Raw genomic sequence first — 57128 nt, forward strand, 5'->3', positions numbered from 1 at the left:
TCGTCGACCGACAGCCCCGACGGCACCGACATCGACCCGATGCCGGCAAGATTCACCGGCAGCGTGCACAGGTCGAACAGGTACATCGCGAGCGGATCGTCGACCTTCTCCCCGATCGGGAACGCGGTGGTCGGGGTGGTCGGCGAGATCAGCACGTCGACCTTCTCGAAGGCGGTGGCGAAGTCGCGCGAGATCAGGGTGCGGACCTTCTGCGCCTGCCCGTAGTAGGCGTCGTAGTAGCCCGACGACAACGCATAGGTGCCGATCATGATGCGGCGCTTGACCTCCGGCCCGAAGCCCTGTTCGCGGGACAGCGCCATGACCTCGTCGGCCGAATGCGAGCCGTCGTCGCCGACGCGCAATCCGTAGCGCATCGCGTCGAAGCGCGCCAGGTTCGACGACACCTCCGACGGGAGGATCAGGTAGTAGGCGCCGAGCGCGTAGGTGAAGTGCGGGCAGCTGACCTCGACCACCTCGGCGCCGCGCTCCTCGAGGAGCTTGACCGCCTGGTGGAACGAGTCGAGCACGCCCGACTGGTAGCCCTCGCCCTGCAGTTCGGTGACCACACCGATCCGGACGCCCGTCAGATCCCGCTCGGCGCCCTCGCGGGCAGCCGAGACCACGTCGGGCACCGGCACGTCGATCGAGGTGGAGTCACGCGGATCGTGCCCGGCGATGATCTCGTGCAGCATCGCGGTGTCCAGGACGGTGCGGCCACACGGTCCGCCCTGGTCCAGGGACGAGGCGCATGCCACGAGTCCGTACCGCGAGACCGTGCCGTAGGTGGGTTTGACCCCGACGGTCGCGGTGACGGCGGCCGGCTGGCGGATCGAACCACCGGTGTCGGTGCCGATCGCCAGGGGCGCCTCGTACGACGCGAGCGCCGCTGCGCTGCCGCCGCCCGAGCCACCCGGGATCTTGGTGGGGTCCCACGGGTTCCGGGTCAGCTGATACGCCGAGTTCTCGGTCGAGCTGCCCATGGCGAACTCGTCCATGTTGGTCTTGCCCAGGATCGGGATACCCGCGGCACGAAGGCGTTCGGTGACCGTGGCGTCGTATGGCGGCACCCAGCCCTCGAGAATCCTGGAGCCGCACGTCGTGGGGGCGTCGACCGTGGTGAAGACGTCCTTGAGTGCGATGGGCACGCCCGCGAGAGCCGACGGGGTCTCACCGGCGGCGATCGCGTCGTCGGCAGCCTTGGCGGCAACCAGCGCTTCGGCCCCGCTCACGTGCAGGAACGCGCCGAGTTGGTCGTCGATCTCGGCGATCCGATCGAGGTGAGCCTGGGTGACCTCCACCGAGCTGACCTCGCGCGCACCGATCTTGGTGGCGAGTTCGGCGGCGGACAGTCCGGTCAGGTCACCCGCGGGACGCGGCGCTGCGGCGCTGGAATCGGGACTCACTGCTCTTCTCCCAGGATCTGCGGGACGGCGAACCGGTCCTGTTCGACCGCGGGCGCACCGGACAGCGCGGCGTCGGTCGTCAGGCCGGGAACGACGACGTCGGGACGCAGCACGTTCGCGAGCTCGGCCGGGTGGGCCGTGCCGGGCACATCGTCGGCAGCCACCTCCGACACCGACGCGACGTGGGTCAGGATCGAGTCCAGCTGCTCGGCGTAGACATCGAGTTCGTCCTCGCTCAGTGCCAGTCGCGACAGTCGCGCCAGATGCGCGACCTCGTCCCGCGATATGGACTTCGGTTCGCCAGCCACTGCAGCGTCCTTCCTCACATCACTGTTCGTGTCGTCCTCTGTGCCGCCCTCATCGCGTCGTGGACACGGTTCGCGCAACGTCTCCAGACTATGGGAACCCGCGACGCGGACTCACCCCAGCCACCCGTTGGGCCGCGGGCGCTGCGCGCACCACGCGCGCGGGTGCGAGAATGTCGCACGTGTCCTACCTGTTGCGGGTCTATCTCGAAGACCGGCCGGGCAGCCTCGGCGTGCTCGCCGTGCAGCTCGGCTCGGTCGGTGCAGACATCCTGTCCCTCGAGGTCGTCGAGCGCGGCAACGGCTACGCCGTGGACGATCTCGTCGTCGAGGTGGCGCCCGGCGCCCTGCCCGACAGCCTGATCACCGCGGCCGAGAAGGTCAACGGTGTCCGCGTCGACTCGATCCGGCCCTACTCCGGCGTCCTGGACACCCACCGCGAACTCGAGCTGGTCGACCAGGTGGCCACCGCCGGTCGTGACCGGCTGCAGGTCCTCGTGGACAACGCACCTCGGGTGCTACGCGTCTCGTGGGCGATGGTGATCACCCCCGCCAGCGGCGGCGTGCTGCAACTCTTCGGCTCATCTGGAGCCCCGGAGACCCCGTTGACCAGGGCCGACTGGCTTCCTCTGGAGAGAGCCACCGAGCTCGACGCCGAGGGTGACTGGGTTCCGGGTGCTTGGCAGGACATGGACACCCGCCTCGCCGCGGCGCCGCTGGGCTCGGAGTCGAAGGCGATTCTCCTCGGACGTATCGGCGGACCGGACTTCCGGCCGTCCGAGGTCGCGCGGCTCGGTTACCTCGCGGGGATCGTCAGCACCGTGTTGCGCACCGAGAGCTGAGAGCCGGCCACATCGGGCCGTCCCGCGGGCATCATGGACTGATGACGTCCATCACTCTGGTTCAGGGCGACATCACGACGCAGTCGGTCGACGCGATCGTCAACGCCGCCAATTCCACGTTGCTCGGCGGTGGTGGGGTCGACGGCGCGATCCACCGGCGCGGCGGCCCGGCGATTCTCGCCGAGTGTCGGGAGCTCCGCGCGGGTCCCTACCGCCGCGGTCTGCCGGTCGGCGAGGCGGTGGCCACCACCGCGGGCGACATGGATGCGCGCTGGGTCATCCACACCGTCGGTCCGGTTCACTCCTACGACGAGGACCGCTCCGACCTCCTCGTCTCCTGCTACCGCGAATCAGTACGTGTCGCAACCGAACTGGGCGCCACCACGATCGCCTTCCCGGCGATCTCGACCGGCGTGTACGGCTGGCCGATGGACGACGGGGCCCGCAGGGCGGTCGAGACGGTGCGCGCCACGGTGCCGGACACGTCGATCGAAGAGGTCCGGTTCGTCCTGTTCGATCAGCGCGCCTACCGCGCGTTCGAGTCCGCGTTGGGCTGAACGATCACTCCGCTTCGCCGGTCTCCAGCAGCCGCTTGAAGGCGTCCTCGTCGAGCACCGGCACGCCGAGCTGTTCGGCCTTGTCGGCCTTGGTCCCCGGCGAATCCCCCACCACCACGTAGTCGGTCTTCTTCGACACCGAACCCGACGCCTTGCCACCGCGCTGCAGGATCGCCTCCTTGGCCCCGTCACGGGAGAAGTCCACCAGCGAGCCCGTCACCACGATCGTCTTGCCCTCCAGCGTTCGGACGATCGACTCATCCCGTTCGTCCTCCATGGAAACGCCTGCAGCCCGCCACTTCTCGACGATGTCCCGGTGCCAGTCGACGGTGAACCAGTCATGGATGGACTGGGCCAGGGTCATCCCCAGCCCTTCGACCGCGGCGAGTCGCTCGATGTCGGCGGCCTCGATCGCCTCGAGCGAACCGAACTCGGTGGCCAGGGCGCGGGCGGCGGTGGGCCCGACGTGGCGGATGGACAGCCCGACCAGCACGCGCCACAGCGCCACGTCCTTGGCCTTGTCGAGGTTCGCCAGCAGGCGCTTGCCGTTGGCCGACAGCGCACCCGCCTTGGTGGTGAACAGGTCGGTGCGGACCAGATCGTCGGCGGTCAGCGAGAACAGGTCGCCCTCGTTGGTGAGGACCCCCGCCGACAGCAGGGCCGACGCAGCCTCGTAGCCGAGCGCCTCGATGTCGAAGGAACCGCGGCCGGCGAGATGAAAGAGCCGCTCGCGCAACTGAGCCGGGCAACTCTCCTGATTCGGGCAGCGAAGGTCGGCGTCGCTCTCCTTCTCCGGCCGCAGCGGTGTGCCGCATGCCGGGCATTTCTCCGGCATCTCGAACTCGACTTCGCTGCCGTCACGGAGGTCGACGACGGGTCCGAGGACCTCGGGAATCACGTCGCCCGCCTTGCGGATGGTCACGGTGTCGCCGATCAGCACGCCCTTGCGCTTGACCTCCGATCCGTTGTGCAAGGTCGCACGGGACACCGTCGAACCGGCGACGAGGACCGGCTCGAGGACCGCGAAGGGGGTGACGCGGCCGGTCCGTCCGACGTTGACCTGGATGTCGGAGAGCTTGGTGGTGGCTTCCTCGGGCGGGTACTTGTAGGCAATGGCCCACCGCGGCGCACGCGATGTGGATCCGAGGCGTCGTTGCACGGTGACGTCGTCGGCTTTGACCACGATGCCGTCGATCTCGTGCTCGACGTCGTGACGGTGTTCGCCCCAGTAGGTGATCTTGTCGATGATCTCGTCGGCACCGGACACCTTGGTGGTGTGCGTCGACACCGGCAGACCCCAGGCGCCGAGCGCCAGGTAGGCATCGTGCAGGGACTCCGGCCGCCACCCCTCGGTATGCCCGATGCCGTGGCAGATCATCCGCAGCCTCCTGCGGGCGGTGATCTGCGGGTTCTTCTGGCGCAGCGAGCCGGCGGCCGAGTTGCGGGGGTTCGCGAAGGGCGCCTTGCCCTCCGCCACGAGGGAGGCGTTCAGCGCCTCGAAGTCCTCCACCCGGAAGAAGACCTCGCCGCGCACCTCGAGGACCTCGGGAATCGGGTACTCCGCGGACTCGGCCAGGCGCATCGGGATGTCGTCGATCGTGCGTGCGTTCAGCGACACGTCCTCACCGGTGCGGCCGTCGCCGCGGGTGACGCCCCGTTCCAGGACCCCGTTCCGGTACACCAGCGCGAGGGCCACCCCGTCGATCTTCAGTTCACAGAGGAAGTTCACCCGGGTGCCGGCGTCGGCGACCACGCGGTCGACCCAGGTGCGCATCTCGTCGTGGTCGAAGACGTTGTCCAGCGACATCATTCGCTCGAGATGGTCCGCCGGGGAGAATGCGGTGGAGAATCCACCACCGACGAGCTTGGTGGGTGAGTCCGCGGTCGCGAGTTCCGGATGCGCTTCCTCGAGTGCCTGCAGACGCCGAAGGAGGAGATCGAACTCGCCGTCGGTGATGACCGGCGCGTCCTTCACGTAGTAGCGGAACTGGTGCTCGCGGATCTCCTCGGCGAGAGCTGTCCACTCCTCGCGAAGGTCTCCCTCCGGCCCCGACTGCTCGGTGACCGGCTGACCCGACTCCGTTGTATCTGCCACGTTCCGAGGGTATCGGAGCAGTCGGACAGACCCAGCTCGTCAACCGATGTCTCGTTCGCGCGGTACTGCTTCCCTCCCGCTGATGAGATCCGATCAGCGGGACGGAGACGGGACCGCGGGAGTTTCCGCGCCGACGATCACAACGGACCGAGCTTGGCCACCGACCGTTTGGGTGCGATCTGGCGGTAGCTGGCGTCGAGGAGTTCGCCGACCTCGTCCCAGTCTGTGTCGTCGTCGAGGATCAGACCCACCCAGCCTGCGGGGCCGAGATAGGCGGGTAGGAAGAACCGCGGATCGTCCAGCAGGGCGGGCCGTTCGGAGTCGTCGGCGAGGACCAGGATCGACTGGTCGTGGCGAACCTTGCTGCCCTTGACTCCACCGCCGTAATTGCCGAACATCTTGCCGCAGCGGAAGGTCGGCCGACCATGCGCGACGACCTCGGTGGCGTCGGGTAGCGCGAGCGCGATCTCGCGGATCCGGCCCAGATACGGGTCCGCGTCGTCGAACATGATCGGGTGCGGCATACCGACGAGGATAGGTCCGGCGCGTCGAACCCGCAGTGTTTTCTACAGCGCCGAGGGATCGCCGGCCAACAGCTGACCGGCTTCGGCGGTGATCGCCAGCGCCGACTTGGCCCAGCTTGCCGAGGCACCGGCGAGACCACAGGTCGGCGTCACGATGACATTGTCCGCCAACACTTTCCGGTTCAGTCCGATGCGGTCGGTCAGCGCGGCTAGTTCGGTGGCCACGCGTTCGGCGGCCAGCGGGCGGTCGGGCGCGGTCGAGGGCACGCGTCCGGCGACGAGCACGCCGCCGCGATCGACGAGGGCGCCGATGCCGTCGAGATCGGTCGCCGACGGCTTGGTGACATCGATCGAATACGCGACGCCGGGGAGGTGCTCGAGCAGGTCCCATCGTGGTCGGCCGCAATCGTGCAGGATCACCGGCGCACCGACGTGGTCGACGAGTTCGGTGAGTGCTCGCGCCACCTCGACCACCGGTACCGCCCGGATGGGGTCGAAGCGCGTCAGCGGCTTCACCGCGCCGTCGATGACCTGGCCGATCATCGGCTCGTCGAGCTGGACCACCACGCGCGCACCGAGCCGGCGTTCCACCTCGGCGACATGCTCACGCACACCCTCGGCCGTCGACTCGACGATGTCGCGGACCGCACCATGGTCCTTGAGGACTCGCTGCCCATTGGCCAGCTCGACCGACGCCGACGTGGTGAACGGACCGGCGACCTGCACCTTGAACGGGCGACCGGTGCCGACGAATCCCGCGGTCTCCCAGAGTTCCTCGACGACATCGAGGTCCTCGGCGAGGAGATCTGCAGCCCGCCGGGCCAACCGGGAATGGCGTTGCGCGAGGCGGTATCCCCACGTCGCGGTGTCCATCGGCAGGTCGACGAGGATGGCTGCCATCCGGCCGATCAGATCCGAGCCGATGCCACGTCCGGGGAGTTCGACGAGGTGCGTGAAGTCGAGCTCACCGTTGACCACCTCGGCGGCGGCACGCGCGTCGGTTCCGGGCATCGAACCCACGCCGGTGCCCACGCCGGTGGGCAGCCCCGATCCGGTCACGGAGACGGTACGACCGTCGGCTGCGACGAGGTGGTGGCGATGCGCCCGCACCCGACGACCTGGTCGCCGCGTCGGGCATCGGGCAGATACAGCACCGCGGCCTGACCGCGGGCGACGCCGGTGAGCGGCTCCTGCAGCGCGATCTCGATTCCGGGCTCGCCGTCGACCATGGTCGCGGTCGCCCGCACGGGCGCGAGTCCGCCGTGGGCCCGGACCTGCACCATGGCGTCGAAGGGTTCGTCGGGGGTGACCCCCGACGTCCAGACCGCGCGGGTGGCGGTGATCCCCCAGACCTGGAGATCGGCGGCCGTCCCGACCGTCACCGTCCCGGAGTCCGGATCGATCTCGGTGACATAGCGCGGCTTCCCGTCGGCGGCCGGTGCCTCGACCCCGAGGCCCTTGCGCTGACCGATGGTGAAGCCGTGGACACCGTCGTGCTCGGCGAGACGCTCACCCGACGACGCGTCGACAATCGCTCCCGGCCGGACGCCGATGCGGGCACCGAGGAACGCGCGGGTGTCACCGCTGGGGATGAAGCAGATGTCATGGGAATCCGGCTTGTCCGCGACGGCCAGACCGCGCCGGGCCGCCTCGGCCCGGATGTCAGTCTTCGGAGTGTCGCCGATCGGGAACATCGCCCGCGACAACTGGTCACGCGTCAGGACGGCGAGCACATAGGACTGGTCCTTGTCGGCATCGACCGCGCGCCGCAACTCCCCGTCGACGAGCTGGGCGTAGTGGCCCGTGGCCAGCGCGTCGAAACCCAGGGCGACCGCCTTGTCGGCGAGGGCGGCGAACTTGATCTTCTCGTTGCACGTCAGGCAGGGGTTCGGCGTGCGTCCGGCCGCGTAGGCCTCGACGAATTCGTCGATGACGTCGTCTTTGAACCGATCGGCGAAATCCCAGACATAAAACGGGATTCCGAGGACGTCGGCCGCCCGGCGGGCGTCGGACGCATCCTCCCGCGAGCAGCAACCGCGCGAGCCCGTGCGCAACGCACCCGGCGCCGTGGACAGTGCCAGGTGAACTCCGACCACCTCGTGGCCGGCCTCGACCGCTCGTGCCGCGGCGACCGCCGAGTCGACGCCGCCACTCATCGCCGCCAGTACTCGCATCAGGAGATCCTTCCGCCGGGGACGGACACCAGACCCGCGGCCCGCGCCCGGTCGACGACCTCGTCGATGACCGCGGCGACCGCATCGATGTCGGCGTCGGTGGTGGTGTGGCCGAGGGAGAAACGCAACGACGATCGGGCATCGGCCATGTCGAGCCCCATCGCCAGCAGCACATGGCTGGCCTGAGCGACGCCGGCGGTACAGGCCGATCCGGTCGAGCACTCGACACCCTTGGCGTCGAGGAGCATCAGCAGCGAGTCACCCTCGCACCCGGCGAACGACACGTGCACGTTGCCGGGAAGACGACCGGCGCCATCGGCACCGTTGAGCACCGCCCCGTCGACGCCGAGCAGTACGTCGGTCAACCGGGTCCGCAGCGCTCGGACGTGCGCGGTGGTCGCATCCAGGTTCTCGACGCACCACGAGAGAGCGGCAGCCATGCCGGACACGCCGGCGACGTCCTGGGTTCCCGACCGCACGTCACGTTCGTGCCCGCCACCGTGCAGCAGCGGAACGCATCCGACGTCGCGACCGAGGAGCAGGGCACCGACGCCCTGCGGGCCGCCGAACTTGTGGGCGGTCAGGCTGAGTGCGGACAGGCCGCTCGCGGCGAAATCGACCGGCAGGTGGCCGACCGCCTGGATCGCGTCGGAGTGCACCGGGACCCCGAACTCGGACCCCAGCGCGGCGATCTCGGTGATCGGCTGGATCGTGCCGACCTCGTTGTTGGCCCACATGATCGAGATGAGGGCGGTCTCGTCGGCGTGCGCCTCGAGCTCGGCGCGCAGGTCGGCCGGCGAGACCACACCGTCGGCGTCGACGGGCAGCAGCACGAGTTCGGCGTCGCCCTCGTCGGCGAGCCATTGCGCGGGGTCGAGAACCGCGTGGTGTTCGACGGCGGAGGTGATGATCCGGCGACGGCGCGGGTCGGCGTTCCGGCGGGACCAGAAGATCCCCTTGATCGCCAGATTGTCGGACTCGGTCCCGCCCCCGGTGAACACGACCTCGGAGGGCCGGGCGCCGACGGCCGCGGCAATGGCCTCGCGCGCCTCCTCCAGCCGGCGTCGCGCGGTGCGGCCGGACCCGTGCAATGACGAGGCGTTACCCGGCTGGGCGAAGACGGCGGTCATCGCCTCGACGGCTTCGGGCAGCATCTGCGTCGAAGCGGCGTGGTCGAGGTAGACAGGCGCCTTCACGGGCGGTCGGCTTGGCACGGGCATCGCTAGCAAGGATAAACGCGCGTCGGTCGCCGACAAATTCCACGATCGGGTCGCCGATCGGCGACCCGACCCCTCACCGACCCGACTCCTGCCGCTTGTCAGCGAGCGCGGGCGCCGAAATCGCGCGTATCGACGGATCGACCCGTCGTCCTCAGACCCGCTCGAGGTAGAAGTACAGGTGACGACCGTCGATGACGCCGCCCTTGCCGTTCATGATCCCCATCACCGTGGTGTCGTCGACGCGCTTGAAGTGATCGATGACCGGCTGGCCGTCGTAGACCATCGACGCGGTGATCTCGCCGCGGAACTCGATCGCCCACAGGCTCGCCTCGCCCTTGCCCAACTTCGTGTTGGAGTAGAGGTCGCCGTTCTCGTCACGGCACACCAGCGGCTGTACGTCGCTGCGCGAGGTGAAGGTCTTGCCGAACCAGTTTGCCTTGGCGAGCATGCCGTTGATGGCGTGCCCGGTCGTGAACTCCCCGCCCTTCCAGGCGCCGAGCATCTCCTCGGGTCGCAGCGTCGACAGTCCGGCCCAGACGGTGTCGAGATCGGCGTCGTCAACCCGGCCGTCGACATCTCGGAGTTCGAAGAACCTGGTGCGCGCGGCTTCTCGGGTTTGGGTGGACGTCATCGTCGCCTCCTGGAGGTACGCGGTTGATCGTCCGCAGAGCTACGGACGGCTACCCGAGAAACCTATATGAGAGAACGGATGATGTCACTTTCGGTGACCGCGCGCGGACCTGCCACGACGCGCTCGCACCGACCTGCCAGTTCGCGGCGATCCCGGCCCGGCTCCTCGGGCGGGTGGATGACCATCGTGACGGCGAGGCCGCGTGCCCGCAGAACCCGCCGCAGGGTGTCGGCCGGGGTGTCCGCGCCGATGAAGCTCGGTGCCGTCGCCGTCGTTCCGTCGGTGCCAACGAAGCGGAGTTTCACCGGCACCACCGGCACGTTCGCATCGATCGCGGCCTGGAAGAAGGCGGGGCGGAACGCGCCGCCGGACCGACCGCAATAGGTGGTGCCCTCGGGGAACACGATCACCGACGAATCGCGGTGCAGCCGCCCGGCGACCTCGCCGACCGTCCCCGGCAGCCCGCGAAGCGTGCCGCGGTCGACGGCGATGACGCCGAACCTGCGCGCGAGAGACGACACCACCGGCATCCCGACGACATCGGATTTGGCGACCACGTGCGCGGGGCTGACCAGTGCGAGAGCGAGGACATCGAGGAACGAGATGTGGTTGGCGACCACCAGACCCGGACGCGCCGGATCGGATCGTCGGTCCTCGACGTCCACGGAGATGCCCAGAGCGGCGAGCAACGCACTCGACGCAGGGGCGCGGAGGGCGCGCGGCGGTCGTCGCCGCAGGCGCGCCACCGACCCGGCCGCCAGGACGGCCCAGAGGATCCACACCACGACCGCGGCGAGACGGCACAGGCGCCACGCGACGATCGTCGCGTCGGAGATCGCGTCGATCCGCCGCGCCGCCGTCACGCCGATGCAGCCTTCGCCGCAGGTGCTGATCGGGAACCACGGGTGGGCGAGCCCACCGGTCGAGCGGACCGTGGAGCACTGGGCGTGACCGCGACGCGGACCAGCCGTGCGCGGAGCGACCGGATCGACCAGCAGCGCGGTCATCGCGCCGCGCCCCCGGGCGCCGGCACCGCGTCCGTACCGGGCGATCCGAGCCGTCTGGCACTCGATCGCAGCCGGTCGAGGTAGCGCTTGTTCGCACCCTCTCGGTCGAGCAGGGTCAGGAAGTCCGCGACGTCGAAGACGTCGTCGACAGCCGGCTCGCCACAGATCCGGGCACCGAGTCGGAGATACCCGCGCATCAGCGGCGGCATCGCGACCGTGTCCGCGGGCACGATGTCGTCGAGCAGGCGTCCGCCGATGCGGGCCGCCGCTAGCGGGTGTGCCCGCCGCCGGAGGTCCTGGTGGTCGTCGCGCAGTCGATCTCGGAGGGCGCGCAACGACGATCCCGGGTGCCACTCCCCCGGACTGTGCAGCGGCACCGACACGCACCCCATCAGGTAACGCAGACCGGCGTCGTCCATGTACTGGAGCAGCGCCGCCCACATGAGCGCGGTCACCGAGCCGTCGCGGTACGCGGAGTGAACACAGGCTCGGCCCAATTCGACCGTGGCGGAGACGATGTCGTTCATCTCGCGGAGATCGAACTCGGTGGCCGAGTACCAGCCGCCGGCGGCGATGGCCCGGGCCGGCGCGAGGAGACGTGCGCAGCCGACGACACCGTCCTCGTCGTGGCGGACGATGAGGTGTTCGCAGAAGGCGTCGAACCGGTCGGCATCGCGTCCGGTGACCGCGTCACCGATGCGGTTGGAGAAGCCGGGCTCGTCGGCGAAAACGCGGTACCGCAACTCCTGCGCGGCGACGATGTCGGCGGGATCGTCGGACACGATGACGCGGATGGGTCCCGTGGTGAGCAGGGTCGTCGGTACGGCCCGCGTGAACCGTGCGCGCGAGACGTGGCTGGTGCGGACTGGCGACTGCATGGCGTTCATGACTCGAATGAAAGCCAGACCGGGCGTCGGCGGGACCACCGCAGTGTGTCGTGTCGGTGCGGGTTCGATGAACTCGGGCCGCCATCGGGTGAACATGCTTCGCGACGGTCACCTGCGGGTGAACGACCCGCGAACGCACGGTGACCCCCGACACGGAGTCGAGGGTCACCGGGTTGTGGAGCTGATCAGCGCACGATCACTTGCGCTTCTTGACCTCTTCGGTCAGCTGCGGCGCGACGTTGAACAGGTCGCCGACGATGCCGTAGTCGGCGATCTCGAAGATCGGGGCCTCTTCGTCCTTGTTGACGGCCACGATCGTCTTCGAGGTCTGCATGCCGGCGCGGTGCTGGATGGCGCCCGAGATGCCCAGTGCGACGTACAGCTGCGGCGACACGGTCTTGCCGGTCTGACCGACCTGGAACTGACCCGGGTAGTAACCGGAGTCGACGGCCGCACGCGAGGCGCCGACCGCGGCACCGAGCACATCGGCGAGTTCCTCGACGACCGAGAACTTCTCGGCACTGCCGACACCGCGGCCACCCGAGACGACGATGGACGCCTCGGTCAGCTCGGGGCGGTCGCCGCCGACATTCGGCTCGACCTTGGTGATCTTGACCGCGCCCTCGCCCTGAGCGGGGACCTCGACGTCGACGCGCTCGCCGGCACCGGCCTGCGGAGCGGCCTCGACGCCACCGGGGCGGATCGAGAAGACCGGCACGTCGCCCTTGGCCTGGGCGTCGACGGTGAAGGCGCCACCGAAGATCGAGTGGATGCCCACGCCGCCTTCCTTGACGTCGACGATGTCGGCGAGGACGCCGGAGCCGAGGCGCACGGCCAAGCGTCCCGCGATCTCCTTGCCGTCGGCGGTCGCCGGGACGAGGATGCCGGCCGGCGAAGCGGTCTCGGCGATCGAGGCGAGGACGTCGACCTGCGGGGTGATGAGGTAGCTGCCCGCGTCGTCGGACTCGGCGACGTAGATCTTCTCGGCGCCGGCCTCCTTGAGGCCGTCGAGGATTCCGTCGGCCGAGCCGGGCTTGCCGACGACGACTGCCGACGGGGTGCCGAGCGCGCGGGCGGCGGTGATGAGCTCGCTGGTGACCTTCTTCAGGGCGCCTTCGGCGTCCTGTTCCACGAGAACGAGTACTTCTGACATGGTGGTTATCTCCTGAATGTCTGGGGGTTCGCCGGTGGTCTGCGTCGAGAAGGTCAGATGATCTTCTGGCCGACCAGGTACTCGGCGACCTTGGTGCCGCCGTCGCCTTCGTCGGTGACGCGCTCGCCCGCGGTCTTCGGCGGCTTCGGGGTGTTCGCCGTCACGACCGAGCCGGCATTCTCCAGGCCCACATCGCTCGCCTCGACGTCGATCTCGGCGAGGGTGAGAACGGTGACTTCCTTCTTCTTCGCGGCCATGATGCCCTTGAAGGACGGGAAGCGCGGCTCGTTGATCTTCTCGTTGACGCTGACGATGGCCGGCAGGCTCGCCTCGACATGGAAGATGCCGTCGTCGGTCTCGCGCTCACCCTTGAGGGTCTCGCCCTCCAGGGTCAGCTTGCGCAGGTGCGTGAGGTGCGGCAGCTCGAGGTACTCGGCGATCATGGCCGGGATGGCGCCGACGCGGCCGTCGGTGGCCTCGTTGCCGGCGATGACCAGCTCGACACCCTCGACCGTGCCGAGTGCCCGCGCGAGGACGTATGCGGTCTGCACCGCGTCCGAGCCGTGCATGAGGTCGTCCTTGATGTGGATCGCCTTGTCCGCACCCATCGACAGTGCCTTGCGGATGGCGTCGGTCGCGCGCTCGGGGCCCGCCGTCAGGATGGTGACCTCACCGCCGTCGGCCTCCTTGATCTTCAGCGCTTCCTCGACGGCGCGCTCGTTGATCTCGTCCAGGACGGCGTCAGCGGCCTCGCGGTCCAGGGTGTAGTCGTCATCGGACAACTTGCGCTCGGACCACGTGTCGGGAACCTGCTTGATCAGTACGACAATGTTTGTCATGGGTCTACGTCGACCTCCTGCATCGGGTTCGGCAACTTACCGGCGGGTAAGGCCATGGGTCTTCACCACTTTAGCCTCTCCTATGGTTCCACTAAACATCGACTACCTCACACAATGGACATGACCGGTCGCTCGCTCGGTACGACGGCCCCGGCAACCGGAGGGCATGCCCTACTCTCTCTCAGATGACTGACGCAGACCTCGGATCGTCGCGCGGGACGGCAACCACTGGTCTCGAGGCGCTCGACACCGACCAGCAGCTCGCGCTCACCGGCGAGCGCACGGTCCCGGGAATTCCCGCCGAGAACTACTGGTTCCGGCGCCACGAGATCGCCTATCGCCACATCGCCGGCCGATGTGCCGGGCGGGACGTCCTCGAAGCCGGGTCCGGCGAGGGTTACGGCGCCGCGATGATCGCCGCCGCCGGGGCGTCGTCGGTGGTCTGCGTCGACTACGACACCGCCGCCGTCGAGCACACCCGCCGCCGGTATCCCGAGCTCGTCGTGCACGAGGGCAACCTCGTCGACCTCCCGCTCGTCGACGCCTCGGTCGACGTCGTGGTCAACTTCCAGGTGATCGAACACCTCTGGGACCAGTCGCGCTTCGTCGCCGAATGCCACCGCGTGCTGCGCCCCGGCGGCGTGTTGCTGATGTCGACGCCCAACCGCATCACCTTCTCCCCTGGTCGCGACACACCGCTCAACCCGTTCCACACCCGGGAGCTGGATGCGGCGGAACTCACCGAGCTCCTCATCGACGGAGGCTTCGTGGTCGACGCGATGCTCGGCGTCGTGCACGGACCGCGCCTGCGGACGCTCGACGCCAAGTGGGGCGGTTCACTCATCGACGCCCAGATCGAGCGCGCACTCGCCGGTGAACCCTGGCCCGACGAACTCGCCGCGGATGTCGCCGGCGTGGTCGCCGCGGACTTCGAGGTCGTCGACTCGGGCGAGCATGACATCGACGCCTCCCTCGACCTGTTCGCGGTCGCGTTGCGGGGCTGAGTGTGACCACCGGAACCGCTTCCGTTCCGGGCCAGTTCACACTGGTCCTGCATTCGCATCTGCCGTGGTTGGCCAATCACGGACGCTGGCCGGTCGGCGAGGAATGGCTGTACCAGTCGTGGGCGGCGTCGTATCTGCCGTTGGTCGACGCGCTCGAGCGTCTCGCCGCCGACGGGTTCACCGATCAGCTCTCGTTGGGCATCACGCCGGTCCTGGCCGCACAGCTCGACGACCCGCATTGCGCGTCGTCGATGTACGAGTGGCTCGCCGACTGGCAACTGCGCGCCACGCAGGCCGCGATGTCTCGCGACCCCGACCGCGCGGCCGCGGGACGGCGTGAGTACCTCGACGCCCAACGCGCTCTCGACACCTTCGCCAACCGGTGGCGCCACGGCGCGTCGCCACTGATCCGCGGGCTGGCCACCAGCGGGGTCGCCGAGATCCTGGGTGGTCCCCTCGCCCATCCCTTCGCGCCGCTGCTCGACCCGCGACTGCGCCACTTCTCACTGACCGAGGGCCTCGCGGACGCCCACGCGCGCTGGGGTTTCGATCCAGTCGGCATCTGGGCCCCGGAATGTGCCTTCGCGCCGGGGATGGAGACCGAGTACGACCGTGCGGGTGTGCGCCACTTCATGGTCGACGGCCCCGCCTTGCACGGGGACACCGCGCTCGGCCGCCCGGTCGGCGACAGCGCCGTCGTCGCCTATGGACGTGATCTGACGGTGAGTTATCGCGTCTGGTCGCCGAAGTCGGGCTATCCGGGCCACGCCGCGTACCGCGACTTCCACACGTATGACCACGACACCGGGCTCAAGCGATTCCGGGTCACCGGCCGGACCGTCTCCGGCGAGGACAAGAAGCCGTATGACCCCGCTCGGGTCGACGCGGTTCTCGACCGGCACGTCGAGGACTTCGTCGCGCACGTCCGCGCCCGCCTCATCGACGAGTCCGATCGGATCGGCCGTCCCGCGCTGGTCGTCGCGGCGTTCGACACCGAATTGTTCGGGCACTGGTGGCACGAGGGCCCGATCTGGCTCGAGCGAGTGCTCCGCCGCCTGCCCGAGGTCGGGGTCACCGTCGGAACACTCGCGGGCGCAACGCAAGCCGGATTCGTCGGTGCGCCCTTCGACCTCCCCCGCTCGTCGTGGGGCTCGGGCAAGGACTGGCGGGTGTGGAACGGTCCGGCCGTGCAGCACCTGGTCGACCTGAACGCGGAGGTGACCGAGACGGCCCTCGACGCGGTGGCCAAGTTGCGGCACCGAGGCGGCGGGCGGAATCGCGTGGCCGATCAGATCCTGCGCGAGACGCTCCTGACCGTGTCGTCGGACTGGCCGTTCATGGTGTCGAAGGACACCGCCGCGCAGTACGCTGTGGCGCGAGCTCACACGCATGCACACGCCACCCGCGAGATCAGCGACGCGGCGATGCGAGGCCGCGACGACGCTGCCGAGACGCTCGCCGCCAACTGGTCGCGCGCCGACAATCTCTTCCCCGCACTGGATGCGCGTCGGCTGGAGACGACGCTGACTGCCGACCGGGACAGGGCTGCGCGGACGAGTGCCGACGGGATGAGCGCCGGGGAAGTCGTCACCGAGGGGGAAATCGGATGAGGGTGTTGTTCGTGTCGTGGGAGTACCCGCCCGTGGTGGTCGGCGGACTCGGTCGGCACGTCCATCACCTGGCGACCGAGATGGCCGCCGCGGGTCACGACGTGGTGGTCCTGACCCGGCGCCCGTCGGGAACCGACGCGGTGAGTCACCCGACGACGGACACCGTCGTCGAAGGCGTGCGCGTCGTGGCCGTCGCCGAGGATCCACCGGAGTTCGAGTTCGGCCAGGACATGATGGCGTGGACCCTCGCCATGGGGCATGCGTTCGTGCGGGCGGGGTTGCGGGTTCTGCACGGCGCCGGGAGCGGAGCGAGCGGGCCGAATCTGCACGGCGCCGGGAGCGGAGCGAGCGGGCCGAATCTGCACGGCGCCGGGAGCGGAGCGAGCGGGCCGAATGGACACGGCGCCGGGAGCGAGCCGGGGGCGCGGTGGGTGCCCGACGTGGTGCACGCGCATGATTGGCTGGTCGCCCATCCGGCCATTGCGCTGGCCGAATTCTTTGACGTGCCTCTGGTTTCCACGATCCACGCGACCGAGGCCGGGCGGCACAGCGGCTGGGTGAGCGGCCGGACGAACCGGCAGGTGCATTCGGTGGAGTGGTGGCTGGTGTCGGAGTCCGACGCCCTCATCACGTGTTCGGCGTCGATGCGCGACGAGGTGCATCGACTGTTCGGGTACGACGCCGCCGACATCACGGTGATCCACAACGGCATCGACATCCGCACGTGGCCGTTCGCGGAGCGTTCGCGGACGGGCGGTCCGGCGGAGTTGCTGTTCGCGGGGCGGCTCGAATACGAGAAGGGCGTGCAGGATCTGCTGGCCGCGCTCCCGCGGATCCGGCGTAGCCATCCGGGGACGACGCTGACCGTCGCCGGTGACGGCACCCAGCGTGACTGGCTGATGGAGCAGGCGCGCAAGCATCGGGTCAGCAAGGCGGTGACCTTCGTCGGTCCGGTCGACCACGGCGAGCTGGTCACGCTGATGCACCGCTGCGACGCGATCGTCCTGCCCAGCCGCTACGAACCGTTCGGGATCGTGGCGCTGGAGGCGGCGGCGACCGGCGCGCCGTTGATCGTGTCGACCGCGGGTGGCCTGGGCGAGGCGGTCCGCGAGCCCGACACCGGCCTGACCTTCGAACCGGCGGATGTCGCGGGGCTCGCGGCGGCGGTCCGCGCGACGCTGTCCGACCCGGGGGCGGCGGCGCAACGCGCGCTGCGGGCCCGTGCGCGGCTCACCGCGGAGTTCTCGTGGGCCGAGGTCGCGGAACGAACCGCGAGCGTGCACCTCGCGGCGAAGCGTCGGGTCCGGCACGCAATCGGACGACCTGACATCCCGGAACGCCCTCTGCCGGAACGGGACCCGGGGCAGGCGTAGGCCTTCCAGTCAGCTCAGTACAACTAGTCGCGCTCGGCCGCGGCCTTCTTGCGTTCGATGTCGGCGAGGGCGCGTTCGAGTTCGGCGCGTTCCGCGGCAGACGACGCCCAGTCGTCCATCCGGTTCTTGACCACCCGGGCGGGTGCGCCGACCGCGATGGCGTAGTCGGGGATGACGCCCTTGACCACCGCGTGCGAGCCGAGGACGCATCCTCGGCCGACGATCGTGTTGCGCAGGACCGACACCTTGGCCGCCACCCACGTGTCCGGGCCGATCCGGACCGGGCCCTTGACGATGCCCTGGTCTTTGATGGGCAGCGTGATGTCGTCCATCTTGTGATCGAAGTCGCAGATGTAGCACCAGTCGGCGATGAGGGTGGAGCCGCCGATCTCGAGGTCGAGGTAGGAGTTCACCACGTTGTTGCAGCCGAAGACGGTCTTGTCACCGATGCGGAGGCTGCCCTCGTGACAGCGGATGGAGTTGCCGTCGCCGATGTGCACCCAGCGTCCGATCTCCATGCGGGCCAACTCAGGTGTCGCGTGGATCTCGACGTTGCGCCCGAGGAACACCATGCCCCGCAGCACGATGTGCGGGTTGGCCAGACGAAACCGCGCGAGACGGTAGTAGCGGACGAGGTACCACGGTGTGTACGCGCGATTGCGTCTCACCCAGCGCAGCGAGTCCAGGGTGAGGAAACGCGCCTGGTCGGGGTCGCGGCGTCGGCCCGCGCGCCGGCGGGACCGGTACGAGGCGTTCCACATGGTGGTCATGACGAGAAACCCTAATCGACGCGATTTTCGCGCACGATAGGCTCACTGCTGGCACGCTCGGGTGCCGTTTCGATGGCATGGGTGCCGAGCGAGCCCCACTGTTACCGGCCGGCGCCTTACACAGACGACGACCAGGACACGACGACGAGGAGCAGGATGGCTTTCGCACGACCGCAGGTGTCTCGACGCCGCCGATCTGCGCTGACCCGCCTGCTCGTCGCGCTCATGGCCGTGAGCTCGCTGGTCCTCGCCGGCTGCTCGGACGGCCACATCGACGTCCGCTCCGTCCCGAGCGTCGGCTGGCCCAGCTATGGGGGCGTCCCGGGCAACGCCAACTTCGCGTATGCCGATGTGCCCGAGGATCTGACGCTGAGCTGGACTCGCCCCACCGGCGGCCCGGTCACCGCGCCGGTCACCATCTCCGGCAAGGGGAACGTGGGCGTGACGTCGAACGCGGCCGCCGGATGCAACGTCCTGGTCCTCGACAGCCGGTCCGGGCGCAAGAACTTCTGCAAGGACATGCGAGCCGGCGTCGAGATCAACGCGATGCTCGTCGACCAGTACGACCAGCCCTATCTGGGCGAGGAGTCGACCTTCCTGGCCTTCAACGCCGGCGGGGCGATCCGCTGGCGGGCGGGCGTGATCGGCGTTCCGCTGTCGGCGAAGTTCGCGGCTCCCAACGCCGTCCTCGTCGCCAGTACGCAGGGCCAGATCCTTCTGATCGACACCCAGCGCAACGAACTCCTCGCTCCTGAGGTGACGTTGCGCTCCGACGTCGACCCGGCGCAACCGCTCCGTGGCTTCGGCGACTGCGTGCGCAACGGTCCGCAGTGCGCGATACCCGCACCTCCGGCAGTGGACACCCAGCGAGAACTGTTCTATCTCAACTTCTTCCCGCAGGGCGCGGCGACTTCGCAGATCCGGGCGATGAAGTACGGCCCGGTCGCCGGGAACCGTGAGGTCCGGACCGCCTGGCAGGCCGACGTCCCGAGCGGCGTCGTCGGGACACCGACGCTCTCGGCCGACGGCGCGACCCTCTATGCGTTCTCGCGCGACGGCAAGATCGTCGCCCTGAACACCGACGACGGATCGACCCGGTGGACTCATGACATCGGCGGGCACGGTTTCGCGACGATGACCGTCTCGCCGGACGGCCTGATCATCCCGACCGGTTCACTCGGCGCCCCGCTGACCCTCCTGCGCGACCGCGGCGATCGCGCCGAGCAGGTCTGGCAACGCACCGATCTGGCGACGGTGAGCCTGTCCGCACTGACCCAACAGCAGACCGCGTGGACGGTCGCCCGCGATCCCGGTGAGGACTCACTGTCCCTGGTCGAGGTGTCCACGACCGACGGCGCGACGAAACGCACGCTGCCGCTGCCCGATTCGCGCGGCTTCGCGACCGGGGTCTCGGTGTCCTACTCCGGACAGATCGCCACCGCGACCAACCTCGGCGAGGTGTACTTCTTCGACAGCAAGGCCAACCTCGAGTAATCGCTCAGCGAGTGCGGGATTCGTACCGGAAACCGATACGGATCCCGCATTCTGCGCGACTAGAACCGCACGCCCGGCTCACAGATGAACGCGACACCCTTGCGTCCGATCCGGGTGAGTACCACCGACAGCGGTCGGGAGCCCTTGAGCTTGAGCTTCTTTCGCAGCCGGTCGGGGTCGACGTCGAGTCCGCGGACGAGGATCTCGAGCGGGCCGCACTCCAGGGTGGCGAGCGCCTTCCGGAGCGCCTTCTCGGTCACGCCCGTCTGCTCGATCACCCGGAATCCGCGCGCTCCGTCGGGGACCGAATCTCCGGTGAGATAGGCGATCTGCGGATCGAGCTGCCAGAGCCCGTGCCGGTGGGCGTAGTGCCTGACCAGACCGGCGCGGACGATCGCCCCATCTGGATCGACGATCCACTCCCCGACCTCACCGGCGGGCACGTCGTCGGCCTCACGGTCGGTGATCTCCACCACGGCGACCGTGCCGTCGGCTCTGGTCCGCAGCACGGTGGCCCGACGACCGGGCTCCACACCCGGCCCCGACCACAGACACGCCTCCCGCACCCCGCCGTCGAGGGAGGTGATCTGGACCTCGCCGTCGAAGCCGAAGCGGTTCAGCAGCATCTGATGATCCAGTCCGGGTGCGCATTTCACGACCAGGACACGGCCCGGGTAGGTGGTCAGCAGCTCGAAGAGCGGAGGGGTCAGCTGGTCGAGCCGAAAGATCCGGCCGGCGTCGGAGCGTCGGGCGGGGTCGGCGAGCAGGACATCCGCGGTGGAGGTCGGGGTCAGCGCATCCGCGACCAGTAGCGTCGCGTCGGGTACGTTCGCCCGTGCCATCGCTAGCCGGAGCCGATCGATGTCGCTGCCGATGACACCCTGGATATCGCTGACGCGCACCAGTTCCCGGAGTTCCGCACCGATCGAGCAGGTCAGGTCGTGCACCACCGGCGCGGGGAACCGCTGTGCGATCTCGGCGGCGCGATGCGCGGCGACCACCGATGCGGTCGCCTGCTGCACGGCGTCGTCGGTGAGCAGGAGGGCTTCGGCGTCACGCAGTTTCGGGTGCGCACGCCGCCGGCACCGCACCGTCTCGATGAGCGCGGCATCGTGCGGCGCATACCGGCTACGGGTCTCGGTGATGTCAGCGAGCATCGTCGACGGCGAGAGCTCGAGGCCGGACACCGTCTCGAGCGCCTTCTCACCGTGCCGCGACCGCAGGAACGCGACATCGTCGAGACTGAAGGAGTAGCCCATGGTCCTGAGGGCGAGAACCGCTTACCGCGGCTTCACACCGGTTACCACGACGTTGTAGAAGAACTTCGGCGGCACGATCTTGCGCAGCACGTTCTCGTCGAGCCAGGTGAGGCGCTTCCACCCGCCGAAGGCGAAGCGGGCCCAACCCCAGCCCAGCTTCTCCGGCGGCACCGCGGCTTCGAAGGTGCGGACCGGCCAGCCGAGCATCGCGGCGGCCAGCTCCTCGGTGGCGGTGTCCACCTTGTGCGCACCGGCGGCGCGGGCGATGCCGGCGAGCTCGTCGGGATCGAAGGTGTGGATGTCGACCACGGCTTCGAGCGCGGCCGCGCGGGAGGACTCGTCGAGTTCCTCCTGCGGGCGCCGCCACCCCTGCAGCGGGCCGAGTTTCGTGACATTTGTCGTGGCGAACCACGTCGCCCGACTCATCCAGCGCGCGTAGAAGTCACCGATCGTCGACGGTTCACCCGCGAAGATGAAGCGACCGCCGGGCTTGAGGACCCGCAACACCTCGCGGAGTGCCTGCTCGACGTCCGGGATGTGATGCAGCACAGCGTGGCCGACGACGAGATCGAAGGTGTCGTCGTCGTAGGGGATCTTCTCCGCGTCGGCGACGCGGCCGTCGACATCGAGCCCGAGGTTCTCCGCGTTGCGCAGCGCGACCTTGACCATGCCCGGCGACAGGTCGGTCACCGATCCCTTCGTCGCCACCCCCGACTGCATCAGGTTCAGCAGGAAGAAGCCGGTGCCACACCCGAGTTCCATCGCGCGCCCGTACGGCAGGGATTCACCGGTGTCGACGGCGTCGAAACGCCCTCGCGCGTAGTCGATGCAGCGTTCGTCGAAGCTGATCGACCACTTCTCGTCGTAGGTCTCCGCCTCCCAGTCGTGGTAGAGCACCTGGGCGAGCTTCGTGTCGGTGAGCGCCGCCTTGACCTGCTCCTCGGTCGCGTGCGGGTTGGGAGCCGGATCGGTGCCCGGAGTGACGTCGGTGGTCATGATCGCTTCCTGTTTGCGTGGTGATGTCGGTGGTGGAGTCGAAGGTGCGCGGCGTCGTCGACGGCTCAGCGGCCGACGAATTCCGCTCTTCCGGGCCCGTTCTCGTGGAAGGACGCCATACCGATGGCGCGGTCCTCCGTCGCGAACAGCGGGGCGAACAACTGCTCCTCGATCTTGAGTCCGGTGTCGAGGTCGACCTCGAGACCCTGGTCGACGGCCTTCTTGATCGCTGCGAGCGCGACCGACGCGGCGCGGTCGAACTGCCCGGCCCAGGCGAGCGCGGCGTTGTACACCTCATCGGGCGCGACGACCTCGTCGACGAGCCCGATGGCCAGTGCCTCCTCGGCGTCGACGAACCGCCCGGTGAACATGAGGTCCTTGGCGCGCGACGGGCCGATGAGGCGTGCGAGCCGCTGGGTTCCGCCGCCTCCCGGGATCAGGCCGAGCAGCACCTCGGGGAGGCCGAGTTTCGCGTTGTCACCGGCGATGCGGCGGTCGGCACCCAACGCGACTTCGAGGCCGCCGCCGAGCGCGTATCCGGTGATGGCAGCGACCGTGGGCTTCGGGATGGCGGCGATCGCGCCGAGGTCGCGCTGCAGACGACCCGCGACCCGGCTCATCTCCGCATAGCCGATGTCCCGCATCTCGGTGACGTCGGCGCCGGCCGCGAGGATCTTCGGACCGCCGTAGACGACGACGGCCTTGATGTCCGTACGCACGGTGGCCTCCTCGGCCGCCGCGGCCAGCTCGGCCTGCACCTGCCGGCTCAACGCGTTCATCGGCGGTCGCTGCAGCAGGATGGTGCCGACGCCCGGATGAGCGTCGGAGCACTCGAGGGTCACGAACTCAGGCATGGTCGAAGGCTACCGGTTGGTAAGTCCCGTCGGTGCCCCAGCCCGTAGACGCGACGCGCAGAGTCCGACGCCGACAGACGTCGAGTCATACAGTGGCGGTCATGGCGAAAACGTCGGGTTCCGCAGGTGAACCCATCGAACTCGAGGTCGGTGGCCGCACCGTCCGACTGTCGAGTCCCGACCGCGTCTACTTTCCCGAACGCGGTGAGACCAAGCGCGACCTCGCCGAGTACTACCTGTCCGTGGGCGACGGGATCGTGCGCGCGTTGCGCGACCGTCCGTGCATGCTGCACCGATTCCCCAAGGGCGTCAGCGGCAACAAGGTCCACCAGAAGCGCGTCCCCGCCGGCGCGCCGGACTGGCTGGAGACCACCGAGATCTACTTCCCGCGGTACGGCCGCACCGCCGACGAACTGTGCGTCACCGAGTTGGCCTCGGTGATCTGGGCGGTGCAGATGTCGACCGTCGAGTTCCACCCCTGGAACTCGCGTCGCGCCGACCCCGAATCCCCCGACGAATGGCGGATCGATCTCGACCCGATGCCCGACTGCACGTTCTCCCGTATTCGACGCGTCGCGCACGTCGTCGAAGAGGTGCTCGACGAACTGGGCATGCGCGGGTACCCCAAGACCTCGGGTGGTCGCGGCCTGCACATCTACGTGCGCATCGCGCCGGAGTGGGGTTTCCCGCAGGTACGACGAGCCGCGCTGGCGTTCGCTCGAGAGGTCGAGCGACGGGCGCCCGACGACGTGACGACGACCTGGTGGCGCAAGGACCGGGACCCGGCCGCGGTCTTCGTCGACTACAACCAGAACACCCGCGACCACACCATGGCGTCGGCCTACTCCGTGCGCGGCAACGAGCGGGCCACCGTGTCGACTCCGATCACCTGGGCCGAGATCGACGACATCGAACCCGACGACTTCACGATCGCCACCGTGCCGGCCCGCTTCGCCGAGCTCGGCGATCTCCACGCCGAGATCGACGACGTGGCGCACCGCCTCGACACGCTCATCGACTGGGCCGATCGGGACGACATCGGCGACGAGGAGGACGCCGAGGTCATCGACATGGATCGGTGAACGCACACACCGGCGCCATCACGAAAACCACCCCCACAACCCGCCCGCGCACATATATCGTCGCTGCTCCCCCGCACAAGGGCGCATCTCAGGCCGATCGGTACACCGAAGTCGGACGCCTCAGAGCGTGATCTCCGGTGGTTGCTGGTCGCCGAGCGTCCGGAAGTACTCGTCGGAGCCGGGAAATCCGAGACCGGCGAGTCCCGCGCCGGGCGTGACGTCCGGCAGGATCGGTTCGATGACGCGATCGGCACCGAGCAGTTCGTCGATGGTCGAGAATCCGGAGACGTAGTTCAGCTGCGACCACGTCGGCGGCATGAGGAAGTGCTTGCCCGCGGCCCACAAGTCGATCGCGACCCGGGCGTTCACCCACCGCGCGACCTCGGCTTCGGTGGTCTCGGCGTCGGCACGCTGGCCGTCGGGCATCGCCGCCAGGAAGAAGCGGGTGTCGTAGCGCCGCTTCTCGTTGACCGGGGTGATCCAGTGCGCCAGCGGGCGCAGCAGGTCGGCACGCAGCGTGAGTCCGCGCGCGGTGAGGAACTGCGCGAACGACAGCGACTTCTCGACGAGGCGTTGCCGATCGTCGGCCAGCCCCTCCGGGTCGGCGAAGGAGCCGTCGGCGTCCGTCGCGAGCAGGACACCGCACTCCTCGAAGGTCTCCCGGACCGCCGCACACACCAGCGCCTGCGCGGTCTCGGCATCACTCGCGAAATGGGTCGCCCACCAGGCCGCGTCGGGACCGGTCCACGCCAGGTCGGCGTCGGCGTCGCGCTTGTCCACGCCACCGCCCGGGAACACCGTCATGCCGCCCGCGAAGGCCATCTGCTTGACGCGGCGCTGAAGGAACACCTCGATACCGTCTGCGGCGTCGCGGACGAGCACGACCGTCGCGGCGTCCCGCAACGGTGCGGACACGACCTCCGGACCCGATTCCGTCGACGTCATCAGTTACCTCCTGCTGCTCGCCGATGGCCGCCCGCGCGACGCCGGCGCCGCGCGAAGTACCGGCCGTCGACCTTGTCCAGAACGATCTGCTGCCGAAAGGCGGCGGTGAGGTTCTCGCTGGTGAGCACCTCGTCGAGCAATCCCTGGGCCACCACGCCGCCCTCGGACAGGATGAGGGCGTGGGTGAAACCCTCGGGGATCTCTTCCACATGGTGGGTGATCAGCACGATGGCCGGGGCGTCGGGGTCGGCGGCGAGCCGCGCGAGACGGTCGACGAGCTCTTCGCGTCCACCCAGGTCGAGCCCGGCGGCCGGCTCGTCGAGCAGGAGGAGCTCGGGATCGGTCATGAGGGCGCGCGAGATCACGACGCGCTTGCGCTCACCTTCCGACAGCGTGCCGAAGCGACGGTCCGCGAGGTGCTCGGCGCCCATCGACTCCAGCGATTCGACGGCCTGCGCACGGTCCATCGCGTCGTAGCTCTCCCGCCAGCGTCCGAGAACCGCGTAGCCCGCCGAGATCACGACATCGCTCACGACCTCCTCCGGCGGCACCCGATCGACCAGGGACGGGCTGGAGACACCGATCCGGGTCGACAGTTCGCGGATCTCCACCCGGCCCAGCTTCTCGTTGAGCACGAAGGCGATACCCGAGGTCGGGTGGATCTCGGCACCGGCCAACCGGATCAGCGTCGTCTTGCCTGCGCCGTTGGGTCCGATGATCACCCAGCGTTCGTCCAGTTCCACCTGCCAGGACAGCGGGCCGATGAGGGTCTCGCCGCCACGGACGACCGCGACGTCACGAAAATCGATCAGGAGGTCGGAATCGGATTCGGTCACTCCCCCATCCTGCACCACGACCGGATGTTCGACGGGGCCGACTCGGCACCACGACGACACGAACGCGACGGCCGGAACGCGACGATGGGAATAGTCCGGGGCGTCGGCCGCATTGAACATCAGCGTGACGCCTTCGAACCTCCCCTTGTCGATCCTGGACCTCGCGCAGATCGGCCGTACCGAGACTGCCGCGCAGAGCCTTTCCGCCAGTGTCGATCTCGCCCAGAATGCGGAGAAGTGGGGCTATCGCCGAATCTGGTACGCCGAGCACCACAACATGTCGGCCATCGCTTCGTCGGCGCCTGCGGTGCTCATCGCCCACATCGCCGCGCACACCTCGACCATCCGTCTCGGTGCGGGCGGCGTGATGCTGCCCAACCACTCGCCCCTCACGATCGCCGAGCAGTTCGGCACGCTCGCCGAGCTCCATCCCGGACGCATCGACCTCGGTCTCGGTCGGGCTCCCGGCAGCGATCAGCAGACCTTCGCCGCGTTGCGCCGTACCCATGCCTCGGCCGAGCGGTTCCCGCACGACGTCCTGGAACTGCAGGCCTTCCTCGGCGACGAGTCGCGCGTCGAAGGCGTGCGTGCGACACCCGGCGCCGGCACCCACGTGCCGCTGTACATCCTCGGCTCATCGCTGTTCGGTGCGCAGCTCGCGGCTGCGCTGGGACTCCCCTATGCCTTCGCCTCCCACTTCGCGCCGCAGGCACTCACCGAGGCTGTTGCGTTGTACCGCCGCGAGTTCCGGCCGTCGGAGGCGCTGGCCGAGCCCTACGTGATCGCCGGTGTCGGTGCGATCGCCGACGACGACGCGGACCGTGCCCGAGAGCAACTACAGATCGCGAAACGGCAGCGGGTGTCCCTGCTCTTCGGACGGGGCCGCACGTTCACCGACGAAGAGGCCGACGCCATCCTGTCGATGCCGCAGGGCCGCCAGATCGACGAGATGACCACGTATTCGGGAGTCGGCACGCCCGCGGAGGTCCGCGACTACCTCAGCTGGTTCGCCGGCCACGCCGACGCCGACGAGCTGATCGTCGCGTCGATGGCCCCCGACCGCGAGGTGTGGCTGGGCACCTTCGGCCATCTCGCCCCACTGAATTCGCCGGTGGCCGTAGGCCGCTGACCCGACGCCGGCAGACGGCCCATCAGACCAGCCTGAAGTCCTCGAAGTCGAAGCCGGGCACCACGATACAGCTGACGAGCGCCGGCTCGTCACCAGCCGGCCGGGCCCGCTGCCATACACCCGGTGGCACGAGCGCCTGCGGGTGCTGTCCGGACTCGATGTCGGGTCCGACGAGAACGGTGCTCGGATCGCCGGGCTCATCGGCATCGCCACCGAGGTCGAGTTCGACCGGGGCGCCGCGATGGTGGAGCCAGAGCTCACTACTGCGGACCGTGTGCCACGCCGACTCATCGCCCGGCATCAGCACGAAGTAGATCGCGGTCCCGGCAGCACGGTCACCGGTGTACTCCCCCGGCAGCACCCCACGCGGGATCTCGACCTCGCTGCGCCAGGTCTGCCGGTACCAGCCACCCTCGGGATGCGGCTGCAGGTCCAGTTCACGCACCCAGTCGGGCAGTTCTGCGGCACTCATCCGTGGTCTCCGTCCGTTTCCCCGAGGCTTGTGTCGTCGACGCTCATGCTCCCGTCGTGCCGCACGACTTCGGCGATCACGGTCATCGATCCGGGTGCGATCTCGGTGAACCCGGCGTCGCGGACCGCCACCGCTGTCCCGACGGCGTCCGCCGCAAGCAGGTCGGCCCACCGCTCGGGGGTGGCCTGACGAACCGCGAGCGGGCACCCATCCGATTTCCACCGGATCGCCTCCTCGGTCGTCAGCAACTTCGCCGAAAGCATGGACGCGTGTCCGACCTGCGCCGCCAGTTTGCCGACGGTCATCGCCAGATCCGGACTGGTCCACAACACGACTCCGCGCCCGGGCGGCTCGCCGGACAGCGCGCCCTCGACATCGGTCCCACCGATCTGCAACTTCGCGACACGACGGTCGAGGTCACCCACCCGGCCGGGGACGAACGCACGCGCCGATGCGCCGCCTTCGGTGGCGGTCACGCCCCAGACTTCCTGCGCGGCAGCCCATTGCGCCCCACGCGCCCGTCGGGCGATCTTTCGGATCCGTGCACCGCACCAGTCGTCCATCGCCGATGCCCACGGACCCTCGCCGGCACTCCGTTCGTCGAGGCACAGCAGCGCCACCGCCCGCGCCGCGGCGGTCAGCAGGTCGGTGCGGTCAGGCGGATCGTTCTTCTCGATGCGCAGCACCATCGCCATCGCCAGAACGTCGGCGGGATCGGCCGGGTCGTCGCCGCCGCCGACGTAACCGACCAGTCGGCGATGGTCCGCGGCGATCGCATCGACGTCGGCGAGCGGCGCGTCCGGGGTCTCGAAGTCCATGGCGCGGGGGCGAACTCAGCCCAGGGGCACCCGGCGATAGACACCGTCGGCGGCGTCGGCCGCCTCGATCTCGTCGCGGGACACACCCAGGATGAACAGGACCCCGTCGAGGAACGGGTGATTCAGCGTGGCGTCGGCCACCTCGCGCAGCGCTGGTTTGGCGTTGAAGGCGATGCCCAGTCCGGCGACGCTGAGCATGTCGATGTCGTTGGCGCCGTCGCCCACGGCGATCGTCTGCTCCATCGGCACCCCGACCTGGTCGGCGAACGACCGCAGGGCATGTGCCTTGCCCATCCGGTCGATCACCTCGCCGACGACCCGGCCGGTGAGCTTGCCGTCGACGATCTCGAGGGTGTTCGCCCGGACGAAGTCGAGTTCGAGTTCGTGCGCGAGTCCGTCGATGACCTGGCGGAAGCCGCCCGACACGAGCCCGCAGTGGAAGCCGAGCCGGTGCAGCGTTCGGATCGTCGTGCGCGCGCCGGGAGTGAGTTCGAGCGACTTCGCGACGTCGTCGAGGACACTGGCGTCGAGACCTGCCAGCGCCTTGACACGTTCGTGAAGCGACTGCGCGAAGTCGAGTTCGCCACGCATGGCCGCCTCGGTCACCGCGGCGACCTCGGCTTCGCGACCCGCGTGCGCGGCGAGCATCTCGATCACCTCACCTTGGATGAGGGTCGAGTCGACGTCGAAGACGATGAGCCGCTTGGCACGCCGGGCGAGGCCGCCGCGCTCCACCGCGATGTCCACCGCGTGCTTCGCGGCCACCTCGGCGAGGCCCTTGCGCAGAGCGGCGTCGGCCGCGACGCCGCCGCGACCGGCGACACTGACCATCAGTTCGAGCCCGGTGAGCGGATAGTCGGCGATCCCGCGGATCGAGTCGATGTTGCCGCCCTGGCTCGCCAGTTTGGCGGCGACCGCGCTGAAGGCGGTCGCGGTCACCGGACTGCCGAGGATGACGACGGCATGCGATGACGGCGAACGGCTACCCGGATCCACCCCGATCTCGACGCGGACCTCGAAACCGATGGAGGCCATCGCCTGTTCGACGACTTCCTGCAGGGCTTCGGGGTCGCCGGCAGAGGACACCAGGACACCGAGGGTGAGCTGCCCCCGGATGACAACCTGCTCGACGTCGAGCAGGGCAACGGCCTGACCGGCCAGGGCACCCATGAGAACAGAGGTGACACCTGGCCGGTCGGGACCGGTGACGGTGACCAGGACGGTCGTACCGGAACTGGCTGTCGAGTCCTTGCTCACCGGTCAGCGCGGGTCGGGATCCGGAGATCCCTCGTGCGTTCCCACGGTGAACGGCTCGCGGCGAGCCTCTTCCATCTGACGGTCCTTGCCCGCTTCGTGACCCGGACCCACGTGCGCTTCGGCACGCATCCGGTCGATCATGTGCGGGTAGTGCAGCTCGAACGCCGGACGCTCCGACCGGATGCGGGGCAGCTCGGTGAAGTTGTGGCGCGGCGGCGGGCACGAGGTGGCCCACTCGAGCGAGTTGCCGAAGCCCCACGGGTCGTCGACGGTCACGACCTCGCCGTAGCGATAGCTGCGGAAGACGTTCCACAGGAACGGCAGGGTCGACAGGCCGAGGATGAACGCACCAGCCGTCGAGATCATGTTCAGCGTGGTGAAGCCGTCCGACGGGAGGTAGTCGGCGTAACGACGCGGCATGCCCTCGTTGCCCAGCCAGTGCTGCACCAGGAAGGTCATGTGGAAGCCGATGAACGTCATCCAGAAGTGGATCTTGCCGAGCCGCTCGTCGAGCATGCGTCCGGTCATCTTCGGGAACCAGAAGTAGATGCCGGCGTAGGTGGCGAACACGATGGTGCCGAAGAGCACGTAGTGGAAGTGCGCGACCACGAAGTAGCTGTCGGACAGGTGGAAGTCCAGCGGCGGGCTGGCGAGCAGGACACCGGTCAGACCACCGAAGAGGAACGTGACGATGAAGCCGACCGAGAACAGCATCGGCGATTCGAACGTCATGTGACCTCGCCACATCGTTCCGATCCAGTTGAAGAACTTCACACCCGTGGGCACCGCGATCAGGAACGTCATGAAGGAGAAGAACGGCAGCAGCACGGCGCCGGTGACGTACATGTGGTGCGCCCACACCGCGGCCGACAGGGCGGCGATGGCGAGGGTGGCGTAGATCAGGCCCGAGTAACCGAAGATCGGCTTACGCGAGAAGACCGGGAAGACCTCGGACACGATGCCGAAGAACGGCAGGGCGATGACGTACACCTCGGGGTGTCCGAAGAACCAGAAGAGGTGCTGCCACAGGATGACGCCACCGTTGGCCGGGTCGTAGATGTGGGCACCGAACTGGCGGTCGACCTCGAGACCCATCAGCGCCGCGGTGAGCAGCGGGAAGATGAGGAGGATCAGGACGCTGGTCACCAGGATGTTCCAGGTGAAGATCGGCATGCGGAACATCGTCATACCGGGTGCGCGGAGGCAGACCACGGTGGTGACCATGTTGACCGCGCCGAGGATGGTGCCGAGACCACCGACGGCCAGACCCATGATCCACAGGTCGGCACCGATGCCGGGGCTGTGCACCGCATCGGTCAGCGGGGTGTACGCGGTCCAGCCGAAGTCGGCGGCACCGCCCGGGGTGATGAAGCCGGCGATCGCGATGGTCGAACCGAACACGAACAGCCAGAAGCCGAGTGCGTTGAGTCGCGGGAAGGCGACGTCGGGCGAGCCGATCTGCAGCGGCAGCACGAAGTTGGCGAAGCCGATCACGATCGGGGTCGCGTACATCAGCAGCATCACGGTGCCGTGCATCGTGAAGAGCTGGTTGAACTGCTCAGTGGACAAGAACTGCATGCCCGGCATCGCGAGCTCGCCGCGCATCAGCAGGGCCATGAGGCCGCCGATGAGGAAGAACGCGAAGCAGGCAGAGATGTACATCATGCCGATCAACTTGTGATCGGTCGTCGTCAGCAGCTTGTAGATGAACGAACCCTTGGGCTGATAGCGCTCCGGGAACGGACGCACTGGAGCCACTTGCGTGGTGGGTTGGTCTACCGCGGTCACAGATCCTCCTCTTGCCCGAAACCCACTCCGAACCCCTTCGGACGTGGGTCGGCACATGAACAAACCGAGCGCTGGTTACTGATCCTAAACCCTCACCGGTGCCCGAGCCGAGCGGGTCCTACGATCTGTCGTATTCGATGTCGGAGCCGCCGGATCGGCAGTGCTCATCGGCGGTTTCTTCGACGACGCGCGGGGCTCTCGGAGCAGCCTCCCGGGCGCCGGTGTCCGGTGCCGCGGTGTGCGCTCCCGAGCCTACGCCGGGCACTGTGAGGCCGGTGCTAGGTTGGGCGGGTGCAACGCAGGGTCACGGTCGCGAACGAGGCTGACAGAAGTGTCGACGCCGGCACCCGCTTCTCCCTCCTCCGACGCGCGGGCCTGGCGACGACGATCGGGTTGACGATGGTCGCACTGGCCGCCTGTTCGGGCGAACAGCCGCTGACGACCCCGGACGGCTCCCCCATCTCCACCGTGACCACACGAGTCGCCGAGGTGAACATCGTCTCGGCCGACCGCGACTACGCGACGACCTGCCTCGCGCCCACCGCGCCGGATGCCGGTCAGGCCGATGTCGAACGCATCGTCGTCACCGACCCCGCCGTTCTCGACGCACTCTGCGCACTTGGGCTCGGCCCCGAGGTCGTCGCGGTGGCGGCCGACCCCGGCTCCGTCCCGGCATATCTGGGTCCGCAGCTGACCGCGGTCCCGGCCATCGGTTCGGCCCCCGACGCCGCAGCGGTCGCCGACGCCGACGCCGGCCTCGTGCTCACCACCGCCGACACCGCGGACTCGGCGCGACCGTTCACCGGCGTCCCTTCCGTCACCATCCCGGCCGAAGGCACCTGGAAAGAGAAGTTCCAGGCGGTCGCCGACGCCGTGAACCGCAGCGAGGCAGGTCGGGCCCGGCTCGCCGAGTACACGACCGAGGCCACCAAGACCGGCCAACGGATGGATGCCGCCCACACGCAGGTGTCGCTGGTGCGATTCGGGGACGATTCCGAGACGATCGCCGGGATGGACACCTTCGCCGGGCAGGTCCTCGGCGACATCGGCGTCCAACGCCCCGCCCCGCAGCGCGTGCCCGACTCGTTCCCCGTCACCGACGAGAACTTCCGCGACGCCGACGCCGACCTCATCTATGTCAGCTTCGAGGGCGAGAAGGGTCTCGCCCACGGCGAGGACGTCCTGTTGAGCGACGAATGGCTCAGTCTCGGGGCACCCGTGTGGAAGCGCGTGCTCGCGGTCGACGACGCGCTCTGGTACGAGTCCTCGGGGCTCGCCGCCGCCTGGCTGGTCCTCAACGACGTCAAGGGATCACTCGACGGGAACTCCTGACCGGGTCGCCCTCTCCAGGTGTCGCGCTTCGTTGCCCCAGGCGCAACGAAGCGCTACATCTGCACGGGTTGTCGCGGTCACTTCGGATCACCGGCGTCCTAACCCTCGCCGGGGCGGCGTCGACACATCAGGATCGGCGCATGAGTGTCACCGACGAATACCTCGCGAACAACGCCGAATACGCCAAGACCTTCGACGGCCCGCTGCCGCTGCCGCCCGCCAAGCACGTGGCGGTGGTGGCCTGTATGGACGCCCGACTCGATGTGTACCGCATCCTCGGACTGAACGACGGGGAGGCCCACGTCATCCGGAACGCCGGCGGCGTGGTGACCGACGACGAGATCCGCTCGCTGGCCATCAGTCAGCGACTGCTCGGCACCACCGAGATCATCCTCATCCACCACACCGACTGCGGCATGCTGACCTTCACCGACGACGACTTCAAACGGCAGATCCAGGATGAGATCGGACAGAAGCCGGCCTGGTCGGCCGAGGCGTTCGGTGACCTCGACGACGACGTCCGCCAGTCGCTGACCCGCATCCGGAACAGCCCGTTCGTCACCAAGACCTCGTCGCTGCGCGGCTTCGTCTTCGACGTCGCGACCGGACTCCTGCGCGAGGTGTCCTGACCTGAGTACCTAGTCGTCCGTCGAGCCGCCGCCCTCGGAGCGCTGAACCGCTTCGGGGGCGTTCTCACGCGTGGCCATCCCGCCCTCGCGCCCGTGGTCCTGCGGGCCGGGCGGGTCCTTCTCCACTTCCTTCTCGGGAGCGTCTGTCCCGGACGTCTTGTGGTTGTCGGACTGTCCCATCGATACCTCCGTGCTCGTGCCGGCTGCGACGATCGTCGATACCCGAGGAGTCGGGCGGACAAACCACCTCGCTGCCCGGCCGGCCGCGCGACGCCCGGGCGGTGTCGGAGGCCACGGCTAAACTGGCCGACGATCCTCGATGCCACATGATTCGCCGTCCAGCGGTCAGACTCCCCCGGACTCTGCCCCGAAGCCTCATCTCGCCGAGCCCCTGCACGCCCTCTGGCGGCCGGGCGTCGGCATGGCGGTGTGGATCGACGGCGATGTGTCCGATCTCCCGCCACCCCTACGCGACCTCCTCGACGGACGACGTTTCCGCAGCGAGATCCCCGTCGTCGACGCCGACGATCGACGGCAGTTCGTGCGCGCCGCGACGCTCGGTCTGACGTCGGCGGTCACTTTGCTCGACGCATCGCGGTCGGTCCCGGTGACGGGTGACGTCCGGTGGTACCGGTACCTGCTCGACGGCGCGCGGTCGTTCGTGCGGTCCGGCACGGTGGTGCCGTCGGTGCAGCAGGTGGCCGGCGAGTGGATGGTTCGCTGGGTCGCCGTCGCGACACCGACGTGGCGCAGCTGGCACGCCGTCGTCGTGGGAAGCGCGCCGGACGCGCTGCTGCACAGCGGTTCCGCGGCAGCCCTCGACGACTTCCTCACCGAACTCGTCGACCACGAATGCCGTTCTGCCATCGCGCGTTCCACAGTCCGTCTCGGCGAGCCGCGACCAGCGTCACCGATCGTGCGGGCACTGCTCCCCGACGCCGATCCCCGCCCACCCAGCTCGCCCGAACGCCTCGCGGCCGCCGCGGGCGGCTGGTCGAGATGGAATTCCGGCGCGCCACGCGACGATCGTTCGCTGATCTTCCGCCTGCACGAGCCGGAGTACGACGATCTCGCCGAGGGCCAGTGGGACGACGCCTGGGCTGACGACACCTTCGAGGTGCCGAGCCGCACCGAGGTCGCCGAGCCCGCTCGGTGGCGACTACAGGTCTGCCGACGGAGCATCGACGGGCAGGTCGAACCCGTCGCACCGCACCGGCTCGACGCCCACGAGCTCGACGAGCTGACGACCGAACTGGCGACGGCCGTGCGCGAGTTCCCGGATCTCGGCCGGGCCGATCCCGACCGCGGCTCCCTCGACTTCCTGCTGCCGACCGAGGTCGCCGAAGAACTCTTCGCCACCGGCGCGGCGGCGCTTGGAGCTGCCGGCATCCCGGTACTGCTCCCCCGGACGATCGCCGAGGTCCGCCCGAGCCTGACGCTGCGCGCACTCGCCCCGCCCGGCGGCGGTGCGCCGGCGGCGATGGTCGGCCTGCGGGAGATCCGCGAGTTCGAGTGGCGGCTGGCTCTCGGCGACACACCCGACGCCATCACGCTCACCGACGCCGACCTCGACGAGTTGTCCGGGCAGAAGGGCGACCTGGTCCGGGTGCGCGGGGTGTGGATGCGCGCCGAGGGTTCCGCGTTGACCCGGGCCGCCGCGTTCGTCGCCACCCAGCGCGCACTGGCCGCGACCGAACCGCCGAGCGACTTCGGCGAGCTGTTCAACCTCGTCACCGGCGAATCGGATCGGCTACCCGTTCCGGTCTCGCGCGTCGAGGGCCTGTCGTGGCTCGACGACGTCGCCGACGGCGGTACCCTCCGACCCGAATCCATCACGCCACCAGCGGACTTGGCCGCCACCCTGCGCCCCTACCAGCAGCGGGGGCTGGACTGGCTCGCCCATCTGTCGACGCTCGGGGTCGGGGGTGTGCTGGCCGACGACATGGGCCTGGGCAAGACGCTGCAGGTCATCGCGCTGGAGTGTCATGAGAGGAGCCGTCGGTCCGGCTCGCCCGAGGACGAGCCCCCGAAGCCGACACTCGTCGTCTGCCCGATGTCACTGGTCGGCAACTGGGCGCGCGAGTTCGCCCGCTTCGCGCCGACACTGCGGGTGGCGATCCACCACGGGCCGTCCCGGGAGTCCGGCGCCGCCTTCGCCGGGATTCGGGACTCCGTCGACGTCGTGGTCACGACCTTCGCGATCGCGGCGCGCGACCACGAGCTGCTGGCGTCCCGGCCCTGGCACCGGATCGTCGTCGACGAGGCGCAACACCTCAAGAATGTGAACACCATTGCGGCCAAAGCGGTTCGGACGGTCCCTGCCGATCACCGTGTCGCCCTCACCGGCACCCCGGTCGAGAACCGACTGGAGGATCTCCGCGCCGTCATCGACCTGGTCAACCCCGGTCTGCTCGGGTCGGCCTCGGTCTTCCGGGCGCGCTACGCCGAACCGATCGAACGAGACCGCGATCCGGCCGCGCTCCGACGACTCTCGGCGATCACCCGCCCCTTCATCCTGCGACGTGAGAAGAGCGACCCGGCGATCGCCGCCGACCTCCCGGAGAAGGCCGACTTCGCCGTCCGGGCCAACCTCACGGTCGAGCAGGCGGCGTTGTACCGCGCGGTGATCGACGAACTGATGGCAGCACTACGGGACAAACAGCAACGGACGCTACGACGCCGCAACGTGCTCGCGGCGCTGACCCGGCTCAAACAGGTGTGCAACCACCCGGCGCACTACCTCGCCGACGGCACCGACCTCGTCCGCGACGGCGAACACCGTTCGGGCAAGGTCGAACTGCTCGCCGACATCGTGTCCACGGTCGCCGACGAGGGCGACCGCGCACTGGTCTTCACCCAGTTCGCCGCCTTCGGCGACATGCTCTCGTCGTGGCTGAGTGCGGAGTTCGGCACCGAGATCCCGCTGCTCCACGGCGGTCTGGGCCGCACCGAACGCGACCGGATGGTCGCCGACTTCCAGGCCGACGACGGGCCACCGGTCCTGCTGGCGACGTTGAAGGCCGGGGGCACCGGCCTCAACCTGACCGCCGCCAACAACGTCATCCACGTCGACCGGTGGTGGAATCCGGCCGTCGAGGACCAGGCCACCGACCGCGCCTACCGGATCGGCCAGGACCAGAAGGTGTCGGTGCATCGGTTCGTCTGTGTCGGCACCATCGAGGAGCGTATCGACGACATGATCGCCAAGAAACGCGAGTTGTCCCGACTGACGGTTGCCGCGGGTGAGAACTGGGTGTCCGACCTCGCCGACGACGAACTCTTCGAGCTGTTCCGGCTGCGCGACGAGGCGGTCAGCGAATGACGGTGCGCAAGAAGGGCACGCAACGCCGGGGCGAGCGCGGCACGATCGCCGTCCGCGGTTACGGCCTCACCTCGTGGTCGCGCGGTTTCGTCGACGTCGTCGAGGGCCGCGGCTCCGACGGCGAGTCGGTTGCCGACAGTCGCCGCATCACGAAGGCGCGCAGGTACTTCCGTGATCGCCATGTGCGCGGCCTGCGGATCGGCGCCGGCCAGGTGACCGCTTCGGTCGAAGGTACCCAGCTCGAACCGTTCGACGTCATCCTGACCACTCGCACCGTCGACACCGCGACGCTCGCGACCCTTCTCCGAGAACGGGGCGCCGTCGACGAACTCATGCTGCTGACACGCGGTGAGCAACCACCGACGCTGGGTGAACTGCTGGTGCCCACCGAGTCCGCCGACGTCGAGACCGACTGCACCTGCCCCGACGAGGCACCGCGGTGCATCCACGCGCTCGTCACCTGTTACGAGGTGGCCGCCGAGATCGACCGCACCCCGCTGACCCTGCTCACGGTGATGGGTACCGATCTTCGGGCCCTGCTGGCCGAGATCGATTCGCGCCCCGCGGACACGCGAACATCGGACGAGGCCGGGGCATCGGACTCGTTGCGGCCCGACGACTTCTACGGCACCACCTCGACACTGCCACCGCTACCGTCGCCGTCGCGGATGAACCCGCTGACCGCACTCGACGGCGCGGAGCTACGCGCCGCATTGCGCGCGACCGGTGTGGCGCCCGCCGACATCGCCGAGACGATCGACGAACTCGGCGACCTCTACGACCGCCTCACCGCTGGCGATTCGTAGCATCCCGAGGGACTCGAGACTAGAAGTCCCAGTCCTCGTCCTCGGTGTTGACGGCCTTGCCGATGACGTATGAACTGCCCGACCCGGAGAAGAAGTCGTGGTTCTCGTCGGCGTTGGGCGACAGCGCCGACAGGATCGCCGGGTTCACGTCGGTCTCGTCGCGCGGGAACATCGCCTCATAGCCCAGGTTCATCAGGGCCTTGTTCGCGTTGTAGCGCAGGAACTTCTTGACGTCCTCGCTGAGCCCGACCTCGTCGTAGAGCGCCTCGGTGTAGTCGCTCTCGTTGTCGTACAGCTCGAACAGCAACTCGAAGGTGTAGTCCTTGAGTTCCTGACGACGCTCCGGGGTCTCGACCTCGAGCGCCCGCTGGTACTTGTAGCCGATGTAGTACCCGTGGACCGCCTCGTCGCGGATGATGAGACGGATCAGGTCGGCGGTGTTGGTGAGCTTGGCTCGGCTCGACCAGTACATCGGCAGGTAGAAGCCGGAGTAGAACAGGAACGACTCGAGCAGCGTCGAGGCGACCTTGCGCTTCAGTGGGTCGTCGCCACGGTAGTAGTCCATGACTATCTGCGCCTTGCGCTGGAGTTGTTCGTTCTCCTCCGACCAGCGGAACGCCTCGTCGATCTCCTTGGTGGAGCAGAGCGTGGAGAAGATCGAGCTGTAGCTCTTGGCGTGCACCGACTCCATGAACGCGATGTTGGTGAGCACCGCCTCCTCGTGCGGGGTGGTCGCGTCCGGGATCAGCGACACCGCGCCGACCGTGCCCTGGATGGTGTCGAGCAGGGTGAGACCGGTGAACACCCGCATGGTGAGCTGCTTCTCGTATTCGGTGAGCGTGCCCCACGACGGGATGTCGTTGGACACCGGCACCTTCTCGGGCAACCAGAAGTTACCGGTGAGGCGATCCCACACCTCGGCGTCCTTCTCGTCGGGAACGCGGTTCCAGTTGATCGCCGAGACCCGGCTGACCAGCTTGATGGGCGCTCCGTCGGCGGGGCTGTGGCTTGCGGTGGAGGTCATGACTCTTCCTCGTCTAACGGGTGGGGTGGGTGCCGGGAGTCTTAGAGGTACTGAAAGTTGTTGTCTCGGAGAGGATCACAACATGCAGCTGACGCAGCCCTCCACCTCGGTCCCCTCGAGCGCGATCTGGCGCAGGCGGATGTAGTAGAGCGTCTTGATCCCCTTGCGCCATGCGTAGATCTGCGCCTTGTTGACGTCGCGCGTGGTGGCGGTGTCCTTGAAGAAGAGCGTCAGGCTGAGACCCTGATCGACGTGCTGCGTGGCCGCGGCGTAGGTGTCGATGATCTTCTCGTACCCGATCTCGTACGCGTCCTGGTAGTACTCCAGGTTGTCGTTGGTCATGTAGGGCGCCGGGTAGTAGACGCGGCCGATCTTGCCTTCCTTGCGGATCTCGATCTTGGCGGCGACCGGGTGGATCGAACTCGTCGAGTGGTTGATGTAGCTGATCGAGCCGGTCGGCGGGACGGCCTGCAGGTTCTGGTTGTAGATGCCGTCGCGCTGGACGGCCTCCTTCAGTTCGCGCCAGTCGTCCTGGGTCGGGATGGCGATCCCGGCCTGGCCGAACAGATCCCGCACCTTCTGGGTTTCCGGCTCCCACACCTTGTTCAGGTACTTGTCGAAGAACTCGCCGCTCGCGTACTTCGACTTCTCGAAGCCGGTGAACGCCCGGCCGCGCTCCTTGGCGATCCGGTTCGACGCGCGCAGGGCGTGGAACAGCACCGTGTAGAAGTAGATGTTCGTGAAGTCGATGCCCTCGTCGCTGCCGTAGAAGACCCGTTCACGGGCCAGGTATCCGTGCAGGTTCATCTGCCCCAGGCCGATGGCGTGAGAGTTGTTGTTGCCGAACTCGATCGAGGGCACGGAGGTGATCGAGGTCTGGTCGCTCACCGCGGTGAGACCCCGGATCGCGGTCTCGATGGTCTGGCCGATGTCGGGCGAATCCATCGTCTTGGCGATGTTCAGCGAGCCGAGGTTGCACGAGATGTCCTTGCCCACTTCGGCATACGACAGGTCGGCGTTGAAGGTCGACGGCGTCGACACCTGCAGGATCTCCGAGCACAGGTTGGAGTGGGTGATCTTGCCGTCGATCGGGTTCGCCCGGTTCACCGTGTCCTCGAACATGATGTACGGGTATCCGGACTCGAACTGCAGCTCCGCGAGGGTCTGGAAGAACTCGCGGGCCTTGATCTTGGTCTTGCGGATCCGTCGGTCCTCGACCATCTCGTGGTACTTGTCCGTCACGTTGATGTCGGCGAACGGGACGCCGTAGACGCGTTCGACGTCGTACGGGCTGAACAGGTACATGTCGTCGTTGGCCTTGGCCAGCTCGAACGTGATGTCCGGGATGACCACACCGAGCGACAGTGTCTTGATGCGGATCTTCTCGTCCGCGTTCTCGCGCTTGGTGTCGAGGAAGCGGTAGATGTCGGGGTGGTGTGCGTGCAGGTACACCGCGCCCGCACCCTGCCGGGCACCGAGCTGGTTGGCGTAGGAGAACGAGTCCTCGAGCAGCTTCATGATCGGGATGACACCCGAACTCTGGTTCTCGATCTTCTTGATCGGCGCGCCGTGCTCACGGATGTTGCTGAGCAGCAACGCAACTCCGCCGCCTCGCTTGGACAGCTGCAACGCCGAGTTGATCGACCGGCCGATCGACTCCATGTTGTCCTCGATGCGCAGCAGGAAGCACGAGACCGGCTCGCCACGCTGCTTCTTGCCGGAGTTGAGGAAGGTCGGCGTCGCCGGCTGGAACCGGCCCGAGATGATCTCGTCGACGAGGTTGCGGGCGAGCGTGGTGTCACCGTCGGCCAGGGTCAGCGCCACCATGCAGACGCGGTCCTCGAAACGCTCGAGGTACCGCTTGCCGTCGAAGGTCTTCAGCGTGTAGCTCGTGTAGTACTTGAACGCCCCGAGGAAGGTCGGGAACCGGAACTTCTTGCCGTAGGCGTGATCGAACAGTTCGTTCACGAACGCGCGGTCGTACTTCGCGAGGACCTCGGGCTCGTAGTAGTTCTCCTCGATGAGGTAGTCGAGCTTCTCGTCGCGATCGTGGAAGAAGACGGTGTTCTGGTTGACGTGCTGCAGGAAGTACTGGTTCGCCGCCTCGCGATCCTTGTCGAACTGGATCTTGCCGTCGGCGTCGTACAGGTTGAGCATCGCGTTGAGCGCGTGGAAGTCGAGCTCTCCGGGATCATGCCCCGCAGGCCCGGGGTGCACGCCCGACTTGCTGGCTGAAGTGGTGTCCGAGACGGCGGCGGTGGGCGACACGACAGATGACTCCTGCGGATAGTGGTGGCTGAGGCCGATGATGGGCACGGTATCGACGGGGTACGACAACCTGTGGTGACGCGCGAACGTCGGGTCAGGCGGGCGAGGCGCTGAGCGACACACCTGCCGCGAACGCCGGACTCTGGGCGAACTCCGCGAGCCCCGCGCGCACGCGGTCGACGTCGTCGGTGGTGCCCATCAGTTCGAATCGATACAGGTAGGGCACCCGGCACTTTCGTGCGATGACGTCGCCGGCGTAGCAGAACTCCTCACCGAAGTTGGTGTTGCCCGCCGCGATCACCCCCCTGATCGACGATCGGTTGTGCTCGTCGTTGAGGAAGCGGATGACCTGCTTGGGGACGTAGCCGCCGGGTTGCCCCGTCGCCTTGCCCCCGCCGTAGGTCGGACAGACCAGGACGTACGGCTCGTCGACACGGAAAACACCGGTCCGATCGAGGAGCGGGATGCGCTCGGCGCGCATGTCCAGCTTCTGGACGAACCGGTGGGTGTTCTCCGATACGGAGGAGAAGTACACGATCAACGGCGATGCGGCTGCCGCCATGTCTCCTCCAACCTGGTCGTTCTCGTGGATCTCGCCCGCGGGGTCATGTCCTGGCGGGCGCTGTCGGTATCAACGCCGTGACCGGCGTGACCATTTCCTCGATGACTGCGGAGATGCGATGCGATCCGGCTTCCCCGTCGGATCGCTGTTCACATCGCCGGTCGGCGGACGTCGCCACCGTCATGGTGACGACCGTCGGATCAGGCAGCGGCAGTGGCGAGCGCCTTGATGCGGTCGGGACGGAAGCCCGACCAGTGCGCGTCGCCGGCGACCACGACGGGCGCCTGCAGGTAGCCGAGCGCCATCACGTAGTCACGCGCCTCGGCATCTTCGCTGATGTCGACGATCTCGTAGGACAGACCCTGCTTGTCGAGGGCCTTGTAGGTGGCATTGCACTGGACGCAGGCCGGCTTCGTGTAGACGGTGATTGACATTCGGAGGTACTCCTCGGGTCGTAGGAATCGCCAGTGACGTGCGGTTTTCCAGCGTGAAGATGGTGACCTGGATCACCATCTCGGCGGCTTTGTCGAGGAGTCGAGCTGCTTCTCGTCTTGTGCCTGACTGGTAACGCAAACACTACACCTAGTGGCTGACATTTCTGACCACCACAAGGGGTTGTGAATAACATTGATGGAAGACGTGCAGGTCGGAGCGGTGCACGATCGTAAATCCGGGCGTGTCCGCCGCGTGTTCGGCGTGTCGCTCACAGGTTGTCCCGAGGCGGTCCACAACATGTCCACCGCCCATCCACATCAGCACGCGGTCGACCCCCGGACACGACGACGCCGCGCCGGGCTGAGCCGGGCGCGGCGTCGGACGTCGTCGGGCGATCAGGCGCTGACAGCGACCTCGTCGACGAGTCGGGAGACCGAGGCGACGACCTTCTCGACGATGGCCGGATCGGTCAGACCACCCTCGGGAAGAGCGGCGACCTGCAGGCCGAGGTCAGCCTCCTCGATGGCACGACCGCCGGCGATGCCGACGGACTTGCGGGTGTCCGCACGGGTCCACGCGCCGCCGTACTGTCCGAGGGCCGCACTCAGGACCGCGACGGGCTTGCCGGTGAGCGCTCCGGTGCCGTAGGGCCGCGACAGCCAGTCGATCGCGTTCTTCAGCGCGGCGGGAATGGTGCCGTTGTACTCCGGGGTGGCGATCAGCACGCCATCGGCCGCCCCGACCACCTGGCGCAGCTTCGCCACGCCGGCGTCGAGCTGATCCTCGATGTCGACATCTTCGCTGTAGAACGGCAGCGAGCCGAGGTCGTCGACGACGGTGATGGAGACCCCCGACGGCGCGTTGTCCGCGGCCACGTGGGCGAGCTGACGGTTCAGGGATGCTGCGCGCAGGCTTCCGACCAGCGCGACCAGTTCGACGACTCGTTCCGACATGTGATTCCTCTCGATGGCACAGGGGTCCGTGGGGGTCCGCGAGACCTCGTCTACGACTTGCTCTAACCGGACCAGGGTCCGATTCATTCCGGATCTGGTCAAGAGTTACGCTCATCACGTGCCGAATGGGCCCGACCACTCCCCGCTCCACATCTCGCTCAACCCCTCGGGGACCGAACGTGCCGACGCCGCACGTAACCGGCGTCTGTTGCTGGCTGCCGCCAAGAACCTGATCGATCACCACGGCGCGGCCGCGGTGACGATGGAGGCCGTGGCGCGCGAGGCGGGTGTGGGCAAGGGCACGGTGTTCCGCCGCTTCGGTAGCCGGACCGGACTCATGCTCGCCCTCCTCGACCACAGCGAGTCCGAGATCCAGCAGGCGTACCTGTCGGGCCCGGAGCCGCTGGGTCCCGGTGCTCCCCCGCTCGACCGACTGCTCGCCTACGGGCGCGCGCGTCTCAAGCTCACCTCCGACCACCTGGACATCCTGCTGGAGGCCGGCGCGGGCGCCGAGGACTTCATGAGCCATCCGGTGGCCCGCACATCCACCCAACATGTGCAGATCCTGTTGCGGCAGCTGGGTTTCGACGGCGCGCTGGATTTCCTCGCACTCACCGTCCAGGCGCCGCTGTCGGCGAGTTCGGTGCGCTACCTGCTGGTGGACGTCGGACTGGACCTCGAGACGATCACGCACCAATGGCAGGAGATGGTGACCGCGCTCGTCACCGGCCACCACCGGTCCTGACCGCACTGCTTCCGGCGGCTCGCGACGTCGCCGCGCCGACGACCGACGCGGCCGGTGTGCCGGACGCTCGTCGCGCGCCGCGGCGCCGGGACCCCTAGCCTGGGTTCCTGTGAAAGCAGTGATCATCGGCGCCGGTATGGGCGGGACCTCGGCGGCCATCGCGTTGCGACAACTCGGGCACGAGGTCGAGGTGTACGAGCAGGTCACCGAGAACCGGCCGGTGGGCGCGGCGATCTCGGTCTGGTCCAACGGGGTCAAGTGCCTGAATCATCTGGGCCTGGAAGCCGAGACGGCCGCGCTCGGCGGCATCGTCGACTCGATGAGCTACGTCGACGCTTTCACCGGAGAGACGATGTGCCGCTTCAGCATGGCACCGCTCATCGATGAGGTCGGGCAGCGTCCGTATCCGATCGCACGCGCTGACCTCCAGCTGATGCTGATGAACGCCTTCGGTCACGACGAGATCCGATTCGGCAAGAAGATGATCGCCGTCCACGACGGTCCGGAACACGCCACCGTCGAATTCGCCGACGGCAGCACCGCTCACGGCGACATCGTGATCGCCGCCGACGGTGCGAGATCGCTCGCTCGCGACTACGTCCTCGGCCGGATAGTCGAACGCCGGTACGCGGGGTACGTCAACTTCAACGGGCTGGTCCCGATCGACGAGGAGATCGGACCGGCGACCGAATGGACCACCTACGTGGGTGATTCGCGTCGGGTGTCGGTGATGCCGGTCGCGGACAACAGATTCTACTTCTTCTTCGACGTCACCATGCCGGAGGGAGCCCCGTTCGAACGCGGCACGGCGCGTGACGTGCTCGCCGAGGAGTTCGCGGCATGGGCTCCCGGTGTCCAGAAGCTGATCCGGGCACTGGATCCCGAGACCACCAACCGGGTGGAGATCCTCGACACCGACCCGTTCCACACCTGGGTCAAAGGACGCGTCGCGCTGCTCGGCGACGCCGCGCACAACACGACTCCGGACATCGGCCAGGGTGGTTGCTCGGCAATGGAAGACGCGATCGCCCTGCAGTTCGCCTTCCGCGACCACGCCGACGACCCGCACGCGGCACTCACAGCCTACGAGAGGTCACGTACCGAGCGGGCCGCCGACCTCGTCCTCCGCGCGCGCAAGCGGTGCGACGTCACGCATGGCAAAGACCCGGAGGCAACCGCCGCCTGGTACGAGGAACTTCGATCCGAGGACGGCACGAACGTCATCCGCGGCATCGTCGGCAACATCGTCGGCGGTCCACTCACGTAGATCTGCGGCGGCACCGTCGCCGATCATCCGCCTGCCGACGGCGCCTCGGTGCGCTCCGCACCGGCCTCGAGCCGGGCGGTCTCCAGACCGTCGTGCGCCACGAGCGCGTTCTCGCGCGTCAGGCTCGGTCCGGGTGCCAGCAGGGTCACGACCGACCACGGGGCGCGGGACGGGGAGTCCCCGAGCCCGAGGATTCCGCCGGTCTCGAAGTCGGGGATGCCGAACCGGACGCCCGAATCGTTGACATAGAACAGGGATTCGGTGCGCGAGCTGTCTGCTTCGTTGCCGGTCACCTGCAGGTACTCACCCGAACCCGGAGGCACGTAGACCGCATCGAGGTTCGGACCGGCGCCGTCGGACGAGGTCAGACGGACCGGCACCGCATCCGAACCGAGTGGGAGCTCGCGACCTGCGAGCAACGAGGTCTGCGCGCGGGGTTCGCCCGTGTCGCGAGTCCAGGTGCGGCACAGCGTCGGATCGCCGCTCACGTTCAGCAGCTCCGGAGCGATCTCGGGAAAGTCCGAGACGGGTTCTGAGCTCAGGGTTTTCAGCGCGGCGAGCTGTCCCGGTGCGACAGTGGCCACCGGCGCGGCGTCGGAGTCGGCCAATCGCATGAGCTCGGCGGTCGGGGCACTGATCTCCTGGACCCCGTCGCGCAGCACGAGGTGAAAGGTCGTGGTGTCGTCGACGCCGACCGATCTGACGACGCTGCCGATGCTCACGCCGTCGACCGCGCCCGGTTGCCCGGCACCCGGGATCTCCGGCACCGCAAGCGGATCGACCACGGGGAACGTGTTCAACAGGCCGGTGGACATCTGCCGGGGCGTGACCCCCTCGAGCCCGAGGGCGCGCATCACCGGCACGCTCGCGGTGTCGACCGAGGCGCGCACCGGACTCCAGACACCGTCTCGGAACAACTGGTACACGAGGAAGGTCTCGTCACCGGCGTCGACGAGTACGGCGTCGGCCGGGCGCGCCGTCCCGATCGAATCGCCGAGGCGCGGTGTCTCGGCGATGACGGTCAGTTCCACCGACTCGGTCGGCGCCTCCGACACCGTGGACGAATCGCACACCGTCCAGGTCGAGGAGTCCGGGTGCGACGATCCCGGCAGGGCGGCCGGCGCGCCGGGGATGCCCAGCAGGGGCCCACGCGGGTACGGCTTGAGCTTGTTGTCCCCGACCGACGTCGGCGACTCCGAACTCCCGGTCACCAGCCGCGCGGAGGCGAGGTTCAGCACGGGATGCAGGGTGTCCTCGATCAGCACGTAGGTGCTGCCGCTGTTCTTGCTGACGATGATCGTGGCGTCGCCGACCGAACCCTGCGGTCGGATGAGGCCCCAGATCCCGCACCCGCCGAGGACGAGCAGACCGAGCACCGTTCCGACCACGAGCGCCTGCAATTGGGAGCGCATGGGATCGTGCAGCATCCGGACGTCGCGCCGAACGAGCGCGTGCTCCAGCCGCTTGATCAGGAAACGATAACCGTTGACCTGGGCTTTGGTCGTCAGCTGACGTGCCACGACTCCCCCTGTCCGCACCCGTCCCACAGCGCCGGACCGGGTCCGGCGGCGGGCGGGCTGTGATCTCCTGCGGCATACCCCCTGCCGCGCGGTAGTAGCCTAACCGACAAACATGCCCCTGACGTGTGGGGCTCCACCGCTTGTGCACACACTCGGTGGGTGCCACACGGCGGTCGGCAGCGGTGATCGAGGGGGTCGCAACCGTGGAGCGGAACACGCGTGGGATGGCACTGCCCACACTCGTCCTGATCGAGGCGATCCTGGCGATCGGGCTCGTCGTGTGGACCGTGTCCGGCAGCGTCTGGGGCGCGACCGCGCTCGGTGTCGCCGTGATCGTCTCGGCAGGCCTGGTGCACCTGGGCGATCGGCCGTCGGCGTTCGGCCGGATCGTCGCGCACCTGTCGTTCTCGTGGGCGCGCATGCGTCGCGACCACGCCGATCTGGCCCCGGCCCCCTTCGACATCCCATTGTCTGCGCCCAACACCCATGCCGCGGCCCGTCGTTCGACGGCGCCGACGACCATCGGTGCGCGATGGGTCGGCGACACCCTCGTGACGGTGGTCCGGGTGGACCCGGGAGGTCCCGCCGTCACCTATCTGACCCCCGGGCACAGCGAGATGGCCGATGAATCGGGCCAGGTGGTCCCCCTCGGTGTGCTCGCCGAGTGCATCAGCCCCTACGACATCCAGCTGAGCAGCATCGAGGTGATCAGCCACGGCGTGCGCGTCTGGGGTTCGGGCGTCGCGCCGGCCACCTACGACCGGACTCTGGGTCCGCTGTCGGCGACTGCCCAGCGGTCGGTTCTGGTCGTCCTGCGGCTGAACCCGCTCGATTGTGCCGACGCCGTCGCCCGCCGCGGCGGAGGCGCGACCGGCGCCCTGCGCACGGCGACCGTGACCACCCGCCGCGTCGCGAAAAGGCTTGCCGAACAAGGCCTGTCGACGACGATTCTGTCGGCCGCGCAGATCACCGCGATCACGACGCAGCTGACCGAGGGGGCGACCCTCGACTCGCTGTCGGAGGAGCGCGACTCGATCGGCGTGGCGGGTCTGCGGATGCGCAGCGCAGCCGTCGAACCGGCCGCGCTGACCGGCATGCTCCGCGACGTCTGGGTCAACTCCGCGGTCTCGACGACGGTCACCGTGAAGTTGCGTCCGCGAGCAGCCGAGCGCAGGCGGCGCGGTGAACGCGCGACCGTCGAGGTGTCGGGGATCGTCCGGTTCAACGAATTCCCGGCCGCGCGGCGCGCACTGACCGAGTGGCCGGCCGGGTTGATCCCGCTCGATGGTCGCCAATTCGATGCTCTCGCAGCCAGTCTCCCCATCTCGACCTCGACCCGCCTCGACCGGGCGGTTCCGTTACTCGCCGGAGCGGAGGCGGACGCGTTCCTCGCCTCGGCACGCCTCCCGGCCGGTGGTTGCGGACAGCTGATCGGGGCCGATCACGCCGGCCGTGCGGTCGCGACCCGGCTCGTCGGGCCCGGTATCTCCACGGTGTCGGTGGCCGCGGGCATCCACGTCGTCGCCCAGATCGCCCTGCGCGCCGTCGCGGTCGGCGCCGCCGTACGCGTGCACACCGACCGCCCGCACCGGTGGACACCGGTGGTCACCGCCGTGGGAGACCCGAGCGCGCTGTCACTCGCCGGTGACCGCACGCCCGCCCGCCCGGGCCCGGCCCTGGTCATCGTCGACGGGGTCACTCCGCCCTCCCCGGCGCCCGACACCACCCGGATGATCGTCGTCGCTCCGGGACTGGGAGAACCGACGGACGGCGCCACGGTGGGACTGCGGCAGAATCCGCGGACCCCGCAGGACATCTCGCTCGACACCGGCGACCGGCCCACCCTGGTCACGATGGTTGCGACCCCTGACGAATGGACCCTGATCGGCGGCTATCCGGAACCCGCCGCAGCCGCGGCGCCGGCACCCGTCCGGCACTGACCCGCAGCACCGACCGTGGTCTGCGGCCGGATCATTCGGCCGCGGTGGCCACCGTCGAGGTCAGTCCGGGATGCGCCGTGACCGCCGCCGGGACCAGCGCGCGGTAGAAGACCGCGCGAGCCGAGGCCGCGCGGACGATGACGTCCGGGTCGTCGTCGGTGATCCACATGGCCCGTCCGGCCGTCACGGTGAGCGGGGCCCCGCCCGCGGGCCGGACCTCCACCGCGCCGCTGAGCACGGCGAGGATCTGTGGGCCGGGCATGTCGAAGCAGATCGACGAGGCGTGATGGAGTCCGGTGCCGTCGAGTTCGACACGCGACAGCCGGAACTCCGGCGCGGGGGTGAGGTAGATCCGTTCGGCACCGATCGTCCGCACCTGCGGTGTCAGGTCGGCGACGTCGACGGGGGTGAAGTCGAGGACTCGCAACAGCTCGGGCACGTCGATGTGCTTCGGCGTCAGTCCACCGCGCAGCACGTTGTCGGAGTTCGCCATGATCTCCACACCGGTACCCCGGAGGTAGGCGTGCAGGTTGCCGGCGGACAGATAGAGCCCTTGCCCGGGTTCGAGGTGAATGTTGTTGAGCAGCAACGACGCGAGGACACCGGGGTCGTTCGGATAGGCCTCTCCGAGTTCACAGACGGTGCGCAGTTCGGCAACGAATTCGGACTCGCCCCCGCTGAGAACGGTGACCGCGCCGGCGAGCACCGCCGGGACGAGTTGACGGAGGAGGGACTCGGGCAGCGTCAACCACGTCGTGAACAGCGCGCGCAGCCCCTCGGAATCCGGCTGGCCGGCCAGCATCCCGAGATACGGGTCGAGTTCGCTCACCTGCAGTGCACGAAGCAACCGGACGGTGTCCTCCGGCCGGCGGAAACCGGCCAGGGCGTCGAACGGGGTCGTGGCGACGATCAGTTCGGGTTTGTGCCACGGGTCCCGGTAGTTGCGGTCGCGGGCCTCGAGACCGACACCGCGCGAGTTCTCACGTTCGAATCCCGCGCGGGCCTGCTCGGCGGACGGGTGTGCCTGGAGCGACAGCGGTTCCTCGGCGGCGAGCACCTTGAGGAGGAACGGCAGGCGCTCGCCGAAGGCGGCCGTGCTCGCCGCGCCGAGCGTGCCGACCGGATCGGCGTCGATCACATCGACGAGATCCTGCTGGATCCCGGCGACGTCCACACAGCGAGCCGAGCCCGCCGGGTGGGAACCGAACCACAACTCGGCCTCGGGATGCGCCGACGGGACGGGTCTGCCCTGCATCGACGCGATCGCCGTCCGTGAACCCCACGCGTAGGGGCGCACCACACCGTCGATAATCCTCATTGCATCGCGTTCCCAACCAGGCGGAGGTACACCGCCGCCATCTCGACCCGTAGTGCCACGATCAGGAAATCCAGTACATCCCCCGGGCCGTCGGCCACCGGATCCTCGCCCGGCGCCGGGCGCCGGTCGTCCCATTCCCGACCGTCCGAGCCCCCGGCGGCCGAAGTCTGCTCTGCACGATCGGCTCCGATGAGCACATCGACCTCGCCCAGGCCGGCGACGCGCTGGCGCGTGTACCACTCCCGCCGGCCGGTCGACACCACCTGAACTCGTGGCGCGGGGGCCGGCGGCGGTCCGTCGAAGTCGGGATCGTAGAAGATGGAGTCGGCGGCGGGTCCGCTGTCCGGACGCGCGCCGAGCAGCTGCACCATCCGCGAGACATCCGCGAGTTCGGCTGCGGCGCTGACGATCCCGGACAGGCCGACGAGCCCGGCAACCGCGTGACGGGCGATGGCCGCACCGGCTGGGCTGTCCGCGGTCCACACCGTGGGACGCCCCTGGACCCGAAGCGCCAACGACTTCGCGCGATTGTGAAAGGCGTCGCGTGCCGGATGCCCGGTGGTGGCCTCGGCGTCGAGCGCGTCGGCGAGGTCGTCGAGCACGGGCACGGCGCCGGTGAACCGGACCTGCGTCAGCGCCCCGAACACCGCGAGCAGCGCCGCCGCGAATCCGACGAACCGGAAACGCGGTTCGATGTCGAAGCGTGGCGCGAGATCGATTCCGTTGCCGCCCAGAGCATCCTGGAGCGGACCGGCCACCGGCGCGAGCACCACCACCTCTGCCCGCCGGCGTAACGCCCGCGCGGCCGCGTCGGCGAGCGCCATGTCCCCGGCGTCGTCGCCGGCGATGATCACGACATCCAGCGGCCCGATCCACCCGGGCAACACCGGTCCGCTGACCACCGGGACATCCACCCGGGCCGCCAGCGTCGCCACCGCGAACTCGGTGGCCCGATGCGACACCCCGCTGGACCCGTGGACCACGACCACGCTGCGCGGGCGCAGCTCGGCGAGCGGCGCGAGCACACCTTCGCGGACCGCTTCGGCGACGGCGCGTACCTGCGCACCGGCGAGCGCGACCGTTCTCAGCAAACCGTCGACATCGGCCGAGATCAGCTCCTCGGCGTCGTCGAGGTCGGGGGAACCGGTTCGCATGTGACCAGGGTAGCCAGCTCGCGGAGTCGGTGTGCATGGGAACGGCACATCGTCGCGGTGGCGACGTCCCTCCTCGACGTCGACGGAGTCCACGCCCCCCGCGCGGTGGTGACCGGTCAGTCGACCGGGTCCGGCAGTACCCGAAGGTGCCCGCGACGTCCCGGACGGGGGCGGGTCTGGTGTCGCGGGGCCCCGGCCGGCTGCGACGGTGCATCGACCGGTCCGGCGCGGTGGCGCCCCGATCGACGATCCTCCACGGCCTCGCGGTGAGCGTCGGCGAAGTGGGTGTCCTCGAAGGAGTCGAGTGCGTCGATGGGACCGCGGTCGACATACCGCGGGCGTCCGCCCCCGGCGACGGCCCCGGCTTCCCGAACCGCCTCGGCGAGGGCGGTCAGCTCCTGATCCTCGGCCGGCGGCGCGGAGAAACCGCGCTCGCTGCGCAGCATCTCCCAACCCCGCGGGACGGTGATCCGGCGGGCGTGGTCCTCGCACAGGTCCCAGGAGTGCGGCTCCTGCGACGTCGCGAGCGGACCGATCACCGCGGTCGACTCGGCGTAGACGAAGGTCAGGGTAGCCACCGCGGATCGGGCGCAGCCGGGTCGGCAGCACAGTCGGGGAAGCTTCACGTGACGAGATTAGCCCTCGTCGCTCGCAACCACCTCGACGACACGCTCACGGCGCGGGCGCCGGCGATGACACGGGCGGCCGGAGGAGACAGGGGCTCACCCGACCTCCTACACTCTCGCCATGCGTATCGACCCGAAGCCGACTCCACGTGGCTCCTCCGGCCTGCCGGAGTCCCGCCGCGGCCGGCGGCGGGTGGGGCGTCATCGTGATCGTCGCGGACGTGGACTTCGCTCGCCGCTGCTCCCCCAGGGGGTGCCCGCGCACAACAGCCGATCCGACGAATTCGACGCGGTCGCGCTGGAGGCATTCGCGGAGATCGACGCGCAGTGGCATGACCAGATCGCCGGCCTCGACATCGCCGTCGACGAGATCCCGCGGCTGCTGCCGCGCGATCCGGAGACCGTCGAGTGGCCCGACGAGGTGACCGCCGACGGCGCCGTCCCACTGGCTCGGCTGATTCCCGCCGGGATGGATGTGAACGGTGCGCCGACGCGTGCGCAGATCATCCTGTTCCGCCGGCCCCTGGAGTCCCGGGCCAAGAAGGGCACCGAGTTGCTGGATCTGATCCACGAGGTCCTCGTGCAACAGGTGGCGACCCACCTGGGCGTCGACGAAGACACGATCGACCGCGGACCAGAGTGATCCGCGGTCGAGTACTGCGGTAGCCGTTCGGCCGGCCGACAGTGAGGTCGATCGATGCGTCGGGCGATCCCCGGATGGGGCCGCCGACTCAGATGATGCCGCGCTTGAGGCGACGGCGCTCACGCTCGGACAAGCCGCCCCAGATCCCGAAGCGCTCGTCGTTGTGCAGTGCGTACTCGAGGCATTCGGATTTCACCTCGCAGCCCTGGCAGATCCGCTTGGCCTCGCGCGTCGACCCACCCTTCTCGGGGAAGAACGCCTCGGGGTCGGTCTGCGCGCACAGGGCGCGGTCCTGCCACTGGTCCTCGACGGCGTCGAAGAGATCGTCGAAGTCGTTGGGCACCAACGACAGATGACGACGGCCCGGGTCGGCGTCGTCGGCGACGGGCGTCCCTAAGTCGGTGCCGACACCGACAACCGACGAGGTGGCGGTGCCACCGATCATCGAATCATCAACGGGGCCAAGAGTATTGAATTCGGCGATGAATTGCGGGCGATTCTGTGGTTCAAGCGGATTGCCGATCGGGTTTTCCAAAGCCATCGTCGGCGCCTCCTAGCTCGGGATGTTGGTAGTTTCTGCGTCCTTTGCGAACACGGCCTGTAGCGCCGCACCCACCACTGTTGCCACACCACTTGTACTACGGATGCGGAAACTCCCACATCAGTCGTACACACACAGCGCCCGAGCGACGGCCCGCGAAGTGCCGGAACCGACCCTCACCCGAGTTCGAACATACAATCGAATCCGTTGAAGTCCAGCGGTTTTCGATCCAGAGGTTCTCGATCTCAAACTCGGAATGACACTGATGTGATTACACACGCCCGGGGCGGTCGCGGTCAAGTTGAAGTCAAAGATTCTCTGTTTACCACCAGGATCCGACAACGCTGTGACTCGACACGACATTGACCTCAACCCGACGTGAATGTCACACCGACCCCGGCACCCGTCGGAATCGTCCCCGACCGCGCCGACAGCCCCTGACCGCCCTCGCACACCGCGCACTACAGTGGCGGTGTGAAGGAGTACCTGCTGTGAAGGTGACCGTACTCGTCGGGGGCGTCGGAGGGGCACGATTCCTCCTCGGTCTGCGCGAATTGTTCGGGCCGACGGCGTTCCCGGCCCCGCAGGACGACTCGTCCGGGGGGCAGGCGAGCGAACACGAGATCACCGCGATCGTGAACGTCGGCGACGACGCGTGGATGCACGGCGTCCGCATCTGTCCTGATCTGGACACGTGCATGTACACCCTCGGCGGCGGGATCGATCCCGAACGCGGGTGGGGCCGGCGCGACGAGTCCTGGCACGCGAAGGAGGAACTCGCCGCCTACGGTGCCGATCCGGACTGGTTCGGCCTCGGCGATCGCGACCTCGCGACGCATCTCATCCGGACCCAGATGCTCGATGCCGGGTACCGGCTGTCCGACGTCACCGCCGCGCTGTCCCGCCGATGGAATCCCGGTGTGCGGCTCCTGCCCGTGACCGACGACCGTCACGAGACCCACGTCGTGGTCGCCAAGCCCGACGGCGAGGACGGCGAACGGGTCGCGATCCACTTCCAGGAATGGTGGGTGCGCCATCGCGCCCAGATCCCCACCTTCGGTTTCGCGCAGGTCGGTTCGGATGACACCGCACCTGCACCCGGCGTCCTCGACGCGATCGCCGACGCCGACGTCGTCCTGCTCGCACCGTCGAACCCGGTCGTGAGCATCGGCGCGATCGTCAGCGTTCCCGGGATGCGCAGCGCGCTGCGGCAGACGAAGGCCCCGGTGGTCGGTATCTCACCGGTCATCGACAATCGGCCGCTGCGCGGCATGGCCGACGAGTGTCTGTCGGTGATCGAGGTCGAGTCCTCGGCAGAGGGCATCGCCGGGCACTACGGCGCCCGCAGCGGCAACGGCATCCTGGACGGGTGGTTGATCGCCGAGGGCGACCACGCCACCGTCGACGGCATCGCCATCGGCGCCGCACCCCTCCTCATGACCGATCCCGCCTCCACCGCCCAGATGGTGCGCGCGGCGTGCGCGCTCGTCGACGTCGCGCTCCCCGACTCCAACCAGGGCAGCGCGTGACCGCCCGCCCCGACCACCGCGCCCCGGGCCACCTCGAGATCCATCCGGTGACCGGCCTGCCCGAGTTCACCGCCGACTCCGACGTCGCGCGCGAGATCCTCTCCGCCGCACCGTGGCTCGAGTCCGGTGACGTCCTGGTGGTCACCAGCAAGATCATCTCCAAGGCGGAGGGCCGGATGGTCGACGCGCCGAGCGACCCCGAGGAGCGCGACGCGTTGCGCCGGCGCCTCGTCGACGACGAATCGGTGCGCGTGCTGGCACGCAAGAACCGGACCCTGATCACCGAGAACCGGCTGGGCCTGGTCCAGGCCGCGGCCGGGATCGACGGCTCGAACGTACGCAGCGACCAGCTCGCACTGCTCCCGGAGAACCCCGACCGCAGCGCGGCGGCCCTCCGACTCGCCATCGCCGAGGTCGCCGACCTCGACGTCGCGGTGATCATCACCGACACGATGGGCCGCGCCTGGCGGACCGGGCAGACCGACGTCGCCATCGGCGCGTCGGGCATCGCCGTGACCCATCCGTACGAGGGCGGTGTCGACGACTACGGAAACCCGTTGATCGTCACCGAGATCGCGGTGGCCGACGAACTCGCCGCGGCGGCCGATCTCGTGAAGGGCAAACTCGCGGCGGTCCCCGTCGCCGTCGTCCGCGGCTTCGGTCCGGCGGACGACGGGACCACGGCCGCCGCTCTGATCCGCCCCTACGAGGAGGACCTGTTCCGCCTCGGGACCGAGGAGGCGATCGCCCAGGGACGTCGTGAGGCCATCCGCACGCGGCGTTCGGTGCGGAACTTCGCCGACCGGCCTGTCGACCCCGCCGAGTTGCGTGCCGCGCTCGGCGAGGCGCTCACCGCCCCCGCTCCGCACCACACGCATCCGGTCCGCTTCGTCTGGGTGCGGTCCGGCCCGCGGCGCCGGGAACTCCTCGACGCGATGGCGCAGGAGTGGCGCGCCGACCTCGAATCGGATTCCAAGACAACCGAGTCCATCGAGAAACGGTTGCGGCGCGGCCAGATCCTCTACGACGCCCCGGAACTGGTGATCCCGTTCCTCGTGCCCGACGGCGTTCACGAGTACCCCGACGAGCGGCGGAACACGGCCGAACACACGATGTTCACCGTGGCCGCAGGCGGAGCGGTCGCCACCCTGCTCACGGCGCTGTCGGTGCGCGACCTCGGCAGCTGCTGGATCGGGTCGACCATCTTCGCCGCGCCGACCGTACGCCGAGTCCTCGGCCTCGAGCCGAGTTGGGAACCACTCGGCGCGGTCGCGATCGGTCACCCCCTCGAGCCGGCGGGCCTGCGCGACCCCGCCCCCACCGCCGATTGGGTACTCGAGCTGTGACCGCCGAGTCGCTGCACGCATCCGCCGTCGAGGCCCTCACCCATTGGGACACATCCGATCCCGACCAGGACACGCTCCGTCACACGTACCTCGCATTCCTGGCGGCATCCTCGCAGGCATGCCTACGAGCCAGTGCGCCGGGACATCTGACGGGTTCGGCGATCGTCTTCGACGCCACCCGCCGGCACGTCCTGCTCACCCTGCATCCCCGGGTCGGCAAGTGGATTCAGCTCGGCGGACACTGCGAACCGGCCGACGACACCATCGCCGACGCGGCGCTGCGTGAGGCGCGAGAGGAATCGGGCATGCCCGACCTCGTGCTCGACTCGGCGGACCCCGCCGATCCCGGAGGCGGGATCGTGCATCTGCACACCCACCCGATCACCTGCTCGCTGGGCGTCCCCACGCGCCACCTCGACGTCCGGTACCGGGTGATCGCCGCACCGACGTCCGACGGCGGACTACCGCGCGTCGTGCGCAGCGACGAGTCGGTGGATCTGCGCTGGTGGCCGATCGATGCACTCCCGGACGACGCCGGAGACGACATCGCGACACTCATCGGCGCGGCCTTGCGGGACGGACATCCGCGCTAGACCCGGATGTTCTTCCCTACCGTCACCACACCACCGGCGCTGACCGAGAACCGCTCGCGGTCGGCGCTCACGTCGACACCGAGTTGCTCGCCGTCGCCCACCACGACGTTCTTGTCGAGGATCGCTTTACGGACGACGGCACCCTTTCCGACGCGGACGCCGGGCATCAGCACGCTGCCCTCGACCACCGCGCCGTCCTCGACGATGACGTTCGAGGACAGCACCGAGTTGCGGACCGTGCCCCCGGAGATGATGCAGCCGGATCCCACGACCGAGTCCTCGGCGACCCCGGACTGGACGAACTTGGCGGGCGGCAGGTTGTGTGTCTCGCCGCGGATGGGCCAGCGGCCGTTGTACAGATTGAAGATCGGGTGCACCGACACGAGGTCCATGTGTGCCTCGTAGAACGCGTCCAGCGTTCCGACGTCCCGCCAGTAGCCGGTGTCGCGTTCGGTGGCACCGGGGACGTCGTTGTCCTTGAAGTCGTAGACATACGCGGTGTCCCGGCGCACGAAGGCCGGAATGATGTCGCCGCCCATGTCGTGGTCGGAGTCCGAATCGGCGGCGTCGGCGCGCAGCGCGTCGACCAGCGCCTCGGTGGTGAACACATAGTTGCCCATCGACGCGAACGTCGACTCGGGATCGTCCGGCGTCCCCGGCGGATCCGTCGGCTTCTCCAGGAAGCGGGTGATCTTGCCGCTCTCGTCGGAGTCGATGCAGCCGAAGGCCGTCGCCTCGGCGCGCGGGACGCGGATTCCGGCGACCGTCACGTCGGCACCGGATTCGACGTGCGCCGCCACCATCTGCGACGGGTCCATCCGGTACACGTGGTCGGCGCCGAAGACGACGATGTACTCGGGCCGTTCGTCGGTGATGAGGTTCATCGACTGGAAGATCGCGTCGGCACTGCCAGTGTACCAGCGCGGTCCGAGCCGCTGCTGGGCCGGGACCGGGGTGATGTACTCGCCATGGAATCCCGACGTCCACCAGGTCTGCGAGATGTGCCGGTCCAGCGAGTGCGACTTGTATTGTGTCAGCACGCAAATGCGTTCGTAACCGGCATTGACCAGGTTGGACAACACGAAATCGATCAGCCGGTAGGCACCGCCGAAGGGCACCGCAGGTTTGGCGCGGTCCATCGTCAGCGGGTACAGACGCTTGCCTTCGCCGCCTGCGAGGACGATGCCGAGGACGTGCGGCTCAGATCTCACTCCCCCAACTTAACCGCCATCGAACCCGTCGGCCAGGTGA

At 68.6% G+C, this 57128-nt stretch carries 53 protein-coding genes (1 of these 53 only partly in view); 19 read left to right on the forward strand and 34 right to left on the reverse strand.

Translation table 11 applies throughout. The features are described 5' to 3' along the window. Positions 1-1403 carry the 5' portion of an Asp-tRNA(Asn)/Glu-tRNA(Gln) amidotransferase subunit GatA gene (gatA, locus tag ABIC25_RS15550; protein WP_101819327.1) on the reverse strand. Its footprint begins 103 nt before the window's first position, so 1403 of the gene's 1506 nt are visible here — the first part of the coding sequence; its start codon is at positions 1401-1403; its stop codon lies beyond the left edge, outside the window. Continuing rightward, on the reverse strand, positions 1400-1711 hold the full coding sequence (gene gatC, locus ABIC25_RS15555) for an Asp-tRNA(Asn)/Glu-tRNA(Gln) amidotransferase subunit GatC (RefSeq protein ID WP_010841341.1): 312 nt from the start codon (positions 1709-1711) through the stop codon (positions 1400-1402). The genes gatA and gatC overlap by 4 nt, the downstream gene beginning before the upstream one ends. A 170-nt stretch (positions 1712-1881) precedes the next feature. Here gatC and ABIC25_RS15560 point away from each other — a divergent pair, with 170 nt between their 5' ends. Beyond that, on the forward strand, positions 1882-2550 hold the full coding sequence (locus tag ABIC25_RS15560) for an ACT domain-containing protein (protein ID WP_248643064.1): 669 nt from the start codon (positions 1882-1884) through the stop codon (positions 2548-2550). A gap of 41 nt (positions 2551-2591) precedes the next feature. Next, the gene (locus tag ABIC25_RS15565; protein WP_248643065.1) at positions 2592-3107 is read left to right on the forward strand and encodes an O-acetyl-ADP-ribose deacetylase; all 516 of its coding nucleotides are present in this window, start codon (positions 2592-2594) and stop codon (positions 3105-3107) included. Positions 3108-3111: 4 nt separating this feature from the next. On the opposite strand, the gene ligA is transcribed toward ABIC25_RS15565, so the two are convergent. From ligA to ABIC25_RS15615, 10 genes are all read right to left on the reverse strand, one after another. Further along, the gene (ligA, locus tag ABIC25_RS15570) at positions 3112-5202 is read right to left on the reverse strand and encodes an NAD-dependent DNA ligase LigA (RefSeq protein ID WP_248643066.1); all 2091 of its coding nucleotides are present in this window, start codon (positions 5200-5202) and stop codon (positions 3112-3114) included. Positions 5203-5339: 137 nt separating this feature from the next. Beyond that, a complete protein-coding gene (locus ABIC25_RS15575) occupies positions 5340-5726 on the reverse strand; it encodes an MmcQ/YjbR family DNA-binding protein (protein WP_248643067.1) in 387 nt (128 codons plus the stop codon). Between the two features lie 42 nt (positions 5727-5768). Beyond that, on the reverse strand, positions 5769-6785 hold the full coding sequence (locus ABIC25_RS15580; protein ID WP_248643068.1) for a uroporphyrinogen decarboxylase/cobalamine-independent methonine synthase family protein: 1017 nt from the start codon (positions 6783-6785) through the stop codon (positions 5769-5771). Continuing rightward, positions 6782-7900, reverse strand: coding sequence for a tRNA 2-thiouridine(34) synthase MnmA (gene mnmA, locus ABIC25_RS15585; RefSeq protein ID WP_248643069.1), 1119 nt, complete (start codon positions 7898-7900; stop codon positions 6782-6784). The genes ABIC25_RS15580 and mnmA overlap by 4 nt, the downstream gene beginning before the upstream one ends. Continuing rightward, complete coding sequence (locus ABIC25_RS15590; RefSeq protein WP_248643070.1) at positions 7900-9120, reverse strand: cysteine desulfurase family protein; 1221 nt, start codon at positions 9118-9120, stop codon at positions 7900-7902. The genes mnmA and ABIC25_RS15590 overlap by 1 nt, the downstream gene beginning before the upstream one ends. Positions 9121-9271: 151 nt before the next feature. Beyond that, entirely contained in the window at positions 9272-9751 is a 480-nt protein-coding gene (locus ABIC25_RS15595; protein WP_004019282.1) for a DUF4334 domain-containing protein, read from the reverse strand. A gap of 62 nt (positions 9752-9813) precedes the next feature. After that, positions 9814-10758 carry a lysophospholipid acyltransferase family protein gene (locus tag ABIC25_RS15600; RefSeq protein WP_101819322.1) on the reverse strand — a complete coding sequence of 315 codons (945 nt, stop codon included), beginning with the start codon at positions 10756-10758 and terminating at the stop codon, positions 9814-9816. After that, positions 10755-11741, reverse strand: coding sequence for a GNAT family N-acetyltransferase (locus ABIC25_RS15605; protein ID WP_354562150.1), 987 nt, complete (start codon positions 11739-11741; stop codon positions 10755-10757). The genes ABIC25_RS15600 and ABIC25_RS15605 overlap by 4 nt, the downstream gene beginning before the upstream one ends. A gap of 100 nt (positions 11742-11841) precedes the next feature. Next, a complete protein-coding gene (locus tag ABIC25_RS15610) occupies positions 11842-12798 on the reverse strand; it encodes an electron transfer flavoprotein subunit alpha/FixB family protein (RefSeq protein WP_004019279.1) in 957 nt (318 codons plus the stop codon). Between the two features lie 53 nt (positions 12799-12851). After that, positions 12852-13637, reverse strand: coding sequence for an electron transfer flavoprotein subunit beta/FixA family protein (locus ABIC25_RS15615; RefSeq protein WP_004019278.1), 786 nt, complete (start codon positions 13635-13637; stop codon positions 12852-12854). A gap of 185 nt (positions 13638-13822) precedes the next feature. Here ABIC25_RS15615 and ABIC25_RS15620 point away from each other — a divergent pair, with 185 nt between their 5' ends. Genes ABIC25_RS15620 through ABIC25_RS15630 form a run of 3 tightly spaced genes read left to right on the forward strand, consistent with a single transcriptional unit; the run spans position 13823 to position 17624 of the window. Then, positions 13823-14641, forward strand: a complete 819-nt coding sequence (locus ABIC25_RS15620) for a class I SAM-dependent methyltransferase (RefSeq protein WP_354562151.1) — start codon at positions 13823-13825, stop codon at positions 14639-14641. A gap of 2 nt (positions 14642-14643) precedes the next feature. Continuing rightward, the gene (locus tag ABIC25_RS15625; RefSeq protein WP_354562153.1) at positions 14644-16251 is read left to right on the forward strand and encodes a 1,4-alpha-glucan branching protein domain-containing protein; all 1608 of its coding nucleotides are present in this window, start codon (positions 14644-14646) and stop codon (positions 16249-16251) included. Further along, the gene (locus tag ABIC25_RS15630; RefSeq protein WP_354562154.1) at positions 16248-17624 is read left to right on the forward strand and encodes a glycosyltransferase family 4 protein; all 1377 of its coding nucleotides are present in this window, start codon (positions 16248-16250) and stop codon (positions 17622-17624) included. The genes ABIC25_RS15625 and ABIC25_RS15630 overlap by 4 nt, the downstream gene beginning before the upstream one ends. Positions 17625-17647: 23 nt before the next feature. Here the strand turns inward: ABIC25_RS15630 and ABIC25_RS15635 are convergent, their stop codons facing one another. Then, on the reverse strand, positions 17648-18394 hold the full coding sequence (locus ABIC25_RS15635) for an acyltransferase (protein ID WP_004019274.1): 747 nt from the start codon (positions 18392-18394) through the stop codon (positions 17648-17650). A gap of 156 nt (positions 18395-18550) precedes the next feature. Here ABIC25_RS15635 and ABIC25_RS15640 point away from each other — a divergent pair, with 156 nt between their 5' ends. Beyond that, entirely contained in the window at positions 18551-19888 is a 1338-nt protein-coding gene (locus tag ABIC25_RS15640) for an outer membrane protein assembly factor BamB family protein (protein WP_354562156.1), read from the forward strand. A 59-nt stretch (positions 19889-19947) separates the two neighbouring features. On the opposite strand, the gene ABIC25_RS15645 is transcribed toward ABIC25_RS15640, so the two are convergent. The 3 genes from ABIC25_RS15645 to ABIC25_RS15655 all read right to left on the reverse strand — a co-directional run bounded on the left by ABIC25_RS15645 (position 19948) and on the right by ABIC25_RS15655 (position 22997). Further along, entirely contained in the window at positions 19948-21147 is a 1200-nt protein-coding gene (locus tag ABIC25_RS15645) for a class I SAM-dependent methyltransferase (protein WP_354562157.1), read from the reverse strand. Between the two features lie 21 nt (positions 21148-21168). Then, positions 21169-22143 (reverse strand): class I SAM-dependent methyltransferase, encoded by a 975-nt coding sequence (locus ABIC25_RS15650; RefSeq protein WP_101819316.1) that lies wholly within the window; start codon positions 22141-22143, stop codon positions 21169-21171. 65 nt (positions 22144-22208) lie between these two features. Further along, positions 22209-22997, reverse strand: coding sequence for an enoyl-CoA hydratase-related protein (locus ABIC25_RS15655; RefSeq protein ID WP_354562159.1), 789 nt, complete (start codon positions 22995-22997; stop codon positions 22209-22211). Positions 22998-23098: 101 nt separating this feature from the next. On the opposite strand from ABIC25_RS15655, the gene ligD reads away from it, so the two are divergent. Further along, positions 23099-24079: a non-homologous end-joining DNA ligase gene (ligD, locus tag ABIC25_RS15660; protein ID WP_033203980.1), complete on the forward strand. Its 981-nt coding sequence runs from the start codon at positions 23099-23101 to the stop codon at positions 24077-24079. Positions 24080-24199: 120 nt separating this feature from the next. Here ligD and ABIC25_RS15665 read toward each other — a convergent pair whose 3' ends face one another. Next, positions 24200-25024 (reverse strand): NUDIX hydrolase, encoded by an 825-nt coding sequence (locus ABIC25_RS15665; RefSeq protein WP_004019264.1) that lies wholly within the window; start codon positions 25022-25024, stop codon positions 24200-24202. Further along, on the reverse strand, positions 25024-25860 hold the full coding sequence (locus tag ABIC25_RS15670; RefSeq protein ID WP_354562161.1) for an ABC transporter ATP-binding protein: 837 nt from the start codon (positions 25858-25860) through the stop codon (positions 25024-25026). Before ABIC25_RS15670 ends, ABIC25_RS15665 begins: the two co-directional genes overlap by 1 nt. Before the next feature lie 124 nt (positions 25861-25984). Here ABIC25_RS15670 and ABIC25_RS15675 point away from each other — a divergent pair, with 124 nt between their 5' ends. Further along, on the forward strand, positions 25985-26989 hold the full coding sequence (locus ABIC25_RS15675; RefSeq protein WP_101819313.1) for an LLM class flavin-dependent oxidoreductase: 1005 nt from the start codon (positions 25985-25987) through the stop codon (positions 26987-26989). 22 nt (positions 26990-27011) lie between these two features. On the opposite strand, the gene ABIC25_RS15680 is transcribed toward ABIC25_RS15675, so the two are convergent. From ABIC25_RS15680 to ctaD, 4 genes are read right to left on the reverse strand one after another with little or no spacing between them, the layout of a single operon-like run. Further along, positions 27012-27461, reverse strand: coding sequence for a cupin domain-containing protein (locus ABIC25_RS15680; RefSeq protein WP_239402544.1), 450 nt, complete (start codon positions 27459-27461; stop codon positions 27012-27014). Beyond that, positions 27458-28279, reverse strand: coding sequence for an aminoacyl-tRNA hydrolase (locus ABIC25_RS15685; protein ID WP_354562163.1), 822 nt, complete (start codon positions 28277-28279; stop codon positions 27458-27460). The genes ABIC25_RS15680 and ABIC25_RS15685 overlap by 4 nt, the downstream gene beginning before the upstream one ends. Before the next feature lie 15 nt (positions 28280-28294). Next, positions 28295-29536 (reverse strand): phosphoserine phosphatase SerB, encoded by a 1242-nt coding sequence (gene serB, locus ABIC25_RS15690; protein WP_004019259.1) that lies wholly within the window; start codon positions 29534-29536, stop codon positions 28295-28297. Positions 29537-29539: 3 nt separating this feature from the next. Then, positions 29540-31324 carry an aa3-type cytochrome oxidase subunit I gene (gene ctaD, locus ABIC25_RS15695; protein ID WP_004019258.1) on the reverse strand — a complete coding sequence of 595 codons (1785 nt, stop codon included), beginning with the start codon at positions 31322-31324 and terminating at the stop codon, positions 29540-29542. Between the two features lie 291 nt (positions 31325-31615). On the opposite strand from ctaD, the gene ABIC25_RS15700 reads away from it, so the two are divergent. Beyond that, positions 31616-32656, forward strand: coding sequence for an ABC transporter substrate-binding protein (locus tag ABIC25_RS15700; RefSeq protein ID WP_354562165.1), 1041 nt, complete (start codon positions 31616-31618; stop codon positions 32654-32656). A 140-nt stretch (positions 32657-32796) separates the two neighbouring features. After that, on the forward strand, positions 32797-33285 hold the full coding sequence (locus ABIC25_RS15705; RefSeq protein WP_354562166.1) for a beta-class carbonic anhydrase: 489 nt from the start codon (positions 32797-32799) through the stop codon (positions 33283-33285). 9 nt (positions 33286-33294) lie between these two features. Here ABIC25_RS15705 and ABIC25_RS15710 read toward each other — a convergent pair whose 3' ends face one another. Beyond that, on the reverse strand, positions 33295-33465 hold the full coding sequence (locus ABIC25_RS15710) for a hypothetical protein (RefSeq protein ID WP_239402548.1): 171 nt from the start codon (positions 33463-33465) through the stop codon (positions 33295-33297). A gap of 139 nt (positions 33466-33604) precedes the next feature. Here ABIC25_RS15710 and ABIC25_RS15715 point away from each other — a divergent pair, with 139 nt between their 5' ends. Then, positions 33605-36607: a DEAD/DEAH box helicase gene (locus ABIC25_RS15715; protein ID WP_354562167.1), complete on the forward strand. Its 3003-nt coding sequence runs from the start codon at positions 33605-33607 to the stop codon at positions 36605-36607. After that, complete coding sequence (locus ABIC25_RS15720) at positions 36604-37413, forward strand: SWIM zinc finger family protein (RefSeq protein ID WP_354562169.1); 810 nt, start codon at positions 36604-36606, stop codon at positions 37411-37413. The genes ABIC25_RS15715 and ABIC25_RS15720 overlap by 4 nt, the downstream gene beginning before the upstream one ends. Positions 37414-37432: 19 nt before the next feature. Here the strand turns inward: ABIC25_RS15720 and nrdF are convergent, their stop codons facing one another. The 5 genes from nrdF to ABIC25_RS15745 all read right to left on the reverse strand — a co-directional run bounded on the left by nrdF (position 37433) and on the right by ABIC25_RS15745 (position 42655). Further along, complete coding sequence (gene nrdF, locus ABIC25_RS15725; RefSeq protein ID WP_004019252.1) at positions 37433-38437, reverse strand: class 1b ribonucleoside-diphosphate reductase subunit beta; 1005 nt, start codon at positions 38435-38437, stop codon at positions 37433-37435. 75 nt (positions 38438-38512) lie between these two features. Further along, positions 38513-40705 carry a class 1b ribonucleoside-diphosphate reductase subunit alpha gene (nrdE, locus tag ABIC25_RS15730; RefSeq protein ID WP_354562317.1) on the reverse strand — a complete coding sequence of 731 codons (2193 nt, stop codon included), beginning with the start codon at positions 40703-40705 and terminating at the stop codon, positions 38513-38515. A 94-nt stretch (positions 40706-40799) separates the two neighbouring features. Beyond that, positions 40800-41267, reverse strand: coding sequence for a class Ib ribonucleoside-diphosphate reductase assembly flavoprotein NrdI (gene nrdI, locus ABIC25_RS15735; RefSeq protein WP_004019250.1), 468 nt, complete (start codon positions 41265-41267; stop codon positions 40800-40802). A gap of 200 nt (positions 41268-41467) precedes the next feature. Then, positions 41468-41701 (reverse strand): redoxin NrdH, encoded by a 234-nt coding sequence (locus ABIC25_RS15740; RefSeq protein WP_004019249.1) that lies wholly within the window; start codon positions 41699-41701, stop codon positions 41468-41470. A gap of 396 nt (positions 41702-42097) precedes the next feature. Continuing rightward, on the reverse strand, positions 42098-42655 hold the full coding sequence (locus ABIC25_RS15745) for an NAD(P)H-dependent oxidoreductase (RefSeq protein WP_354562170.1): 558 nt from the start codon (positions 42653-42655) through the stop codon (positions 42098-42100). Positions 42656-42773: 118 nt separating this feature from the next. On the opposite strand from ABIC25_RS15745, the gene ABIC25_RS15750 reads away from it, so the two are divergent. Both ABIC25_RS15750 and hpxO read left to right on the forward strand, forming a co-directional pair. Further along, positions 42774-43400: a TetR/AcrR family transcriptional regulator gene (locus ABIC25_RS15750; protein WP_064570663.1), complete on the forward strand. Its 627-nt coding sequence runs from the start codon at positions 42774-42776 to the stop codon at positions 43398-43400. 109 nt (positions 43401-43509) lie between these two features. Next, on the forward strand, positions 43510-44667 hold the full coding sequence (hpxO, locus tag ABIC25_RS15755) for an FAD-dependent urate hydroxylase HpxO (protein WP_354562171.1): 1158 nt from the start codon (positions 43510-43512) through the stop codon (positions 44665-44667). Positions 44668-44690: 23 nt separating this feature from the next. Here hpxO and eccB read toward each other — a convergent pair whose 3' ends face one another. Next, positions 44691-46187 (reverse strand): type VII secretion protein EccB, encoded by a 1497-nt coding sequence (gene eccB, locus ABIC25_RS15760; protein WP_354562172.1) that lies wholly within the window; start codon positions 46185-46187, stop codon positions 44691-44693. Between the two features lie 224 nt (positions 46188-46411). Here eccB and eccE point away from each other — a divergent pair, with 224 nt between their 5' ends. Next, positions 46412-48127, forward strand: coding sequence for a type VII secretion protein EccE (eccE, locus tag ABIC25_RS15765; protein ID WP_354562173.1), 1716 nt, complete (start codon positions 46412-46414; stop codon positions 48125-48127). A gap of 31 nt (positions 48128-48158) precedes the next feature. Here the strand turns inward: eccE and manA are convergent, their stop codons facing one another. From manA to ABIC25_RS15780, 3 genes are all read right to left on the reverse strand, one after another. Next, positions 48159-49445 (reverse strand): mannose-6-phosphate isomerase, class I, encoded by a 1287-nt coding sequence (gene manA / locus ABIC25_RS15770; RefSeq protein WP_354562175.1) that lies wholly within the window; start codon positions 49443-49445, stop codon positions 48159-48161. Next, entirely contained in the window at positions 49442-50599 is a 1158-nt protein-coding gene (locus tag ABIC25_RS15775; protein ID WP_004019242.1) for a hypothetical protein, read from the reverse strand. The genes manA and ABIC25_RS15775 overlap by 4 nt, the downstream gene beginning before the upstream one ends. Before the next feature lie 116 nt (positions 50600-50715). After that, positions 50716-51225 (reverse strand): DUF3499 domain-containing protein, encoded by a 510-nt coding sequence (locus ABIC25_RS15780; RefSeq protein ID WP_354562176.1) that lies wholly within the window; start codon positions 51223-51225, stop codon positions 50716-50718. Positions 51226-51346: 121 nt separating this feature from the next. Here ABIC25_RS15780 and ABIC25_RS15785 point away from each other — a divergent pair, with 121 nt between their 5' ends. Next, positions 51347-51868 (forward strand): metallopeptidase family protein, encoded by a 522-nt coding sequence (locus ABIC25_RS15785; RefSeq protein WP_004019240.1) that lies wholly within the window; start codon positions 51347-51349, stop codon positions 51866-51868. A gap of 88 nt (positions 51869-51956) precedes the next feature. Here ABIC25_RS15785 and ABIC25_RS15790 read toward each other — a convergent pair whose 3' ends face one another. Further along, positions 51957-52220, reverse strand: a complete 264-nt coding sequence (locus ABIC25_RS15790; protein ID WP_180819320.1) for a WhiB family transcriptional regulator — start codon at positions 52218-52220, stop codon at positions 51957-51959. 680 nt (positions 52221-52900) lie between these two features. Here ABIC25_RS15790 and cofD point away from each other — a divergent pair. Genes cofD through ABIC25_RS15805 form a run of 3 tightly spaced genes read left to right on the forward strand, consistent with a single transcriptional unit; the run spans position 52901 to position 55877 of the window. Next, positions 52901-53938, forward strand: a complete 1038-nt coding sequence (gene cofD / locus ABIC25_RS15795) for a 2-phospho-L-lactate transferase (RefSeq protein WP_004019238.1) — start codon at positions 52901-52903, stop codon at positions 53936-53938. Continuing rightward, positions 53935-55284 carry a coenzyme F420-0:L-glutamate ligase gene (locus ABIC25_RS15800; RefSeq protein WP_354562178.1) on the forward strand — a complete coding sequence of 450 codons (1350 nt, stop codon included), beginning with the start codon at positions 53935-53937 and terminating at the stop codon, positions 55282-55284. The genes cofD and ABIC25_RS15800 overlap by 4 nt, the downstream gene beginning before the upstream one ends. Further along, the gene (locus ABIC25_RS15805) at positions 55281-55877 is read left to right on the forward strand and encodes an NUDIX hydrolase (RefSeq protein WP_004019236.1); all 597 of its coding nucleotides are present in this window, start codon (positions 55281-55283) and stop codon (positions 55875-55877) included. The genes ABIC25_RS15800 and ABIC25_RS15805 overlap by 4 nt, the downstream gene beginning before the upstream one ends. On the opposite strand, the gene glgC is transcribed toward ABIC25_RS15805, so the two are convergent. Beyond that, positions 55874-57088 (reverse strand): glucose-1-phosphate adenylyltransferase, encoded by a 1215-nt coding sequence (gene glgC, locus ABIC25_RS15810; protein ID WP_086534567.1) that lies wholly within the window; start codon positions 57086-57088, stop codon positions 55874-55876. The genes ABIC25_RS15805 and glgC overlap by 4 nt on opposite strands. Between the last annotated feature and the right edge of the window lie 40 nt (positions 57089-57128).

Origin of the sequence: Gordonia sp. PvP123 (assembly GCF_040547295.1) — a bacterium.
Lineage (GTDB): Bacteria > Actinomycetota > Actinomycetes > Mycobacteriales > Mycobacteriaceae > Gordonia > Gordonia terrae.

Bases quoted from the DNA above. Each gene is read 5' to 3' on its own strand.
- ABIC25_RS15575 (WP_248643067.1), bottom strand. From the start codon at position 5,726: ATGCCGCACCCGATCATGTTCGACGACGCGGACCCGTATCTGGGCCGG.
- ABIC25_RS15705 (WP_354562166.1), top strand. From the start codon at position 32,797: ATGAGTGTCACCGACGAATACCTCGCGAACAACGCCGAATACGCCAAG.
- ABIC25_RS15645 (WP_354562157.1), bottom strand. From the start codon at position 21,147: ATGGGCTACTCCTTCAGTCTCGACGATGTCGCGTTCCTGCGGTCGCGG.
- ABIC25_RS15630 (WP_354562154.1), top strand. From the start codon at position 16,248: ATGAGGGTGTTGTTCGTGTCGTGGGAGTACCCGCCCGTGGTGGTCGGC.
- ABIC25_RS15785 (WP_004019240.1), top strand. From the start codon at position 51,347: ATGCGTATCGACCCGAAGCCGACTCCACGTGGCTCCTCCGGCCTGCCG.
- ABIC25_RS15680 (WP_239402544.1), bottom strand. From the start codon at position 27,461: ATGAGTGCCGCAGAACTGCCCGACTGGGTGCGTGAACTGGACCTGCAG.
- ABIC25_RS15745 (WP_354562170.1), bottom strand. From the start codon at position 42,655: ATGTCGGAACGAGTCGTCGAACTGGTCGCGCTGGTCGGAAGCCTGCGC.
- ABIC25_RS15665 (WP_004019264.1), bottom strand. From the start codon at position 25,024: ATGACGTCGACGGAATCGGGTCCGGAGGTCGTGTCCGCACCGTTGCGG.
- ABIC25_RS15720 (WP_354562169.1), top strand. From the start codon at position 36,604: ATGACGGTGCGCAAGAAGGGCACGCAACGCCGGGGCGAGCGCGGCACG.
- ABIC25_RS15560 (WP_248643064.1), top strand. From the start codon at position 1,882: ATGTCGCACGTGTCCTACCTGTTGCGGGTCTATCTCGAAGACCGGCCG.
- nrdF (WP_004019252.1), bottom strand. From the start codon at position 38,437: ATGACCTCCACCGCAAGCCACAGCCCCGCCGACGGAGCGCCCATCAAG.
- ABIC25_RS15640 (WP_354562156.1), top strand. From the start codon at position 18,551: ATGGCTTTCGCACGACCGCAGGTGTCTCGACGCCGCCGATCTGCGCTG.
- manA (WP_354562175.1), bottom strand. From the start codon at position 49,445: ATGAGGATTATCGACGGTGTGGTGCGCCCCTACGCGTGGGGTTCACGG.
- ABIC25_RS15620 (WP_354562151.1), top strand. From the start codon at position 13,823: ATGACTGACGCAGACCTCGGATCGTCGCGCGGGACGGCAACCACTGGT.
- ABIC25_RS15610 (WP_004019279.1), bottom strand. From the start codon at position 12,798: ATGTCAGAAGTACTCGTTCTCGTGGAACAGGACGCCGAAGGCGCCCTG.
- eccE (WP_354562173.1), top strand. From the start codon at position 46,412: ATGGCACTGCCCACACTCGTCCTGATCGAGGCGATCCTGGCGATCGGG.
- ABIC25_RS15600 (WP_101819322.1), bottom strand. From the start codon at position 10,758: ATGACCGCGCTGCTGGTCGATCCGGTCGCTCCGCGCACGGCTGGTCCG.
- ligD (WP_033203980.1), top strand. From the start codon at position 23,099: ATGGCGAAAACGTCGGGTTCCGCAGGTGAACCCATCGAACTCGAGGTC.
- ABIC25_RS15595 (WP_004019282.1), bottom strand. From the start codon at position 9,751: ATGACGTCCACCCAAACCCGAGAAGCCGCGCGCACCAGGTTCTTCGAA.
- ABIC25_RS15775 (WP_004019242.1), bottom strand. From the start codon at position 50,599: ATGCGAACCGGTTCCCCCGACCTCGACGACGCCGAGGAGCTGATCTCG.
- ABIC25_RS15650 (WP_101819316.1), bottom strand. From the start codon at position 22,143: ATGACCACCGACGTCACTCCGGGCACCGATCCGGCTCCCAACCCGCAC.
- ABIC25_RS15655 (WP_354562159.1), bottom strand. From the start codon at position 22,997: ATGCCTGAGTTCGTGACCCTCGAGTGCTCCGACGCTCATCCGGGCGTC.
- ABIC25_RS15635 (WP_004019274.1), bottom strand. From the start codon at position 18,394: ATGACCACCATGTGGAACGCCTCGTACCGGTCCCGCCGGCGCGCGGGC.
- ABIC25_RS15710 (WP_239402548.1), bottom strand. From the start codon at position 33,465: ATGGGACAGTCCGACAACCACAAGACGTCCGGGACAGACGCTCCCGAG.
- ABIC25_RS15715 (WP_354562167.1), top strand. From the start codon at position 33,605: ATGCCACATGATTCGCCGTCCAGCGGTCAGACTCCCCCGGACTCTGCC.
- ABIC25_RS15685 (WP_354562163.1), bottom strand. From the start codon at position 28,279: ATGGACTTCGAGACCCCGGACGCGCCGCTCGCCGACGTCGATGCGATC.
- ABIC25_RS15590 (WP_248643070.1), bottom strand. From the start codon at position 9,120: ATGCCCGTGCCAAGCCGACCGCCCGTGAAGGCGCCTGTCTACCTCGAC.
- ABIC25_RS15740 (WP_004019249.1), bottom strand. From the start codon at position 41,701: ATGTCAATCACCGTCTACACGAAGCCGGCCTGCGTCCAGTGCAATGCC.
- mnmA (WP_248643069.1), bottom strand. From the start codon at position 7,900: ATGCGAGTACTGGCGGCGATGAGTGGCGGCGTCGACTCGGCGGTCGCC.
- ABIC25_RS15565 (WP_248643065.1), top strand. From the start codon at position 2,592: ATGACGTCCATCACTCTGGTTCAGGGCGACATCACGACGCAGTCGGTC.
- ABIC25_RS15615 (WP_004019278.1), bottom strand. From the start codon at position 13,637: ATGACAAACATTGTCGTACTGATCAAGCAGGTTCCCGACACGTGGTCC.
- nrdI (WP_004019250.1), bottom strand. From the start codon at position 41,267: ATGGCGGCAGCCGCATCGCCGTTGATCGTGTACTTCTCCTCCGTATCG.
- ABIC25_RS15605 (WP_354562150.1), bottom strand. From the start codon at position 11,741: ATGTTCACCCGATGGCGGCCCGAGTTCATCGAACCCGCACCGACACGA.